The 57,671-nt window shown below is 34.8% G+C and carries 57 protein-coding genes and 1 pseudogene (1 of these 58 running past the window's edge); 25 read left to right on the plus strand and 33 right to left on the minus strand.

What is annotated here, in order from left to right:
• Nucleotides 1-53: 53 nt before the first annotated feature.
• The 7 genes from HS129_09920 to HS129_09950 form a co-directional block, all read right to left on the minus strand.
• A complete protein-coding gene (locus HS129_09920) occupies nt 54-3,227 on the minus strand; it encodes an efflux RND transporter permease subunit (protein ID MBE7412356.1) in 3,174 nt (1,057 codons plus the stop codon).
• A 198-nt stretch (nt 3,228-3,425) separates the two neighbouring features.
• Entirely contained in the window at nt 3,426-3,917 is a 492-nt protein-coding gene (locus HS129_09925; GenBank protein MBE7412357.1) for a DUF1564 family protein, read from the minus strand.
• A gap of 296 nt (nt 3,918-4,213) precedes the next feature.
• Nucleotides 4,214-4,636: a hypothetical protein gene (locus HS129_09930; protein ID MBE7412358.1), complete on the minus strand. Its 423-nt coding sequence runs from the start codon at nt 4,634-4,636 to the stop codon at nt 4,214-4,216.
• Complete coding sequence (locus HS129_09935) at nt 4,611-5,090, minus strand: hypothetical protein (GenBank protein ID MBE7412359.1); 480 nt, start codon at nt 5,088-5,090, stop codon at nt 4,611-4,613. The genes HS129_09930 and HS129_09935 overlap by 26 nt, the downstream gene beginning before the upstream one ends.
• Nucleotides 5,087-5,608 carry a hypothetical protein gene (locus HS129_09940; GenBank protein MBE7412360.1) on the minus strand — a complete coding sequence of 174 codons (522 nt, stop codon included), beginning with the start codon at nt 5,606-5,608 and terminating at the stop codon, nt 5,087-5,089. Before HS129_09940 ends, HS129_09935 begins: the two co-directional genes overlap by 4 nt.
• Nucleotides 5,609-5,617: 9 nt before the next feature.
• Nucleotides 5,618-6,304, minus strand: coding sequence for a TetR/AcrR family transcriptional regulator (locus HS129_09945; GenBank protein MBE7412361.1), 687 nt, complete (start codon nt 6,302-6,304; stop codon nt 5,618-5,620).
• A 509-nt stretch (nt 6,305-6,813) separates the two neighbouring features.
• On the minus strand, nt 6,814-7,182 hold the full coding sequence (locus HS129_09950) for a hypothetical protein (GenBank protein MBE7412362.1): 369 nt from the start codon (nt 7,180-7,182) through the stop codon (nt 6,814-6,816).
• A gap of 70 nt (nt 7,183-7,252) precedes the next feature.
• Between HS129_09950 and HS129_09955 the strand changes: the two genes are divergently transcribed.
• The 4 genes from HS129_09955 to HS129_09970 all read left to right on the plus strand — a co-directional run bounded on the left by HS129_09955 (nt 7,253) and on the right by HS129_09970 (nt 12,741).
• On the plus strand, nt 7,253-7,783 hold the full coding sequence (locus tag HS129_09955) for a MarR family transcriptional regulator (protein ID MBE7412363.1): 531 nt from the start codon (nt 7,253-7,255) through the stop codon (nt 7,781-7,783).
• Nucleotides 7,780-10,893 carry an efflux RND transporter permease subunit gene (locus tag HS129_09960; protein ID MBE7412364.1) on the plus strand — a complete coding sequence of 1,038 codons (3,114 nt, stop codon included), beginning with the start codon at nt 7,780-7,782 and terminating at the stop codon, nt 10,891-10,893. The genes HS129_09955 and HS129_09960 overlap by 4 nt, the downstream gene beginning before the upstream one ends.
• Nucleotides 10,894-10,919: 26 nt before the next feature.
• Nucleotides 10,920-11,606, plus strand: a complete 687-nt coding sequence (locus HS129_09965) for a hypothetical protein (protein MBE7412365.1) — start codon at nt 10,920-10,922, stop codon at nt 11,604-11,606.
• Between the two features lie 238 nt (nt 11,607-11,844).
• The gene (locus tag HS129_09970) at nt 11,845-12,741 is read left to right on the plus strand and encodes an MBL fold metallo-hydrolase (protein ID MBE7412366.1); all 897 of its coding nucleotides are present in this window, start codon (nt 11,845-11,847) and stop codon (nt 12,739-12,741) included.
• Nucleotides 12,742-12,757: 16 nt separating this feature from the next.
• Here the strand turns inward: HS129_09970 and HS129_09975 are convergent, their stop codons facing one another.
• The 5 genes from HS129_09975 to HS129_09995 form a co-directional block, all read right to left on the minus strand.
• Nucleotides 12,758-13,477 carry a DsbA family oxidoreductase gene (locus HS129_09975; protein ID MBE7412367.1) on the minus strand — a complete coding sequence of 240 codons (720 nt, stop codon included), beginning with the start codon at nt 13,475-13,477 and terminating at the stop codon, nt 12,758-12,760.
• 32 nt (nt 13,478-13,509) lie between these two features.
• Nucleotides 13,510-14,361 (minus strand): dioxygenase, encoded by an 852-nt coding sequence (locus HS129_09980; protein MBE7412368.1) that lies wholly within the window; start codon nt 14,359-14,361, stop codon nt 13,510-13,512.
• Nucleotides 14,362-14,491: 130 nt separating this feature from the next.
• Nucleotides 14,492-16,156, minus strand: a complete 1,665-nt coding sequence (locus tag HS129_09985; GenBank protein MBE7412369.1) for a glycerol-3-phosphate dehydrogenase/oxidase — start codon at nt 16,154-16,156, stop codon at nt 14,492-14,494.
• Nucleotides 16,113-16,802: a TetR/AcrR family transcriptional regulator gene (locus HS129_09990; protein ID MBE7412370.1), complete on the minus strand. Its 690-nt coding sequence runs from the start codon at nt 16,800-16,802 to the stop codon at nt 16,113-16,115. Before HS129_09990 ends, HS129_09985 begins: the two co-directional genes overlap by 44 nt.
• On the minus strand, nt 16,792-18,312 hold the full coding sequence (locus HS129_09995; GenBank protein MBE7412371.1) for an FAD-binding oxidoreductase: 1,521 nt from the start codon (nt 18,310-18,312) through the stop codon (nt 16,792-16,794). The genes HS129_09990 and HS129_09995 overlap by 11 nt, the downstream gene beginning before the upstream one ends.
• A 513-nt stretch (nt 18,313-18,825) precedes the next feature.
• Between HS129_09995 and HS129_10000 the strand changes: the two genes are divergently transcribed.
• Complete coding sequence (locus tag HS129_10000; GenBank protein MBE7412372.1) at nt 18,826-19,305, plus strand: DUF3347 domain-containing protein; 480 nt, start codon at nt 18,826-18,828, stop codon at nt 19,303-19,305.
• 3 nt (nt 19,306-19,308) lie between these two features.
• Nucleotides 19,309-20,298 carry a hypothetical protein gene (locus HS129_10005; GenBank protein ID MBE7412373.1) on the plus strand — a complete coding sequence of 330 codons (990 nt, stop codon included), beginning with the start codon at nt 19,309-19,311 and terminating at the stop codon, nt 20,296-20,298.
• 13 nt (nt 20,299-20,311) lie between these two features.
• Here the strand turns inward: HS129_10005 and thiD are convergent, their stop codons facing one another.
• The 3 genes from thiD to hisE are packed head-to-tail and all read right to left on the minus strand — an operon-like array spanning nt 20,312 to nt 21,695.
• Nucleotides 20,312-21,112: a bifunctional hydroxymethylpyrimidine kinase/phosphomethylpyrimidine kinase gene (gene thiD / locus HS129_10010; protein MBE7412374.1), complete on the minus strand. Its 801-nt coding sequence runs from the start codon at nt 21,110-21,112 to the stop codon at nt 20,312-20,314.
• On the minus strand, nt 21,109-21,411 hold the full coding sequence (locus HS129_10015; GenBank protein MBE7412375.1) for a methylated-DNA--[protein]-cysteine S-methyltransferase: 303 nt from the start codon (nt 21,409-21,411) through the stop codon (nt 21,109-21,111). The genes thiD and HS129_10015 overlap by 4 nt, the downstream gene beginning before the upstream one ends.
• A 5-nt stretch (nt 21,412-21,416) precedes the next feature.
• Nucleotides 21,417-21,695 carry a phosphoribosyl-ATP diphosphatase gene (hisE, locus tag HS129_10020; GenBank protein ID MBE7412376.1) on the minus strand — a complete coding sequence of 93 codons (279 nt, stop codon included), beginning with the start codon at nt 21,693-21,695 and terminating at the stop codon, nt 21,417-21,419.
• Nucleotides 21,696-21,742: 47 nt separating this feature from the next.
• Between hisE and HS129_10025 the strand changes: the two genes are divergently transcribed.
• Nucleotides 21,743-22,570, plus strand: coding sequence for a thioredoxin fold domain-containing protein (locus HS129_10025; GenBank protein MBE7412377.1), 828 nt, complete (start codon nt 21,743-21,745; stop codon nt 22,568-22,570).
• On the opposite strand, the gene HS129_10030 is transcribed toward HS129_10025, so the two are convergent.
• Nucleotides 22,571-23,122: a hypothetical protein gene (locus tag HS129_10030; protein MBE7412378.1), complete on the minus strand. Its 552-nt coding sequence runs from the start codon at nt 23,120-23,122 to the stop codon at nt 22,571-22,573. It abuts the gene before it with no gap.
• Between the two features lie 45 nt (nt 23,123-23,167).
• Between HS129_10030 and HS129_10035 the strand changes: the two genes are divergently transcribed.
• Nucleotides 23,168-24,097: a bifunctional riboflavin kinase/FAD synthetase gene (locus HS129_10035; GenBank protein ID MBE7412379.1), complete on the plus strand. Its 930-nt coding sequence runs from the start codon at nt 23,168-23,170 to the stop codon at nt 24,095-24,097.
• A 328-nt stretch (nt 24,098-24,425) separates the two neighbouring features.
• Nucleotides 24,426-24,890 (plus strand): DUF1564 family protein, encoded by a 465-nt coding sequence (locus tag HS129_10040; GenBank protein ID MBE7412380.1) that lies wholly within the window; start codon nt 24,426-24,428, stop codon nt 24,888-24,890.
• A gap of 130 nt (nt 24,891-25,020) precedes the next feature.
• Here the strand turns inward: HS129_10040 and HS129_10045 are convergent, their stop codons facing one another.
• Nucleotides 25,021-26,532, minus strand: a complete 1,512-nt coding sequence (locus HS129_10045; protein ID MBE7412381.1) for a copper chaperone PCu(A)C — start codon at nt 26,530-26,532, stop codon at nt 25,021-25,023.
• A gap of 87 nt (nt 26,533-26,619) precedes the next feature.
• Nucleotides 26,620-27,123 carry a hypothetical protein gene (locus HS129_10050; GenBank protein ID MBE7412382.1) on the minus strand — a complete coding sequence of 168 codons (504 nt, stop codon included), beginning with the start codon at nt 27,121-27,123 and terminating at the stop codon, nt 26,620-26,622.
• A 111-nt stretch (nt 27,124-27,234) separates the two neighbouring features.
• Between HS129_10050 and HS129_10055 the strand changes: the two genes are divergently transcribed.
• Nucleotides 27,235-27,711, plus strand: coding sequence for a hypothetical protein (locus HS129_10055; protein ID MBE7412383.1), 477 nt, complete (start codon nt 27,235-27,237; stop codon nt 27,709-27,711).
• 17 nt (nt 27,712-27,728) lie between these two features.
• Nucleotides 27,729-28,292, plus strand: a complete 564-nt coding sequence (locus HS129_10060) for an SCO family protein (protein MBE7412384.1) — start codon at nt 27,729-27,731, stop codon at nt 28,290-28,292.
• An 87-nt stretch (nt 28,293-28,379) separates the two neighbouring features.
• Here HS129_10060 and HS129_10065 read toward each other — a convergent pair whose 3' ends face one another.
• The 8 genes and pseudogenes from HS129_10065 to HS129_10100 form a co-directional block, all read right to left on the minus strand.
• Nucleotides 28,380-29,180, minus strand: a complete 801-nt coding sequence (locus HS129_10065) for a hypothetical protein (GenBank protein ID MBE7412385.1) — start codon at nt 29,178-29,180, stop codon at nt 28,380-28,382.
• A 205-nt stretch (nt 29,181-29,385) separates the two neighbouring features.
• The gene (locus tag HS129_10070; protein MBE7412386.1) at nt 29,386-29,856 is read right to left on the minus strand and encodes a hypothetical protein; all 471 of its coding nucleotides are present in this window, start codon (nt 29,854-29,856) and stop codon (nt 29,386-29,388) included.
• Between the two features lie 91 nt (nt 29,857-29,947).
• Nucleotides 29,948-30,703, minus strand: a complete 756-nt coding sequence (locus HS129_10075) for a CDP-alcohol phosphatidyltransferase family protein (protein MBE7412387.1) — start codon at nt 30,701-30,703, stop codon at nt 29,948-29,950.
• 4 nt (nt 30,704-30,707) lie between these two features.
• Nucleotides 30,708-33,095: pseudogene (gene tsaD / locus HS129_10080) on the minus strand (tRNA (adenosine(37)-N6)-threonylcarbamoyltransferase complex transferase subunit TsaD).
• The gene (locus HS129_10085; GenBank protein ID MBE7412388.1) at nt 33,085-33,369 is read right to left on the minus strand and encodes a hypothetical protein; all 285 of its coding nucleotides are present in this window, start codon (nt 33,367-33,369) and stop codon (nt 33,085-33,087) included. Before HS129_10085 ends, tsaD begins: the two are co-directional and overlap by 11 nt.
• Before the next feature lie 89 nt (nt 33,370-33,458).
• Nucleotides 33,459-35,351 carry an ABC transporter ATP-binding protein gene (locus tag HS129_10090; protein ID MBE7412389.1) on the minus strand — a complete coding sequence of 631 codons (1,893 nt, stop codon included), beginning with the start codon at nt 35,349-35,351 and terminating at the stop codon, nt 33,459-33,461.
• Nucleotides 35,348-36,511: an acyl-CoA dehydrogenase family protein gene (locus HS129_10095; protein ID MBE7412390.1), complete on the minus strand. Its 1,164-nt coding sequence runs from the start codon at nt 36,509-36,511 to the stop codon at nt 35,348-35,350. The genes HS129_10090 and HS129_10095 overlap by 4 nt, the downstream gene beginning before the upstream one ends.
• Before the next feature lie 29 nt (nt 36,512-36,540).
• Complete coding sequence (locus HS129_10100; GenBank protein MBE7412391.1) at nt 36,541-38,610, minus strand: (Fe-S)-binding protein; 2,070 nt, start codon at nt 38,608-38,610, stop codon at nt 36,541-36,543.
• A 204-nt stretch (nt 38,611-38,814) separates the two neighbouring features.
• On the opposite strand from HS129_10100, the gene HS129_10105 reads away from it, so the two are divergent.
• Nucleotides 38,815-39,351, plus strand: a complete 537-nt coding sequence (locus HS129_10105; GenBank protein ID MBE7412392.1) for an LEA type 2 family protein — start codon at nt 38,815-38,817, stop codon at nt 39,349-39,351.
• Nucleotides 39,352-40,123: 772 nt separating this feature from the next.
• Here the strand turns inward: HS129_10105 and HS129_10110 are convergent.
• Nucleotides 40,124-40,675 (minus strand): hypothetical protein, encoded by a 552-nt coding sequence (locus HS129_10110; protein MBE7412393.1) that lies wholly within the window; start codon nt 40,673-40,675, stop codon nt 40,124-40,126.
• Between HS129_10110 and HS129_10115 the strand changes: the two genes are divergently transcribed.
• Both HS129_10115 and HS129_10120 read left to right on the plus strand, forming a co-directional pair.
• Nucleotides 40,645-40,977, plus strand: a complete 333-nt coding sequence (locus HS129_10115) for a transposase (GenBank protein MBE7412394.1) — start codon at nt 40,645-40,647, stop codon at nt 40,975-40,977. The two genes, HS129_10110 and HS129_10115, sit on opposite strands and share 31 nt — an antisense overlap.
• Entirely contained in the window at nt 40,908-41,771 is an 864-nt protein-coding gene (locus HS129_10120; GenBank protein MBE7412395.1) for an IS3 family transposase, read from the plus strand. The genes HS129_10115 and HS129_10120 overlap by 70 nt, the downstream gene beginning before the upstream one ends.
• Here the strand turns inward: HS129_10120 and HS129_10125 are convergent.
• Both HS129_10125 and HS129_10130 read right to left on the minus strand, forming a co-directional pair.
• Nucleotides 41,749-42,132 (minus strand): hypothetical protein, encoded by a 384-nt coding sequence (locus HS129_10125; protein ID MBE7412396.1) that lies wholly within the window; start codon nt 42,130-42,132, stop codon nt 41,749-41,751. The genes HS129_10120 and HS129_10125 overlap by 23 nt on opposite strands.
• Nucleotides 42,129-42,554, minus strand: coding sequence for a site-specific DNA-methyltransferase (locus HS129_10130; protein MBE7412397.1), 426 nt, complete (start codon nt 42,552-42,554; stop codon nt 42,129-42,131). Before HS129_10130 ends, HS129_10125 begins: the two co-directional genes overlap by 4 nt.
• Here HS129_10130 and HS129_10135 point away from each other — a divergent pair.
• Entirely contained in the window at nt 42,439-43,659 is a 1,221-nt protein-coding gene (locus tag HS129_10135; protein MBE7412398.1) for an IS256 family transposase, read from the plus strand. The two genes, HS129_10130 and HS129_10135, sit on opposite strands and share 116 nt — an antisense overlap.
• Before the next feature lie 27 nt (nt 43,660-43,686).
• On the opposite strand, the gene HS129_10140 is transcribed toward HS129_10135, so the two are convergent.
• The 3 genes from HS129_10140 to HS129_10150 all read right to left on the minus strand — a co-directional run bounded on the left by HS129_10140 (nt 43,687) and on the right by HS129_10150 (nt 48,421).
• Entirely contained in the window at nt 43,687-44,181 is a 495-nt protein-coding gene (locus HS129_10140) for a site-specific DNA-methyltransferase (GenBank protein ID MBE7412399.1), read from the minus strand.
• Nucleotides 44,182-44,846: 665 nt separating this feature from the next.
• Nucleotides 44,847-47,345 (minus strand): PBP1A family penicillin-binding protein, encoded by a 2,499-nt coding sequence (locus HS129_10145; GenBank protein ID MBE7412400.1) that lies wholly within the window; start codon nt 47,343-47,345, stop codon nt 44,847-44,849.
• 8 nt (nt 47,346-47,353) lie between these two features.
• A complete protein-coding gene (locus tag HS129_10150; GenBank protein ID MBE7412401.1) occupies nt 47,354-48,421 on the minus strand; it encodes a zinc dependent phospholipase C family protein in 1,068 nt (355 codons plus the stop codon).
• A gap of 494 nt (nt 48,422-48,915) precedes the next feature.
• Between HS129_10150 and HS129_10155 the strand changes: the two genes are divergently transcribed.
• From HS129_10155 to HS129_10195, 9 genes are all read left to right on the plus strand, one after another.
• Nucleotides 48,916-49,254 (plus strand): cytochrome c, encoded by a 339-nt coding sequence (locus HS129_10155; protein ID MBE7412402.1) that lies wholly within the window; start codon nt 48,916-48,918, stop codon nt 49,252-49,254.
• A 19-nt stretch (nt 49,255-49,273) separates the two neighbouring features.
• Nucleotides 49,274-51,181, plus strand: coding sequence for a Sec-dependent nitrous-oxide reductase (gene nosZ, locus HS129_10160; protein MBE7412403.1), 1,908 nt, complete (start codon nt 49,274-49,276; stop codon nt 51,179-51,181).
• 141 nt (nt 51,182-51,322) lie between these two features.
• Complete coding sequence (locus HS129_10165) at nt 51,323-51,916, plus strand: hypothetical protein (GenBank protein ID MBE7412404.1); 594 nt, start codon at nt 51,323-51,325, stop codon at nt 51,914-51,916.
• A gap of 15 nt (nt 51,917-51,931) precedes the next feature.
• Nucleotides 51,932-52,411, plus strand: coding sequence for a four-helix bundle copper-binding protein (locus tag HS129_10170; GenBank protein MBE7412405.1), 480 nt, complete (start codon nt 51,932-51,934; stop codon nt 52,409-52,411).
• 6 nt (nt 52,412-52,417) lie between these two features.
• Nucleotides 52,418-52,903 carry a nitrous oxide reductase accessory protein NosL gene (locus HS129_10175; GenBank protein MBE7412406.1) on the plus strand — a complete coding sequence of 162 codons (486 nt, stop codon included), beginning with the start codon at nt 52,418-52,420 and terminating at the stop codon, nt 52,901-52,903.
• The gene (locus tag HS129_10180) at nt 52,903-54,135 is read left to right on the plus strand and encodes a nitrous oxide reductase family maturation protein NosD (protein ID MBE7412407.1); all 1,233 of its coding nucleotides are present in this window, start codon (nt 52,903-52,905) and stop codon (nt 54,133-54,135) included. Before HS129_10175 ends, HS129_10180 begins: the two co-directional genes overlap by 1 nt.
• On the plus strand, nt 54,132-54,845 hold the full coding sequence (locus tag HS129_10185; protein MBE7412408.1) for an ABC transporter ATP-binding protein: 714 nt from the start codon (nt 54,132-54,134) through the stop codon (nt 54,843-54,845). The genes HS129_10180 and HS129_10185 overlap by 4 nt, the downstream gene beginning before the upstream one ends.
• Nucleotides 54,842-55,648: an ABC transporter permease subunit gene (locus HS129_10190; protein ID MBE7412409.1), complete on the plus strand. Its 807-nt coding sequence runs from the start codon at nt 54,842-54,844 to the stop codon at nt 55,646-55,648. The genes HS129_10185 and HS129_10190 overlap by 4 nt, the downstream gene beginning before the upstream one ends.
• 489 nt (nt 55,649-56,137) lie before the next feature.
• Nucleotides 56,138-56,605, plus strand: a complete 468-nt coding sequence (locus HS129_10195; GenBank protein ID MBE7412410.1) for a DUF1564 family protein — start codon at nt 56,138-56,140, stop codon at nt 56,603-56,605.
• A gap of 57 nt (nt 56,606-56,662) precedes the next feature.
• Here the strand turns inward: HS129_10195 and HS129_10200 are convergent, their stop codons facing one another.
• Entirely contained in the window at nt 56,663-57,106 is a 444-nt protein-coding gene (locus tag HS129_10200) for a hypothetical protein (protein MBE7412411.1), read from the minus strand.
• A gap of 164 nt (nt 57,107-57,270) precedes the next feature.
• Between HS129_10200 and HS129_10205 the strand changes: the two genes are divergently transcribed.
• A protein-coding gene (locus HS129_10205; GenBank protein MBE7412412.1) for an NADP-dependent isocitrate dehydrogenase crosses the window boundary here: on the plus strand, nt 57,271-57,671 show its start. 808 nt of this gene lie beyond the right edge of the window; the window shows 401 of its 1,209 coding nt (coding positions 1-401); the start codon lies at nt 57,271-57,273; its stop codon lies off the right edge, out of view.

The following is a 57,671-nucleotide window of genomic DNA, read 5'->3' on the forward strand; positions in this document are numbered from 1 at the left end:
ATAGAAATCTTTCAATAAGACAAATTTACAGCAGAATTCTATTAGCTTACACACTATTCATAACTTTTAGGTCTAAATTTACTTTCAATAAATTCTCTAAACCTATCAATATATCCAAAGACTGCAGGAACTACGACTAATGTAACCAATGTAGATATAACAAGCCCTCCTATGATTGCCACTCCCATTGCAGTTCTTGCTTTCGAGGCTTCGCTCATACCAATTGCAATTGGAACAGTACCTGCAATCATGGCAAGGCTTGTCATAAGAATAGGACGCAATCGAACTCGACCTGCTTCAAGAATTGCTTTATTTCTATCGTGGCCATCTCTGATCCCCTGCAAAGCATGGTCAACGAGTAGGATAGAGTTTTTTGTAACTAGTCCCATTAAAAGGATAACCCCAATCATACTAAAAATATTTAACATTTCTCCGGTCATCGCAAGAGCAAGAAATGCTCCAGAAATTGCGGGTGGAATAGCGAGTAAAATAGTAAAAGGCGTTATGAAAGATTCATAGAGACTTGCAAGAACTAAATAAATAAAAAGTAAAGCCATACCGAACGCAAGAATTATATTTTGCATTAACTCTTTAAGATCTTCTGATTGACCTACAAAAGCGTACCTTACTCCGGGAGGGAGAGGAATTTCTTTTTCTAACATATTTTTCGTAAGCTCAGTTGCAGTGGCGATAGCTCCTTTGGGCGTGAGATTCGCAGTGATTGGAATAATTCTGGATCGATCCTGACGAATAATTCTAGAAGGACCTAATTTTTCTACACCTGTACTGATTGCTGATATTGGAATAAGCCTATAAGGCGTCATTACGTTAGGAACCTTGGCTTCTTTATATGTTGATTTTAAATTCCTTTGTGATGGTTTTAATCTCATTCTTATATCGTATTCCAACTCTTTAAAGTGTAGTTTCCCTACAACCTCTCCCGCAATATGGTATCGAAGTTCAGCTCCTGCTATACCTGGAGTGACACCTACCATCTGCATTTTTTCAGGATTTAACTGGATCTGGTATTCTGGTTTTCCTGCTTGAAAAGAAGTCCCTATATCTGTGAGTTCAGGATTTCCTTTCAACTTCTCCATTACTTTTTCTGAATACTTTTGGAGAACTTCTAAATCGTCTCCTATTAGGTTTAAGTTGAATGGAAACTGGACTCCACCTACAGCACTAAAGTCATTCACTTTTGGCTTTGCATAAATAAACTCTTTTAGCAAGTCTCTGATATATTCTTTTACTTGTGCAGTATTCCTTGTTCTTTCTTTGCGAGGTACTAAAGTTATTGTAGAAACTGACACGTTAGGCTCACCATCTTGGTTTCCGACTAACGTACCGATGAGATGAACTTCAGGGATTTGTTTTAACTTATCTTCAACTTTTCTAACAACTTCTTCCATCCCTTTAAGAGATGTCCCTGGTGGCATCTCAAGAGCAACCATGAATTCTCCCTGATCATTTGGAGGCATAAAAGTCTTTTTTACGAGACTTAAAGAAAAAATACTTCCAACGAAAACTAAAAAAGCCCCTATTAAAATAATAAAAGGTCTATTCAACCCAAACTTCATTATATACACATATAGATTTTCTAAACCAGTTTGGAATTTATCAAAAGATCGAATTACAAAATTCTTCTTGTGAGAAACAGTTCCTGCAAAATATGCACTAAGCATAGGAGCTACTGTCAATGCGTCAAATAAACTGATAATCATTGCGAATACTACAGTCAAACCAAACTGCTTAAAAAATTGTCCGATGATACCGCTTAAAAAACCAACCGGTAAAAATACTGCAATTACAGTTGCAGTAGTTGCAATAACTGCAAGTGCAACTTCTTTTGTACCGATTTCAGAGGCTTTGAATGCAGGGATACCCTCTTCCAACTTTCTAAAAATATTTTCTCGAACCACAATAGCATCATCAACTAAGAGACCCACCGTTAAGGACAATGCCAGAAGTGTCATTACATTTATCGTGAATCCCATTATCAGCATCAGTACAAACGCACCAAGTAAACTATTCGGAAGTGCAAGCCCTGTAATGATTGTAGAGCGGACGTTTCCTAAAAATAAATAAACTACAACTACTGCCAATAAAATTCCTATGATAATAGCTTCACTAACGTCTTCAATATTAAACCTAATCCATTTTGACCCATCGTAGATGAGAGTTAGATTTGGTTTTCCTTTGTCATTTTTGACTTCTTCATTGATTGCATGAATTTTATCCATGACCGCATTTGCAACTGCAACAGTATTGGCTCCGGATTGCTTATACACTTCTAAAAATATTGCAGGTCTTGAAACTCTGGTAATCTTTTCTTTTTCCTTTTTCTTAGAATAAAATTTATCGAAGAAACCAACCTTTTCTTTTTTCGTTTCGATTGGTGCATAAATTGAACCGATTGATTTTTGATCTTCTGTTCCGTCTTTCACCTGACCGATCGCCTTTAGAATAATAGAATTTCCAAGCTCGCCACCAAAAAAAATAATTGCATTTTCGATTTCTTTTAATGTTTCAAATCTACCTATTGTTCTAAAAGCTGTTTCTTTCGAGCCAGCCTCGTATTTACCGACAGGAACATTACTTCCTGCGGTTTTGAACTGATTCGCTATTGCTAATGCAGATATTTGTGCAGCGTTCATCTTTTCTCGATCTAATTCAATTTGAATTTCTCTTCTGACACCACCTGTAATTTTAATCGCACCGACATTACTAATTCTTTCTAACTGTGGTTTGATTACTTCTTTTGCAAGATCATATATTTCAGCATCTGATAAATCGGCAATAAGACCATAACGAACAATGGGTTGATCTGCCGGGTCAAATCTAATGATCACAGGCTCTTCAATTCCATCCGGAAGATTTCTTCTGACTTTGGCAGTTTTGTCTCTGACTTGTTGCTCTGCATATTTTATGTCTGTCGATAAATTAAATTCAGCAATAACAAGAGAAAGACTTTCCTGATTTCTGGAAGTGAGTCGTTTAAGTCCGGATATAGAACTCAACTCTTCTTCGAGTGGCTTAGAAATTAGATTCTCAATTTCCTCTGGTCCTGCTCCAGGGTAAATCGTACTTACGGTTACTACTGGAATGTTTATATCAGGAAAAAGATCTACACCTAGTCGGTTGAGAGACACCCAACCTGTAATAAGCATTAAAATAACTAAACTTGTAATAAAGATTGGGTGTTTGATAGAAAATCCGGCGATATTCATGAATTTTTCCTTTGTTCAACACCAAAATTTAACCTACGAATCCAAAGTCAATTCCATTAAATAACCGGTTAGTTAATAAGGTGCTGTAATTTTACATTTGGTCTTAGTTCGAGTTGTTTGGATTTATGAAGCTGTCTAAGTACAGTTAGGTCCGGATAGTTCTTCGGCACAATTTGATTTTTTGCTTGTTTCACTTTTTTATGTAGCTCTTTTGCTTCTTTCAGTTTTTCGCCACTTCTTATGTCGTATCAGCCTATTGTATCGGATAGTTTTTCTCTTGGAGAGGTAAACTCCTACCGCAATAGAACTGACCTTAGGTGGAACTCCAAAGTCATAGAACTTGGCAGGGATGAGTATGTCCCATCCGGCAATGTCAAGTAACAAAAGAAGAGTAAAAAGAGCCGTTCTTGAAATGCCAAGCCATTGAGCAAATTCTCCCAATTCAATCCAATCTGCATTCTCAGGACGAAAGTTCTTCTTTTGCAAATTTTGCCCTTCTTCCTGATACACCGTCTTAACACAATCCAACTTCTCAAAAGTCTTCCACAGCAAAACATTCCTGTATCTCTCCAACAATTCATGCAAGTAATCCTCTCTCGAAATAGTTTCAGTCCTCGAGGTAAACTCATCCATATACTTCTCTGGAATAAGCAGACTCGATTGGGTTCGCTCAAATTTTTCTGGGTTCATAGTATTCTCCTAATATAAAAGTTTTCATTCCTCTATCCCTGCCCTTGATATAAGGTAAAATAATATCACGATAGAAATAAAATTTTTGCAATTTTAGAAAAATTTTTTTAGTTTTTACACAAAAAGTCCCAAATCTGCACTAAATGCGTAATCTCTTGAAAACACCCAAAAAAGGTGGAGTTCCCACATTTTTGCGTGAAAGGTGAACAATTGGTATAAAGCATGCACTTTTCAGAAAAAAATGGAGTTCCCGCATTTTTGCACGAAAAGTGCAAATTTACACTAAAAGTGTATTACTAAAAAAGCATTGATTGTTCGGATTCTAAAAAAGAAATACCTTTTTGAAAACCATGATCGTATGCTTTTTCCAAGCCCTCATCTGTTGCGGTGAGAAAGTTTACTCCTATATCACCTAGGTCTATGTCTGGCTGGATTTTTAAAATAGTGGCATCTTCCATTGTATCTGTAATTTCTATAGCCCCAAACAAATCTGAATAAAAACCTCCCATTTCAGCAGAAATAGCAATTACTTTATTAAACCCGGCTGCAATTGTTTCTTTAACAGGGCACCCACAAGTATAAGCACCATCGATATATGCCTCGTTATCAATCCACGCAGGCTCTTTCCAACCTTGAAGTAATCTAGTAGTAGCATACAAAACATCTTTTATATTATCTTTGTTTAATTGGTATTTATTTATTGTTTGTTTTGTTGTCAAATATGAGTGGCTTAAGGTTTTCATTCGCCCATTTAGCATCTTTTTTATTTGCAGCAATCATTAATAATCTGCCAAGTTTCGTTGCACCTTTTTCAGTTTGAGTCATCTCCTTACCTGTTTCAGTTACAACTTTGCTAACTCCGATCATTAAACGAGTAGCTTCATCAGAAAATAAATCATCAATAAAGTCAGGAATAGCTAAATCGATTCCAATTTTAATGCAAGCACTCATATCAAAATTAAATTCTTTTACTCCATGAACTCTCATTTTCCAATAATCTACAGAGTTTAACTTTTCTAATTTATTTACAGATGCATAAATAATAGGTATAGATAGTGAAGAAGCTCCAGAATATGCATTTGGTTTTAATCCCCCTCTATTAAATGCGTCGAGAACACCATGTATAAACACACCACGAAAAGAGCTTGCAGCGCAAGCAATTGCAAAGTTCATAATTTCTCTCCATTAAAATAGAATTCAATAGTCATTTCGCATACCCCATATTTATGCATACTGCATCCCACTGGTTTTGGTTGAATTGAGTAATTAATTTCTAATTCATCGAGCCAACCAAAAATTCTTTCAACTATACCACATTCATATTTATCGATAACACCAAGTCGCCTAACGCCTTCAAAAGCAAAACATTTAGGAACTTTCCATTCTAATTTCCCGTCTTCAGAAAAGTTCATTTCAAAATTCATGAATACCCCCTTGATAATTTGAAAACTACTTCTCAAAAAATCTTGTAAATCAGTGATATTTGAAATCCTTTTCAAGCCTAAAATTTTTTTTAAGCGTTTAACCTCAATTTTCGCCATAGTACGGACTGCATTCTTATTTAATAAATTAGTTTTATCAATTCCAAATTCTTCCAAACAGCCAGCAAACCAAGTTGCATCATGTGTCATCCAGTTAGCATTTAATAAATTTTTCAACTCATCTTTTTCTAATTCTTCATAAGCTTTCATAGCATTCTCCTATTTGGCTAAACCATTAAAAATAATTTCTAAGCTATTTTTGTAATGAGTGGAGAGGTTTTTAAAATTTAAAGATGCACAAAGACCTGCGACTCCAAAAAAAATGCCTCCTACTGCCATTGAAACCTCATCAAGATTTGTAGCCCTCGGAAGTTCACCGTCATCTACCGCCTTTTTTAAGGATTGAAAAATTAATGTCCTTAGTCCGTCTCCAGATATTTTTTCTATTCCGTCAACACTTCCAAATGTTATAGTTTTTTCTGCATCCGTTACCGGTTGAACAAATTTACTTCTGGATAAAATGTCTGCTCTTGCTTGATATGCTAAAAGTTCTTTCATTAAATATGGATGAAGCTCCGAGGTTTTGCCTGTATAGGAAAAGAATTGATAAATCGAATCGAGCCCTGACTTTGATTTTTGAGAATATAAAAATAATTCAATACTCCAAAGCCCCACAAAATAAAAAAATATATCATCCTTTTGAGGAAAATAATTGTAAAACGAAGGCTCGCTTATTTCAGCTTTTTTGCAGAGATCTTTTATTTTAATTTCACTTGCAGGTTTATTTTTAAGTTCTTTGATTAAACTATGCAGAAGTCTCAATCTTGATTTTGCATATTTTATTTCACGAACTGTAAAATGGGACAAATTTACTTTCCCATATTTTTTAAAGACTTGATTTGGCACGACTGTTCTCCTGTTCTTTGTCTTGGATATAGCAAAGTAAAATTTATTTTGAAGGAATTTATCATATTATACAATATTGCCAACTATAAAATTATAGTCAACTATAAAATTATTTCTTTAGTCAATTTCTTTTTTTACAGAAAAATTGCCAAATCCGTATCAAGCACACACTTTACTAAAAATGAGTGGAGTTCCCACATTTTTGCATGAAAAGTGCAAAATCTGCACTAAACGCGAAATTTCAAAAACTCTACTAAAGCTCAAAACCTCTATCTACAAGATAAACCGATTTGCAAAGATTCTACCTCTACTATTTCCGACCTCAGACCTCCGTCATCAGTCCTCTGAATTGGAGTTCCCACATTATTGCATAAAAGGTGAACAATTGGTATAAAACATGCACTTTACTGAAAAATTGGAGATCCCACATTTTTACACGAAAAGTGCAGAATTTGCATTAAACGCGAAAAAGAAAAAACTTCCCAATATAGGAATCTATCAAAAATAATTTAATAGCTTTTCTTTCTAACTAAAAAATAAATCAGAAGCCATACAGCACTTCTCATTCCCATTGCAAATATACTTTTAGTAGCAACATGAGCACTTGTGAAAAAAATAAACAAGAGAATAAATAATACTAAAATATTTCCAATAAGCACAACCGAGGTGAGCTGGATTCGCAAAGTGGAATTTTTCCAGATAAAAAATGCTACTGCCAGAGAAAAAATAGCCATCCCTACATTGTAAAATACAAGCCATAACAGAACAATTTCATCTGATTTTCTATGCCCCAGGATAACAGAGATTCCTTCGATTATAGAAGGGATTGCGATAAGGAGAGATAGGAAAACTGAAAGTTTTAATGTATATTTTTTCATAACTTCCTTGACAAATTGAAAATAGTTAGTATCCAAATATTTAGGAGCCTAATAATTTGTCAAATTGAATATGAGTAGAAATTTAACCATTCTAACATCTGAAACCATGAAAGACATCCAAAATCGGATTCTATCGCAAAATCCTAAATTAAATAAAAATTCTATAATGGTTAGTTCGCGAGCTTTGCTATTTACAATTCAGTTAAGTTCCTTATTAGATTCTTATTTTCAATCTTCAGGGTTATCTCAGCCTGGATTTTTAACCTTACTTATATTGAATACGTTATGCGAAAGAGAATGGACTGTTTTAGAATTGTCTGAAGTGATTCGTGTTAAACCTCCAACCATGACTGGAATTTTAGACACTTTAGAAAAAGAAGATCTAGTAATTCGCAAGAAGTCGAGTAGAGACAGAAGAATAGTAACAGTGGAGTTAAGTAAATCTGGAAAAAAGAAAATCAGAAAAATTGGTCCTATTCATTTCTCAAACATTGAATCTGCTTTTGGAAAATTGGATGAAAAATTTTTTAAAAGTCAGAAGAAAATCATGAATAAAATCGAAGGTGCATTTTTAGAGTTTTCAAGGAGAGGTTTAAAATGAAAAATATAGTTCAGTTTTTTATAGAAAGGAAAATGGTATTGGATATTTTTCTTGCAGCGCTTTTTCTTTTTGGGTATTTCAGTATTGTAAACTCTAAAAAAGAAGGTTTTCCTGAAATACCACTAAATAAAATTTTTGTACAAACAATTGTACCAGGTGGTTCGGCTAAGGATATAGAAATCAATGTAACTTCAAAGATTGAAGACCAGATAAAAGAAGTAGAAGGGATCAAAGAAATTATATCTTATTCAGAAGAAGGTGTTTCAAAGATTGAGATACAAGGCTTAGAAAAACTAAAACCCAGTCAATTTCAGAAGTTATTTTCAGATATTGAAAATGCAATTTCTAAGATAGATGACTTTCCTACAAATATAAAAGGCAAGCCGTCTATTTGGGAGGTCAAATCTTCTGATATGCCTGTTATGGAAATTGCCTATACAGGTGAGTATAAAAACCTAAAACCTTATTTAGAGGATTTGAAAGAAAGATTAAGGGTCTTAAAAGGTGTATCTAAAATAGATATTATCGGTTTGGGTGATGAAGAAATACTGATCAAAGTAGACCCAGTGAAAGCGAGAAACAATTTTTTGGATTTAAGAGCTATAGCAAATTCATTAAAAATGCGTAACCAAGAAGGCTCCGCAGGAATCATTTACTCAAACGAAGGAGAAAAAAAAGTTACCCTAGAAGGAAAATATAAAACTACAACCGAATTACTAAATACTGAATTAGTTACAAATGAACTAGGAAACTCTATCAAACTAAGAGACGTAGCACAAATTGAATTTACACCAGAAGATAAAAAGCTAATCGTTAGAAATAATGGTAAACCGGGTGCGCTTCTTGCTATAAGAAAATTAGGCTCTGAAGACTTACTAAAAACTGTAGATAGGGTAAATGAAGTTTTAAAAAAAGAAATCTTACCAGATGGGGTTGAGTCTTTGGTTTTGTTAGATCAATCTACACTTACAAGAGATAGAATTAATCTACTTGTTGGAAACTCTATCATGGGTTTTATTTTAGTAGTTTTAGTATTATTTTATTTTTTAAATTTTCAGACTGCATTTTGGACTGCATTCGGAATTCCTTTTTCTTTGCTTGGAATGTTGATATTTTTAAAAGTCATGGATATTTCTATAAACCTAATTTCACTTGCTGGATTTATTATTATCATAGGTATGCTTGTGGACGATGCAGTAGTTATTGCAGAAAAGTACAACACTAACTTAGAATCAGGAATGGGGAAAATTGACTCTGCGGTAAATGCGGTTCAAAGAATGTGGGCTCCAGTTGTTGCATCGGCTCTTACTACTATGGTTGCATTTGCCCCACTATTTTTGGTAGGTGGGTTTCCGGGTGCTTTCATCTGGACTATTCCTTTAATGGTGATCGTCGGGTTAAGCGTCTCTTTAAGTGAAAGTTTTTTTATACTCCCTTCTCATTTACTCCATTCGAATATTAAAAAAGTACAGCAAAAAAAAATTATGGAAGTACTCGAAAACTTATACAAAAAAAGCCTTATCTGGGCTTTACTGAATAAGTTTAAATTTCTTTTTACTGCGACCGTACTTCTGTTTCTCTCTCTATTCCTATTGAAAAATTATGTAAAAAAAGATCCTTTTCCTCAAGACGCTGCGGAAGGTTTTTTTGTAAATTTAACATTTCCACTTGGTTATACCTCAATTCAAACAGAAAGTAATTTACAAAAAATTGAAAACTTTTTATTAAATATGCCTAAAGAAGAAATTTTAGGCCTAAGTTCTAGGATTGGTGTGCAAACAGAATCCAGCACCATAGATCGCGGAATCCAAAATAATTTAGCGACCATATTTGTGTATCTTACCCCTTACCAAAATAGAAAAAGAACTGCAAACGAAATCATGGAAAACTTACGGTCTGAAATAAAAAAATTAAATGCGAAAGATAGTTTTCAGTACTCTTTGAATTTAAAAAGAATCGGTCCCCCCATGGGAAAGGATATTGAGATACGAGTCATATCAAATAACGATAGCCTAAGAGAAAAAAAGGTTAAGTCTATAGAAGAATTTTTAAAAAACAGCAAAGGCGTAAATAATATAGATACAAATTCTATTCGAGGTTTAGACGAGTATGTGTTGAAATTGAATTATCTTGTATTGTCTGTGGTTGGGCTTACCGCAGAGGATGTTTTAAACTCGATACGAATTGCTATTAATGGGATTGTAGTTACAGATATGTCTAGAACAGATGACACGGTAAATTTACGAGTATTGCTCGACGACAAAATCCATTTCAACGATTTAAAGAAAAATGATCAAGATTCTATTCAGGCAAAAAATTTACTTCCTATTAAAAATAAGCAAGGAAATTTAATCAATTTAGACCGCATGATAAATATCCAAGAGAAAACCTCTCTTGCATCTGTGAAGCACATCAATTCTATTCGTGCGGAGATTCTCACTGCTGGTGTAGATCAAGAAATAATTTCTCCTGTAGAATTAATGGACTTAGTTAGAAAAAATTTTCCAGACGAGAAAAACCTACAAATTCAATTTTCAGGGCAGCCACTTGAGACAAATTTAATTTTTTCAGGGCTAACCACCGCAGCAATTTTTGCAATTCTTGGAATTTACCTTATTATAGCGCTTATTTTTCAATCATACACAAGGCCTATTGTAGTTATGCTTTCTCTTCCATTTATGGCTATAGGGTTAGCCTTTGTACTTGTCACCCATAATATTCCTGGCTCTATGATGGTTGGTGTGGCTGTTGTAGGTTTACTTGGGGTTGTAGTCAATTCTTCCATTGTACTTGTGGATACTATTCGCGAGCTTGGAGATAAAAAAAAGTTTGATATTCAAACGATAACCGAGGGAAGCGTATCAAGGCTTAGACCAATATTTTTGACAACAACTACTACAATCCTTGGAGTAATGCCTACAGGCTACGGGATTGGAGGTTACGACCCATTTTTATCCCACATGTCTTTGGTATTGGCTTATGGTCTTTTATTTGCTACAATGATAACTTTATTTATCGTACCGATTTTACTTTTAATAGAAAATTCGATTCCTAACCCATTTCAGGGTAGTAAAATAATGAAAATCTTTTCAAAAAAACTTGCAGAATAAAATGCTTAAGCAAATTTTTATATATTATGGGAACTCAAAATATAACTTCTATACTAAATGTAATTTTTAAATTACTCGGTATTAGTTTAATAATTGGGAGTAGTTTTTTTATAATTGCATATATTCAAGAAACAAGTTTTAAGGTAGGGTCAAACTACGGACCAAGTACTAAAGTGTCAGAAGATAGTCCGATTGGTTTTTGGGGACTTAGCTTAGGAGTTTGGTTTCTTGTTTTATCTTGGGCTATTCAAAGTAATAGTAGGTATTCATTTATTACTCGTATTTTATTTACTATAATTTCATCGGCTCTTCCTATTTTTACACTTTTGTATTTTTTAAATAAGCCCTCTCCATATTCAAGTGCAATCCATGCACTCTATGATAAAAATGAATCTTACTTTAAAAATTGGGATACGAGTAATCTTTCAAAAAAAGAATTGTCCTCTTTGTTTTCAGAAAGCATCCGTCATCGTGAGCCAAAAATCGGAAGGCTGATTGCCGAGTATATTCAGCCTTTTACTTTTGCAGACGAAATGGATGATTTTGTATATTTATCTGCTATTACCTGTCAAGAGGAATTTTTTAAAATAATAAAAGAAAATAACCCGTCTCTTTATTATGCCCAAGAAAAAAATATAGAAGAAGTTTTAAAATCCAACTGTAAAAATTCAAACCTAATAAAAAAAATCCAAGGTCTATTCACAGTAAAATAAATTTCATTTTCTTAAATCTATGAAATTACTACGAAAAACCCTTTTCAAATATTGTAGTAATAGAAAGTCTAACCTTATGAAGAAAAAAGAAATTGCTATAATCGTATTTTACCTTATAGGAGTATATTTTTTCATAGATTGCAAGTCTGGAAAAGAGAGAAAGGATTTGAAGCCGCATTATACTGAAAACGGGTTTAAAAACCCATCAAGTAAGTTTATTCGCCATGGGTTTGGTGCGATGGTGAAATGGAGATGGAATAGAGATGAGTTGATTCAGTCTTCAACCGATCCCAAAAATTACCAATTTGCACAAATAAAAAATGACGGAAAAATTCTTCGTGAAAATAATTCAAATTTTTCTGCAACTTGGATAGGACACGCAACCGTTCTTGTTCAAATAGAAGGTAAAAATATTTTAACCGACCCTATCTGGTCAGACAGATGCTCTCCCGTAAAATTTGCAGGGCCTAAGCGTTATACGAAACCGGGCGTAGCTTTGGATGATCTTCCAAAAATTGACTTAGTGATTATTAGTCATAATCATTACGACCATTTAGACACAGAAACTTTAATTGCACTGGAAAAAAAATTCCAACCTCTGTTTCTTGCAGGTCTCGGTAACGAAAAATTTTTAAAAAACCTAGGGCTCTCAAAAGTGAAGGAGTTAGACTGGTGGGATGAAGTCCAAGAAAAAGAGATGAAAATTACTTTCACTCCTACTCAGCACTTTAGTGGAAGAAAAATTACAGACCTCGATAAAACTCTTTGGGGAAGTTATGTGGTATCCGGTATAAAGAAAAAATTTTATTTTTCGGGGGACACTGGATATTTTGAAGGGTTTAAAGAAATTGGAGAAAAATTCCCCGATTTAGATTTGGCTATTTTACCAATTGGGGCTTACGAACCAAGGTGGTTTATGAGTCCAATGCACGTTGACCCACACCAATCTGTTCAGGCATTTTTAGATCTAAAAGCAAAGTACATGATCCCTATGCACTATTTAACTTTTGTATTAACCGATGAAGCCTTAGATGAGCCTCTGCGGTTAGCTTACAGTGAGTTTGAAAATAGAAATATCTCTCTCGAAAAATTATTAGGATTAAAAATCGGAGAGAGTTTTTTCTTTGATGAGTAAGATTTAGAATTCTATTTTAATTGCATTTTCCATCTATATCGCAAGAGTCACCTTCTACTATCTGTATCTTTGGATTTGAGTTTTCTTTTTTCCATTCTGAGTAAGATTTTTCTAAGACCTCTAAAAATATTTCCGGTTTTTGTGCGCCGGACACTGCGTATTTTTGATTAAACACAAAAAAAGGAACTCCCGTAACCCCGATTTGGTTTGCTTCCTGTAGGTCTGATTTTACTAAGTAGGAGAAATTATCATCGCTAAAAATATTTTTTAATTCAGACTCATCTAACCCGATTTCTTTTCCTATGTCGATTAAATTTGCAATATCAGCGATATCTTTATTTTTTGTAAAATAAGCATAGAAAAGTTTTTCTTCTACTTCGTCACCAAGCCCTTTTGATTTCGCAAATTGGATTAAGATATGGGCTTTGAAAGAATTTACTACTACTGAGCCTCGTAAATTATAATCTAAACCTACACTTTTTGCATAATTTGTCACACTGTCCAGCATAGAGTTGACTTGTGCTATACTCATTCCTTTTCTTTTAGAAAGATATTCCACTTGGTTCTCTTTCGCTGCTTCAGGTGCTTGTGGGTCTAATTGGTAGCTTTTCCAGATAAGCTCAACTTCACTGTTTTCTTTAAAATTTTTTAGAGCAGTTTCGTATTGTCTTTTCCCGATATAACAAAAAGGACACAATACGTCACTCCAGACTTCTACTTTCATTTTAGTTTCCATATTTTTTTTTCTCCATATAAATTTTAAAAAAATTAACTGATGATAAAACTCCTTTCACTAAAAGCAGGTAGTGTTGAAGGCTTTTCATAAAAAAATTTTATATCTTCTTTTTCATCTGAAAGCCCAAGTGCGTATAACACAGGTACAAAATGATCTGGTGTAGGTGCTGCTAATTTACCTAGTTTATGGCTTGTTTCGTAATTTATAATTTCAGTAAAATTCCTTTTTTCAATTTGTTTTTTTATCCAAGTATCATATTCTTCTTCCCAGCTATATGGGGTCATATCGTTGTTTTGCATTTTTTGCCCTGCTAGCTGCAAATTATGGATAAGCGAACCACTACCAATAATCAATACATTTTTTTGCCTAAGAGGTTTTAATAGCCTCCCTAATTCAAAATGGTACTCAGGCTTTGCAAAATAATTTATACTCAACTGAAAAACAGGAATGTTTGCATTTGGGAATAAATGCATAATTATAGGCCACGCGCCGTGGTCTAATCCCCAATCGGCTGTTTCTGTTACACTAGGAATTATATTTTTTACTTCGTGTGCAATTTCTGGAGAGCCTTTAGCACTGTAGTAAACTTCATAATGCTCTTTTGGAAAACCATAATAATCATAAATTTGTTTCTGCTCGATAGATGCATTTACGAATGTACCTTTAGTGCACCAATGAGCAGAAATAACTAATGCACATTTTATTTCATAGTTTTTTTGTAAGTAAACTCCTAGTTCAAATAAAGCACTCCAAAACTCTCGTTTGTCTCTTGGTATTGGAATATCAAATGGATTTCCGTGAGACGTAAAAATTACTGGCATTTTTGTATTTTGTGTAGGGAGTGTATCAGTGATTTTTTTTAAACCAGCTAAATTTATATTCATAGATTTTAAGGCTTACTTAAGCTATTTTAGATACACAAATTAATACTTACAATTTACACTTTTAGTGTTTTAGATGCCTATATTTCAGCCAAGCTACCAAAATTTTAAAGTAATGCTGTTGCTTACTATATTAGACTAAATCAAATCTTTTATAAATTGATTTTTCTTCCATAAAAACTCTTCTAGGACTCCAATGTAAATTTTTTCCGATTCGAGTTAAGATTTTTTTGATTACAGTCGGGTCAGACTTACCTATGTTTGCTATCCCTGATCTTCTAAACAAAATATCTTCTGCAAATACAATATCTTCATTTTTGCAAATAAAATCAATTTCTTCCGGATAAAAAACTTCACCGTTTTCTAATTTATAGAATTCGTGTAAATTTGTATCTAAAGGAAGAGAAAATGTATCACTTCCATACCTATTTATTAGAGTCTCTAATTTTACTGAATCTAATTTAGGAAATTTTTTTGCTACGTCTTTTATCAAAGTTTTTTGGTCTGAAAAATTCCCACCGGATAAAGCTATTTCTTTTGTCTGACAAGGCTTATATTTGCCGGGTAAAAATTCTGCAAGTTTATTTACAAGCTCTTCTGCCACGCCTCTACTTGTAGTGTATTTTCCTCCAAGTGCTGCAAAAAATCCATTCATCCCGAAGTCTTTATAATCCACGATTTCAGTTTTTCTGGATGCGCTATAGGTATTGTCGGATACGTTAGACGACTCCTCAACTAAGGGACGTAAACCCCCGTAAAAATTCAAAACATCCTTTTCTCCTAGATTTCCATTTCCATAAGAATAGTTCACCTCGTCTAAAAGTTCTAAAATTTCTTTTTTAGTGACCCTCATGCTATCCGGGTCGTCTTTATACACAGTGTCTGTTGTACCTATAATGTTACGATTTCTCCAAGGCAGAACAAATAGATGAGTACCGTCTTTTTTCTTTAGCACTACAGACTTGTCTGAGGTAATTTTCCTAATTACAGCATGGATTCCTTTGGAGCGAACTAAAACTTTTTCGGAATGAACTCCAGCAATACTTTCTATAAAATCTGCATAAGGACCTGAGGCGTTTACAACTGTCTTAGAACGAAGAATGCTTTCTTTTCCACTAATTGAATCAGTCACATAGATTAGAAAATTCCCGGAAGACTCTTTAGCTATCTTAGTTACTTTTGTATAATTTAAGGCGACTCCTCCTTTTTTTCTCGCAGAAAAAATAAATTCTGTAGTGTGCCTTTCAGGGTTATAATTTGCGTAGTCGTAGTAAACTATCGAGCCTACAAGATTTTCTCTTTTTAGTTTTGGATCTTCAGCAATTGTTTGCTCTCTTGTCAATAAAAACCTATTTGGGATAATTAGGTCTTCTGTGATTCCTTCGTTTCTATTCTTAGAAATAAAATCCGCAAAGCTTAAACCCAATCGCATAATAGTTTTTTCCATAAAAGAATAGAGCGGTATCATCATGGGTAAAATTCTCATAGAGTGTGGAGAAATTTTTGCTAAAAGCTTTTTTTCATAGAGAGATTCTTTTACAAGGCCAATCTCAAGATTTTTTAAATAGCGTATCCCTCCGTGAATTAGTTTTGAGGTAGCTTGACTTGTCTTAGATGCATAATCGTCTTTTTCTAAAAGAATAGATTTCATTCCTCTAAGAGTAGAGTCCCAAAGAATATTCGCACCTGTAATCCCCCCACCTACAATGAGTACGTCAAATACTTCATTCGAGTAGTTTGAAGCATATTGTTTTCTATTTGAAGGCTTGCTTTGAATTTTTCTTCCCAATTGTTTCATTGTGATTTTCCTTTAATAAGATTCCGTGAAAAAAAACTTTCTCGACAAATTGAAAGAATTTTTCTTTTTCTGTGATTTCTTTTACAAAGTGATTTTCAATAATTACATCTACCACTCCCCTTAACATTCCCCAGCCCGTACCGACTAAAAAATATATATGGTGGTCTTCTATAAGACCTTCGTTCCTTGCTTCATTGTAAATATTTTCCATTAATTCGATTCGCTTTTTTCTTTCTTCTTCCAATTCTTTTAAAATCTTTCTTGAAATATTTTCTTTTTTAACAGAGGATTCTATAACTCGTGAAATAAAATACTCATCCGGGTGGCTCAAGCAATGCTCCAAGTATTCTCGAATTACGAGTTTCATTTTTTCTAATGAATTGCGATTCGGACATATATTTTCTATTTTTAGTCTGAGTTTTTTATACCACTCCGTTAAAATTTTTGCCATGATTTCGTCTTTACTTTTGAAATGGAGATAGAGAGTAGTTCTACCTATTTCCATTTCGTTAGAGATCATTTCCATAGTGGAAGAAAATATCCCAAACTTGTAGAATACTTTCTTTCCGGCTTCTAAAATTTCAGCCTCTCTTTTTTGGAAATTTCTTTCTTTTCTTTCTTTGATTCCCAAAAGTTTAAAGCCCAAGCATCCCCCCGGGATTCATAACTCCGGAAGGATCAAAATTTTTCTTTAAAGATTGAAGAGTTTTTAAACCCAATTCGCCTACCTCTGATTTCATCCAAGGAGAAAGCATTCTTCCTATTCCGTGATGGTGAGATAGAGAGCCTCCATTTTTGTGGATTGCATCAATGATTTCCTTTTGGTATTTAGTAAAATCAAGAATCTCGTCCCCTTTTTTCATCGGACTCATAAATATAAAATATAAGTTCGCGCCATTTTCATAAGCGTGAGAAATATGAACTAAACAAAAAGTTTCAGTACGTGACTTCACAACTTGTCTGACCTTCTCCCAAAGATTAAGTAAGTTTTCCCAGCTAACCGCAGTTTCTAAAGTGTCGAGCATCATCGCTTGATCCATAAAAGCATCTCTAAGATAGGCACTGGAATATCTTTGCTCCAACCATTTTTTTACCGGGCTTTTTCCTGTTTCAAAACCGGAATATTTCTTTGCAATTTTTTTAATCTTCTTTAATACAAATTTAGAATAGTCCTTGTCTCCATCTACAATTATGTGCATGAGACTTCTGTTCATTGGCGTATATCCGATTAAGGTTAAAAACTTATCTGCAATGCTTCCAGTTTTACCGCTCATTTTAAAAGCAAGCTCTGTTTCCTCCGGGTCTTGCAGCCTAAAAAAATGCGGAAGTCCAAAACCTCCTTGCATAACTTCCCTCATTGCGGTAACCGCACTTTCAAAATCTTTAAACATAAAAGAAGTTAGAGAAGAGTTCAGAGGATTGTATTTTCTTACCTTCATAGTAATCTCTGTGATAACTCCAAAAATTCCCTCCGAGCCAAGAATGATTTGGTCTATATCAGGACCAATCGATGCTGCCGGATAATCCTTTGTAACTACTACACCCTCTGTAGTCACCATTCTAAGAGAGATTAGCATATCTTCCATCTTGCCGTAACCGGTTGATGCTTGACCTGCTCCTCTTGCAGCTACCCAACCACCTGGTGTAGAATACTCAAAAGACTGTGGAAAGTGCCCGCAAGTATAGCCTTTCTCATTTAAAAATTTTTCCAACAAAGGCCCTAGTATCCCAGCCTCTACTGTTACCGTAGAATTTTTCTCATTTAGGCTTTTTACTTTTGTAAAGTGCTTGGACAGGTCTAAAGAAATTCCTCCTTTTGGCAGCTCCAAAGCGCGAGTTACAGAAGTCCTTCCCCCACAAGGGACTACAGGGATTTTTTTAGATTTGCAAATAGATAGAATTCGTATAACTTCCCTTTCGCTTCTAGGATAAATTACCGCATCGGGAGGGTTATCGATTATTCCTTTTCGAGCTTTTAAAATTTCTAAATAAAGTTTCGCTCCAGAATGCTTTGCCCGGTCTATGTCGGAAATAGAATAATTTTCCTTCCCTACAATGGAAATAAATTGTTTTGCGATCTGTGTAGAAATTTTGCTTTTCTTTGAAAGTTTTACTTCTACATTATTTTCTAAGTAAGGAATAGTTAAAATTTTCATGTTGTAGGACTCGCTCAAAAATTCTTGAACGTGAGGCTGCAACTTTTCTTCGTGCTTGTAGTCTCCCCATTTGTATATATCTCTGTATGTTCTTTCCACTATTTTTTCTCCTTTAAATTGTTTAAAATTTACACTTTGTTAATTTATGACACAGTGTCAAAATTATGCAAGTTTTTTTTTCCTCTTGGATGAAGTTTGAGGTTGTGAATTCCGAAAATAGTAAAGTAGTTGAAAAATGGAACACTGGCAAGACAAGATAAGACATAAATCGAAAAAAAAGGAAGCGAGAAAACCCTTAGAAAATCAAAAGAGTGACTCTCAAGGCAGCAGTCTTTTTATTGTAAAACCCCTAAATCGTTACAAATTAAAGCAATTATTTTACTCCATTTTTCATAAATAATTCGTTTTTTATTTGCTTTTTTTCTGAAAATTTGCCGCAGTATCCTTGTCTAAAAATCAATAATTCTGAACATGGGATAATAAATATTCACTTCTCGTTCAAGAGGGATAAACATGAAATCAATAAACACTATTCTAATTTCTATCGCTTTTATAACCACTTTGATTCATTGTGGTGGAAAAAACAAACTCGATCCCGGATCCATAAATACTCTTAAAAGTATTTTAGAAATGAATCAATCTATACATACTGTGTTATTTTCTGATGACAAGGCTTTGCCGAGTGTGAACGGACTACTCAAAACAATCGGAAACTCTAAAAATGAAGTTCAGAATTCCGAAGTAAAAAAATCTTTAGAAGCAATGGAAACAAGTTTAAAAAAGATTGGTGATTCTCCAAAAAGAGAAGATTATTTCAAAGAATTTTCTGCATTTAGTGAAGAACTTGCAGTCACTATGAAAAAATTCCAAATTGATTCTTCTTACAATAGATTTTTTTGTCCGATGGTTTCCAAAACTTGGGTTTCCAAAGGAACTCAAATCAAAAATCCTTACGCATCGGACATGAGAGACTGTGGCGAAATTGTTAAGTAATTTTTGGAAACAAAAAAACCACAAGCAAGGGATAAATGCTTCATAGACACCACTGTCTATGAAGTTTGCCCTTCTAACTGTAAATCTGTAATTGCACAAAACCCTTGGGGAGGTAGATTAAAAAGTGAATGTATCGCTATAGAAAAATTAAGAGCATTCATGAATTCAGAAAATTCTTTTTCTGTTGCCATTAGCGCATTTCAACAAGCCTCACCACACTTCATAGAAGAGTTTGCCAGAAAAAGCAAGGGCTCACTCGATCTAATCCGATATTTCTTAAATATCTCTGACCAAAAAGATATAAACGAAATCACAAGTGCATTTTCTAACCGTACGTTACTTTCTATTATAGAATTGGATCTACAGAATTTTTCAAAAATGAGTAATGAAAAAAATAGAGCAAAATTAGAAAATAATTATTTTAAGTCTAAAAATAGTTTGTTTTGGAATTTTGTATCTTCAAAAAAAATTTGCAACTTTATTCATTTCCTGATGAAGGAAAAAGAAGAATCCTCACTCGCAGCTCAATTTCTTTTGGTACTGCCTCCGGAAATAATTTCACAATTGGAAAACTATGCAAACCTATCCGATGAAGACGAGAAGACACTCTATCATGCACTTGGGGACGGGATTTATGAACTTCCACTAAAGTCTCCAAAAATTTATCAGCACTTATTAGAGCTATTTAAAGATGATTTGGAAATTTTCTTCATACTACAAACGATGGAAGAGTTGGTAAAAAGAAAAGCAATGATAATCAACACTACAGAGATTATTATTTCTGGATATAAAAAACACGGATACGCTTTATCGTTTCAGGCGATCTATTCAGAATTGTATGGTATGGAAATCGAGCTAATAGTAGAAATCTTGGGTCAGCTAAGAGAAAGAAACATTCTGACTCTTAGCGAGAAAAATTCACTTCAAAGATTGTTTGAAAGTGGTGGAATTGATTTTATCAAGGGAATAAAAACTGAGATTTTAGGGAAGTAACACTTTAGAAAATTTATTTACTTATTAAATGATTTAGAGAATGTACTTTTTGAAACCCAATAGGTAAAGAATGAGAAATCGTAAAGTGGAGAAATTCTTTTGCACGATAAATTGATTCGACTAAAGAATGACCCTTGGCTAAATAAGCACAAATTGCACTGGAGTAGGTGCACCCGGTTCCGTGAGAATTTACACCATGGATAAAATTTTTAGTAAATGTATGTATATTTTTTCCGTCAAATAAAACATCCGTAGCTTCGTCGGTATTTTTCAAGTGACCACCTTTTAATAAAACCGGAACACCAAAAAGCTCATAAATTGATTTTACAGAAGCCTCCATTTCAGGTCTTATTGTAATTTTTTTATTCAGTAAAATTTCTGCTTCATCAAGGTTTGGAGTAATTAGATCAGAATAAGGAAGAAGATCTTTTTTTAAAGATTCAATTGCATCTTTTTGTAAAAGTAAGGCACCGCTCGTGGCTACCATAACCGGATCAACGACTAACTGAAAATTTCTATTTTTCGCAAACTCCGAAACCTTACGAATGATTTTTTCTGAGAATAGCATCCCTGTCTTAACTGCATTCACAGGAAAAAATTCTAATACAGACCAAATCTGATCTTCTATAATTTCTAAAGGCACTTCTTGGATCGAAGAAACTCTATCTGGATTTTGAGATGTGATACAAGTAATTGCAGTTGTCCCATAAACTTTTAGTGAAGTAAAAGTTTTTATGTCCGCTTGAATCCCGGCTCCTCCACCAGAATCCGAGCCTGCAATAGATAGAGTAACAGGGAAAAGACTCAAATCTATGGCCAACCGTATTTTTTTAAATCTACCGTGTTATTTTCATCGAATTCAATTCCCTCAGAAGAAAGAATTTCTTTTTGAAGTAAGTAACGCACTGTGTCTCCTTTGAAGCTGATCTGCCCTTTTGAGTTTATCACTCTTTGCCAAGGAATTGTATCGTCTTTGGATACGTGTAAGGCATAACCTACTGCTCTTGCCGCCCTTGGTTTACCAAGAATTACCGCAATCCTGCCGTAAGTAGAGATTTTTCCTTTTGGAATTTTTTTTGTGACTTTGTACACTTCTTTGTAGAAGTTTGACATACTTTCTAAGAGTGTCTTTTCTTTAATTCTTCCAAGATAGTTTGAAAAGAAATTCCTTTTTCTACCAACAAAACTTCTAAATGAAAAACTAAATCGGCTACTTCATGGATGAATTCTTCTCTATCTGAATTTTTAGAAGCAATGATTACCTCGCCCGCCTCTTCGCCTATTTTTTTTAAAATTCGGTCAATACCACCTCTAAAAAGATCGGCTGTATAAGATTTTTCAGGTTTCTCAGTTTTTCTTTTTTCGAGAGTTTTTTCTAATGCAAATAAAAATTCCATATATTCAATGGTCTAAAAGAATGAGTATAAAGTAAAGAAGGATTTTTTTGAATTATAGAATACTGACATTTTTTTTGATTTGCTGGAGTCTATCCCCGACAAAACTATATAGCGAAACTATTTGGTTGAAATCAATAAAGCAAGGTTTTGAACTCGCAAAAAAAACAGGTAAACCTATTGTAATTGATTTGTATGCCGACTGGTGCTCCTATTGTAAAGTGTTGGAAAACGAAATTTTTCCTTCTACACCGGTTACCAAAGAATTAGAAAAATTTATTCCTGTTCGATTGAATGGAGAAGAGTTCCCAAATCTTATGAGCCGTTACGAGGTTAAGGGTTACCCTACAATTTTATTTTTAGATAAGAACGGAAATTTTATAGATAAACTAACCGGTCTTCCTTCTAAAGAAATGGTTTTATCAAAACTAAAAATTGTTTATGAAAAAAAAGATATTGAAGGAATTTTACTCGCCAACCACAAAAAAGATCCCGATGGAGTGGAAATTAATTACAAACTCGGAATTTATTACTACCAAAGTGGAGATATCCAAAAATCAGAAAAATATTTCTTAACTTCCGTCAATTCAAAAAAGATAGAAGCCCCCGATAAAAGATACAATTCAAATTACAATTTATGTTTAATTCAAATTGAAAAAGAAATGTACCTAGACGCAGTGAATTGCTGGACCAAATATTTAGAAACCTACCCTCCTCCAAAAGGAGACGAGCGTTCTGCCAGATATTACAGAGGACTTTCACTTAGTAAACTTCAAAGAATCAAAGAAGCCAAAGAAGACCTTGTGAAAGCGAAAGAGCTTGCAGGAAATGTAGAAGAAAAAAAACAAATTACAAAAGTACTGAACTCTTTAAAATAATTATTTATAAGAATAAAATACATCCCAGATTCCCCAAAACCTTCCGACGCTTGAATAATTCGGAGAAAGAAAAACTTCAATTCTTCCATCAGGAAATTCTTCAGGAAAAACCGGGATTTTTGCAGGGTTTTTTGGAGTTTTGGCATAATCAAAAATTATCGTTTCTTTTACTTTCCCATTAATTTTTACAGATAGTTTCTGAATTGATTGAGTATTTTTTCCAATAGATTCGTAAGTAGTCAGATCAAGATAGAGGTAGAGTGTGGACTTAATTGTTGGATCAGCCGTTAAAAAAAACGATAAACCCTCACTTGGAATACTTCTACAAATCCCGTCTTTTAAACCATAAGCAGGATCATCGGGAAGAAGTTTTAAAGACTGAAAATTTGCCCACACTTTTAAGTTATCGTAACTGCAAGTTTCTTCTGGCTTTAAAGACTCCCCTTTTTCAGAGAGATGAGTAAAATTAATATATTTTTTTATATCCGGCAATGTTTTTGATGCCAAATTAGAAATAAAAAAAAACATGAAAATAAGAAATAAAAATTTCATTCTATACTTATATTCGGATTTTGAGTTAGTGAATCGGAGGAAAATTTGCATATCATTCGAGATTTAAACAGAATTTCAGATGAATTTTCTAAAGGCTCAATTGTAACCCTAGGGAATTTTGACGGAATTCACCTCGCCCACGAGGCACTACTAAAAAACCTTGTCACAATTTCAAAATCAAAAAATTTGCTTTCTGTTGTCGTTACCTATTTTCCTAATCCTGCACTGGTGCTAAGAAAAAATTCTAACTTTAAAAATATTGTAACTCAAGAAGAAAAAGAATACCTAATTAAAAATTGTGGGGTAGATTTTCTTGTTATCATCCCTTTTACTCAAGAACTTGCAAATACCAATGCTGAGATTTTTTTAAAAAACATATTAATAGAAAAATTAAACGCAAAAGAAATGATTATCGGATTCAACCATTGCTTTGGAAAAAATCGTGAAGGAGATTTTGACTTTTTACTTAAGCATTCCAAAAAATATAATTTCCAGGTAGATAAATTTGAGCCTGTGTATTTTGATGAAGAAAAAATTTCCAGCTCTCTTGTCAGAAATTTAATTTTACAGGGTGATATAGAAAAAGCAAATAAACTGCTTGGAAGAGGTTTTGACGTTCAAGGAAAGGTAAAGCATGGCTTTCATAGAGGAAAACAAATCGGATTTCCAACTGCCAATATCGAAATTCCACAAGAAATTATTTTGCCTCCTGTTGGTGTCTATGCTTCTCAAACTGAAATCAAAGGAGATGTATATTATTCTATGACCAATATTGGAACAAATCCAACTTTTGAAAATAATGCCTTGAGTATAGAAACTCATATTTTGGATTATACGGGGGAATTACACGGTAAGGAACTGAAAACAATTTTTGTAAAAAGAATCAGAGACGAAAAAAAATTTTCATCTATTGATTCTTTAGTTCGCCAATTGCATGAAGACGAAAAAATTTGCAGATCCTTGTTTGGGATTTGAGAACAGACATTCTTGATATGATTTAACACTACAACAGTAAGAAGTTGATAGGGTGCTTTTTATGTAATTGTAGAAAATTCAATTTTTGTGGGATCTCCACTCTTTTCTGTAAAGTGCATGCTTTATACCAATTGTTCACCTTTCACGCAAAAATGTGGGAACTCCACTTTTTTAGGGGATTTCAAGAGTTTACGCCTTTAGTGCAGATTTGGGACTTTTTCTGTAAAAGCTAAAAAAATTTTCCAAAAATTACAAAAATTTTTTTTCTAAAGCAAACTTTTTTTACCTTATAAAGAAGAGCAGAAAAATTTACTTTAAGGAGAAATTTATGAACCCAGAAAAATATGTAGAAACACAATCGAGCTTGCTTGTTCCGGCAAAATACATGGACGAGTTCAATAGAAGAACGACAGGTTTATCAAGGAGGAGATACCTAAACGTATTGTTGAACAGATACAGAAATGTGATTCTTTGGGGAACTTTTAAGAAGATGGAGAGGGTGAAAAAGGCCTATCAAGAAGTCGGGCAAAATTTGCAGAAGAAGAATTTTACCCCATATAACGAGGACTGGATTGAGCTTGGCATTCTTGCAGACTGGCTCGGTACCACAAAGACAGCTCTTTTTACTCTTCTGTTAGTGCTTGACCTTGCCGAATGGGACATAATTCTCCCCGGCAGATTCTTCGAGAATGGAGTTCCCACCCCGGTGACCACGATTGCGGGGGGAGCTTACCTCTCCAAGAGAAAAACGACCCGCTACAATAGGCTGATACGACAAAAGAGCAAATATTAGTAAAATAAGAGAAAAGAAAAAATATACTAAGATGACAACATGCAAAATATATTAGACATGCTATACCAACAGCCTCCAAAAAGTGCAGCTAATTACTTTTCCATGCAATCAGCTGCAAAGTAAATATCTTTCAGAAACTGTATTGGGCAAATAGATTGAGAATTTGTCTAGTGCCGAGTTGTGGCCCGTTCAGGTGTTGGTGGAACGGTGCTCCGGCTTCAAACCCAAAACGAAATCCCTGAAAGATTCCTCCAGTTACAAAAAAGTTAAATCCTAAAAATGCATCTGACCTTGTTCCGCCTTGTTTAAAAGGATCATTTTGAGGATCCATTTTCGGATCTAATGAAGTATCTGAGCCTAATAAATTTTCCCAAGTTTGTTTTTGCACCCGAACAGAAATACTCCAGAAATCAAATATCAAAAATGAAAGCCATGTTGACCCTTCATATCTATTTCCAAATCTATAATTATTTTCATTTTTGCCCATTCGAAGATACGCTTGAGTAAAGAGTCCCCATGACAACCGTTTATAATTTCCATTATAGCTAAACTGTGGCTGAAGACTGAATGTACCTGTACCCAGTTGCATATTGTAAGGAACCTTTTGTTTACCCATCATAGGCATCCAGTCTCTTTCATCGTTAGAGCCTGTAGGCATTAAAAGCCCCATCCCCCAAAATAGAGAATGATTTTCATTATGAAAAAAACGATATGCAGCACTGAAACTAACGTCCCCTACTCCACCAGAACTCATAGGTGCTTTATCAAAATTACTGGAAATCATTGTCATTGTATTTCTAACAACCGGGACCATAAACATAATCATCCAGTTCTCTGTTACATTTGTCATTAAACTTGCCATGTGCATTTCCATTACCATATCTCCCGGTACAGACATATAATGGTATGAGTTTGGATTCATTATAGGAAAAACATTCCCGAGTGATGAACCTGTAATCAGACTACCTGAAGGCATTTGAACTGAAGGATCGTGTTGTTGATAATAAAGAGTCGCGTATTCATTAATAGATTTCTTTCCATTCATAAGTCCGTACATATTCATACCCATATATCGATAATCTATCATCCAAGACCCAACTTCATGTGCATGAGGAGCCATGATGCCGGCCGGAGAAACTGCATCAGCTCTATTGTGCATAGCGTGTGACGCATGGTTGTGATGACCGTGGTGATCATGATCACCTTCTCCGGATTTCAACTGAACATCTTTTACTTGGAATTCAATTTTTTCTATTTGACCATTATCAAAGGTAAGAATTATATTTTTTTTTTCTCCAAGTTTAAGAGGATTTTTAATACCGATTAACATGATATGTAGTCCACCAGGTTTTAATTCAGTCGAACCATTTGCCTTAATTAGAATAGTTTCTACCTGACGCATTTTCATTACACCCGACTCCATGGTCATAGTGTGCATTTCAACTACTTTAGAAATATCAGACTCTACTTTAATCAGACTAACGTCCGAGATAGAATTATTTTTTATAGTCAGAAAAGCCGCAGAATTCGGACTCACAGGGGGCACGTGTTTTATATATGCGTTTTCAATGATTATATTATTATCTTTTCCGAAAATCGAAAAAGATAAAAAGAAAAGTAACAAAATAACTTTTTTTTTCATAGTATTTTTTCTCCTAAGAAACATATAGTTTCAAAATTTTTTTAAATTTGTTTTATACGGTAAATTTCCGATTTTTTAAAAAAAAATTTAGGAGATAGGAGGTCTTTCTATTGAACTTAAAATCACATCTACTAAAAAATGGTGTGCTTCTTTGATAGTTTCACCCTTCAATAATACAATTTTATAGAGACTTTCAAAATTTTGAATAAACACAAACTGTGCTAAAAAATCATTCATCTTTTTCAAAATGGAGCCATTTTTACACGTACAAACGTGGGCTGAAGATTTTTTTTTATGACAATCTGGAATTGAATTCAAGTCGGATTGAGTGAACTTAGTGTTCACCTCATGCTTTTCAAATTCTGAATTATGATTGCACTGACATACAAATACAAAAACTATCAATTCAGAACTATGGAGATTTTGTAAAAGTAAACTATAAGAAATTAAGACAATTGCGACTAATGCTGAAAATTGTTTCCATATTTTTGCAAGAAATCTAAACTGGGTAGTTATGAATTTATTAAAACTCAAGTGAAATAAATTTGTGATATAGGCTTTTTCTATTTTTAATAATACGATATTTTTCACAAAAATGACTCTCAATACTATTTTTTATTTTTCGCTCGACCGGTCATCTTATTTTTTCATTTATTCTTTATTCGTGTTGAATGAAAAACCTTTTCCTATAATCTTGGATTTGTGAATATTCGCATTGATTTCTTTTTTTGCCTGATTTTCTCTTTAAGTCTATTTCAGATTCATTGTAATAATTTTTACTCCACAAATTACAAAAATACCATAATCGCCATTGAGAATAATACTCAGTGCGATTTACAAAAAGGAAAATGTGAATTTGAAATTTCTAAAGAGAATACAATCTGGTTAGAATTTTTTCCGAAACCAATTGTTCCAAACAACAAACACAGAGCAATTCTACACATTCAAAATTTAGAATGGACTCCTAAGGAAATAGATTTTATCGGAGTCGATATGGAAATGAGTTTTAATAGGCCTGAATGGAAAAGAAAAAGTCCACACGAATTCACTACTGATTTTGTAATCGAGTCTTGTGCGTCAGGCGAAATCCGATGGAAAGCTCTTGTTCTTCTTCAAAACAATGACAACAAATTGTACGGAATTCCGTTTTATTTCAAAGCAGGAAGTAAAAAAAGATAAATTTGATCAGGAGAAATATGAAAAATTTTTACATTACACTAATTTTGCTGTTACTCTTCTTTGGATGCAAAAAAACCACAGAAGTCGAATTAAAAACACGTCCGATCGGAGGCGATTTTCAACTGCAATCGGAATTAGGGGCTTATTCTCTCACACAATCGAGGGGAAAGGTCGTGCTGATTTATTTTGGATTCACCTCTTGTCCTGATGTCTGCCCTACCACGCTTTCCAATGCTTCTCAAGCTTTTAAAAATTTAAAACCCAACGAAATAAAAAACACCCTTATGTTATTTATCACTGTTGACCCGGAGAGGGATACTTTAAATAAATTGCAGGAGTATTCAAAATTTTTCCATCCACAAATACTTGCACTTACTGGTTCTGTAGAAGATATTCGAAAAGCAGCTTCTCTGTATGGTGCGACATTTAGGAAACAAGAGCTTTCCTCTCATTTAGGCTATACAATGGATCATACTACCAGCGTGTTTGTGGTGAACAAAGAAGGGAAGTTAGTTGGATCTATTCCTCACGGATCATCACCCGATGAGTTCAAGACCGCAATTCGAAAAGCATTAAATTAAAAATCCCCTTTTAGAATATTCTCGGTTTAAGTTTTGCCATAGAGTTTTTTTTAAATTATTTTTCCCTATGGCAAATTATTTTTATCCTTACTCTGTTTCGGAAAGAATTGTTCCTACAGTAAATGAAGTAATTGTTGCGCCATTTAATACAAAACCAATTTTTGATCCGGAGGTATAGACTGGAACATTCATCATCTGCATTATCGGGTAATACATCATGCTTCCTCTTTCAGTGCTGGAAACACTTGAACATGCTTTATCCCAGCCATTCATATAACGCATTCCTGTCGCCGTATATTGAAAATCTAAACAATAAGTATAGGCAGTATTTGCATTGGAAATCGGTGCAGAGACAGAACTTCCCTTGCTTGTATTTGCAAATGATCCATCAGCCGATTTTTTGTACTGTGCTTGAGCACCAGCAGCCAATCTATAAGTTGGCCCGCTTAAAGCAAGACTAGTTCCAGACCCATAAGCAATCACATCTATATAACCGGAAGAGTTGTTGATTGTGAATGTTACTTCTACGCTTGTTCCTCCTTTAGATTGGTCTAATGAAATATCCCCGGTACTTCCGATCAACGAAGAAGTCGAAGTACCTGTTGCGCCTAACGTTATCCCTGATGACGATAAACCGATTGTGGCAAACCCGGCAGCATCACAAGCACTAATAGAATACTTTGTTCTGGCAGAGTTAGGGACTTGAGTCAACTTACTGGTGATAGCACTAACTGAAGAAGTTGTACAATTTGGATTTGTAATACCGTTACTCGCTAAAAGTAGCGCTAAAATCGAAGTATTATCATCATTCTCTTTAGTTTTCATTATTCCACAATAATTAAGTGAAAGCATTGCTAATATAGCAAAAATAGTTATAGTTCTTTTCATAAAATTCCTTTAGAAACTTTTCCATTAAGTTTCCGTTAAATATAATCTTTTGCGTCATTGTTAAAATACAATCGGTAGCCTGACGAAACCCCGATAATAATTCATGTTATTACTTTTCTGAAATAACTCTTCGCCACATAGAATTACTTGCAGCGAAGAGTACTAAAAAAATTTTCTTGGCTGTGAAAATTTTTAAATGATTGTATTAGAAATTTTTTGGAGGCTCATCTGGGATTTGTGAATGACCGTTTAACAAATTGTTTGAATCGCTGGCAAAAGCGATAGATGATTCTATTTGAGGTGTAAACGAAAATGCAAATATTAGAAAATTAGGATTCATCGACTGAGATTGGATTGAATTAGATGAATGCTTCTTCTTGGTACAACTACACTTATGGGTTTCATTATTTTTTGCCGAATGACAATTTGGAAATTCTTTATTCTCTTCAATTTGAAGTTTTTCTGTTTTGGATTGAAAAATTAAATCTTCAGGACTGCTACTCACTGAATTGTGAATCTCTTTATCTGAAGAGTGGTTGCATTCGCAAATTTGAGATTGAAAGTACAAACTACTCGCAAAAATTCCACTCTCAATAAACACTACCTTGCAAAAGAAAATCAAAACCATTCCAAAGGTTTTCAATAAATGAAGCGGTTTCTGGAATTTCTTACTCATAGACTTTCTTTTTAAGTTTTTCAAGATATATTTACTATAGCAAATTTAAACATTTTGTCTTTGATATTTGTCAAGCGAAAACAAAAAATCCTCAAACCTTATATTCCTGAATTAAATGAATAATAAAGCTGATTAAGCCACTGAATACATAAAATATAATGATCCCGTAAAGTATCCAAGGGAATTTAGTCCACCCCACTGCAAACACCAAAATAATGAACCCGGTCAAAACAATAAATATTTTAGAGCGTGAAAATTTTCCTCTCATGGCTACTTGAGGCTTTGAATATTTAATCGTAGATACCATTAGAATTGCTACCAAAATAAAACCTGCAATTGAGATCCAGTTTGGGATTTGAGATACATTGAAACTAATCGGAAATAGTGCGACTAACACTCCGGCAACAGGAGATGGAAGTCCGGTAAATGAGCCCGGGTCGTGTGCCACAGTAAAACGAGCCAATCTGTAAGCTGCACAAATCGGAAAAATTGCAGCGACGAGCATCCCATAAGGTAAGAAATCAGGCATTCCGTAAAAATCCATTTTATAATCTTCTAAAATCATTTTATACATCAAATGACCCGGCGCAATCCCAAAGGTAGTCAGATCGGCTAAGGTGTCTAACTCTGCACCGAGATCACTCGTAGCGTTTAAAGCGCGAGCAGCCATCCCGTCAAACCCATCAAAAAGTGCCGCTAGAATAATGAAAAAACCAGACAATAAAAATATTTGAGAATTTCCAGTTCCGTCCTTAGTCACTTCGGAAGCGATAAGAATCGAAACAAAACCCATAGTAAGATTTCCAAGTGACAGAGTATTTGGAATCCAAGAAAGTTTAATCTTCATAAATTTATTCCTCACGAACAGAGCTGACTTTGAAATCCAAGGGGCTCGTTATTCCTTTTTTTAATAAATAATATCCAAGGCAGGCAACCATTGCTCCGTTATCTGTGCATAGTATTTTTCTATTTGGCATTGTTAATCGAAAATTTATTTTTTCCGAAAAATTTTGCAATCTTTTTCTAAGGGTAGAATTTGCAGCAACCCCTCCTGCAACTACTACTTCTCTGATTTTAGTAAGAGCGACTGCACGCTTGATATTTTTTTCAACCAAGTGGAAAGCAGTTTCTTGGAAATGATAACAGATTTTTTCTATTTCGCTTAGGTAGTTTGGATTTTTTTTTAGATAATACAACACGGCGGTTTTTAACCCGCTATACGAAAATAAAATTTTCCCAAGAGGTAAATCTTTTAGCAATTCAGGAAAAATTGCAGACTCATTAAGATCGGGGGTGTATTTATTAGCAAGTTTTTCTATTTCAGGCCCTCCGGGGTAGTTGAGGTTCAATAGGGTGGCTACCTTATCAAAAGCCTCACCGAGAGCGTCGTCTCTTGTGTCACCGATTAGTTTCATTTTTCCGAAATCCTCGACTTGAAAAATTGCAGAATTTCCACCCGATAGCAGTACTCCGAGATAGGGGAATTTTGGGTTTTTCTCTTCTAATCGAACTACATTCAGATGGGCTTCCAAGTGATCTAAGGCAATTAACGGAATTTTTAGAGATAAGCTCAAACACCTTGCTAACTGTGCCCCGATAATTAAAGAGCCAAGTAATCCTGGGTATGCAGTTACGGCAACATATTCTATTTCTTTTAAACTTACCTTTGATTCATTTAGAATAGATTCCAATATAGAGTTAATTTTTTCGAGGTGTGCTCTCGATGCAATCTCAGGAACTACTCCTCCATAGCTCGAATGCAAATCCACTTGGCTGTAAACTTTTAAAGCAATTTCCTTTTTGCCGTCTTCTACAATTCCTATTGAAGTTTCATCGCAACTTGTTTCAATTCCAAGTCCAAGCATGGCTCAATTGGAAGAGATCAATTCTATGGCTTTTTTCAATTGAGGGTCGAACTCTAAGTCAACCAAAGGAGCTTTTTTCCCAATCCCTATCTCTCTTTTTAAAAGTAACCGTGAGATTTTATCGGATACATTGTATTTTTTTTGTTTCAAAATATTTTGAAACTTTTTAATATTTTCAACGTTGTAGTCCGGATTTTCAGTTATAAATTTCTTTAATATCCCTTCTTTAAAAACCTTGTCCATGTAAAATCTATCGTCGTCTGCAGGGGTCAGCTGATTCACTACTACATCCGGTGATATACCTTTTCCGTGAATAGACACACCACTCGGAGTGTAGTATTTTTGAATAGTGATCGCTACACCGGTTTTATGAGGCAAAGGATAAATATTTTGTACAGAGCCTTTTCCAAATGATTGGTTTCCTAAAATTTTTCCTCTTTTATTATCCTGAACTGCCCCGGCTAAGATCTCGGCAGCGCTCGCCGACCCGTTGTTTATAAGTATTGCAAGTGGAATTTCTGTGTATTTTTTTCCTGTAGATTTAGAACGAAATACTTTTACAAGCTCGCCTCCTCGGCCTTTTACAGATACTATATCCAGATTCGGTTTTAAAAAATAATCAGACATTTCCACTGCAAGGTCGAGCAGTCCTCCCGGGTTATTTCGTAAATCTAAAATAATTCCTTTTGCTTTTCTTTTATCTACGAACTCATCCATAATTGTTTCAAATTCTTTCGTGGTACTTTCCTTTCCCATGAATTGAGACAAACGAATGTAGCCGATTTTTTCTTTTTCTAAAAATTGTGACTTGAGATAATCTATTTTAATCAGTTCTCTTGTAAGCGTAAGTGAAATAGGATTGTGAAGATTTTTTCTGATAATTTTTAAAGAAATTGGTGTTCCAACCTGACCTCTCATCATTTTAATAGCATCCGTTAAACCCATTTTCTCTGTAGGCTTTCCGTTTATCTCAACGATTCTGTCTTGTGGTTGAATCCCTGCCTTAGAAGCTGGAGTGTCATCAATCGGAGTGATTACAAAAAGCGATCCGTTAGAATACGAAACCTCAATACCAAGCCCCCCAAAACTACCTCTTGTCTCATTTTGAAGTTCCTTGAATTCTTCTTCATTTAAAAATCGAGAATGAGGATCGCCCAAGCTGGAGATAACCCCTCGAATGGCTCCTGTGTACAAAGACTTTTCATCCACCTTCTCTACATAGTCTGTTTCGATAAAAGCTATTACTTCATGAAAAATCTGTAGGTATTTTTCAGACTCTTCAGAAATTGCTTTTGCGCGTTGAATAGAAAATGCAGATACACACAATAAAACAAATACTAGGGAAATCCAGAGAATTCTTTCTTTAATCTTCATGCCTTTGTTCCAGTCTTTCAAATAATTTTGGATGAGAAATTTTTAACTTTAACTTTACTTTTTGTTGATCTAATCTAAAAACTTTGCATACTTCTAAAAAAATTTCTCGATCCGTTTTCAGCTTCATCCCTTCTTCTTGATTCAAATTTTGTATGAACCGAGTTACTGAAATCCTTTCAACAAGTTTATTTATATCGGAGTCTGTTACTTCTCTTTTGACAGGAGCACAAAAATTAATAAATACAAACATAAATACAAATAGACTAAATTTCATAAAAATACATTAAACCTTTATACAATTTTTAGGGATAGCAAAAATTTGAATAGAATTTTACGAAATAGATTTAAGTTTGAAACAATTTTCTAAACTATTTCAGTTCCTGCAAATTGGTTGTCGTATAGCTTTTTGTACACTCCATTTTGCTCTAAAAGAGAATCGTGATTTCCTTTTTCTACAATTTTTCCATTTTCCATTACAAGTATAGTTGGAATTCTTCGTATTGTGGAAAGTCTGTGAGCAATTACAAATGTAGTTCTATTTTTAAAGAGCCTTTCTAAAGCCTTGTTTACCAATTTTTCGGATTCAACATCGAGTGCACTTGTTGCCTCATCAAGAATCATGATTTCGGGATTTCTGAGAAGTGCACGAGCAATCACAAGTCTTTGTCTTTGACCTCCCGATAAATTCAAACCTCGAATTCCAAGAACACTGTCATATCCATTTTCCATTTCTAAAATAAAGTCATGTGCATGAGCCAACCTTGCAGCGCGAATGATTTCTTTTCTTGTGGACTCTGGTCTTCCGCAAGCGATATTGTCTGCAACACTTCCGTGGAACAGAAAAATATCTTGTGTCACTATTCCGATTTTTTTTCTTAGCTCGATTAGACTCAAATTTCTAATATCAATTCCATCGAATAAAATAGATCCTTGAGTAGGGTCAAAAAATCTAGGGATTAAGTCCATTAAGGAGGATTTGCCACTACCACTCGTCCCTACAAGTGCAACTGTTTCTCCTACTTTCACTTTCAGGTCAATCCCTTTGATTACCTCTTGACTATTTCCGTGATAAGAAAATCTTAAATTGTTAAATTCGATCGAATCTTGTAATTTTTCAAGAACTTGAACAGAGCCAACCTCGTGCCTTTCCCCACGTAAATCCATTAACTCAAAAATTCTATTTCCCGAAACGATTGCTTGGGTAATTTTCCCCACCATCTGAGAAAGCTGGGTCAGTGGTCTAAGTAAAAATAAAAGCGTTAGTAGAAATGCCATAAACTCACCTTGAGTAAATCTACCCGAATAGATTAGCTTTGCACCAATAGCAAAAAATCCCATCACTACCATAGAAGAGCTTAACTCTACAAGGCTTGGAGCGATTTGTACATAAAACTGACCTTTGAAGTTTCTTCTATAGACTTTATTGTTAATATCAGAAAACTTTTCAGTTTCTAATTTCTCCATAGAAAAAGTTTTAATCACTTTTACACCAGAGATTATCTCTTGGATATGTGCGTTTAAGTCCGCGATTCTTTCTTGAGATTTTGTTGTGGACTTTGTGATTTTCCTAGTGAATAGAGTTACAGGAAAAATAACAATCGGTACAGTGAGGGATGCTGTTATGAGTAGCTCTGTATTCAAATACAATAGTATAATCAGATGAGTAACTACATAAAAAAAATTAATAATTGCATCTCTTAGATTGCTGGAAATAACTGCTGCGACTACCTCAACATCATTTACTATTCGGCTCATAAGCAAACCGGTCTTTTCTCTATAAAAGTACGTTAGTGGTAATAGTTGGGTTTTTTCAAATAGTTCTTGGCGTATATCTCTAACAGCCTTGTATCCCGTTGTAGCTATGCAATACACCGACAATAAAAAAGTAATCAATTTCAAAAAGTACAGTGGAACGATTGCCTTACAAACTGCCCAAACTACTTCTCTCGGTTCCATGTCTTTTGCTTTTTCGTTCACCCATTCTTTTGCAATGATGATGATTTTCTTGGATCGTTCCAATCCGTCTAAAGAATCGGATCCGAAAATTCTTTCTTTTAATAATATATTTTTTTCAGGAAGGGTTAGCTCCAATTTCAGCCTTGTTTTTTTTTCTGCTCCAAGAGAATCAAAAAGAGGGATTAATGCAGTTAAAGAAGCTGCATTCAATAAGGCTGTAAATAAGGCAAATACAACTCCTATTGTAAATCTGGTCTTGTATCGAAAAGAGTAAGATAGAAGTCTAAAAAAGGTTTTCAGAAGTTTGGTCCTTCTATCCCCTTTCCGTCGTTCAGGAATTTAGAGATAATCACTCTTTGAATTTGTGAAGTCCCTTCATAAATCTGAAAAATTTTTGAATCACGCATCAGTTTTTCTACAGGATATTCTGTATTGTATCCATATCCACCAAAAATCTGAACTGCATCTGTGCATATCCTTACACACATATCTGCACAAAATGCTTTTGCAATAGAAGCTTGATACGTGTTTTTATATCCATTGTCCATGAGCCAAGCAGCCTGCCAACAAAGTAGTCTTCCAGCTTCCACATCTCTCGCCATTTCTGCCAATAAGAAACTCACTCCTTGGTTTGCAGATACTGGTTTTCCGAATGCGTTACGTGTATTCGCATAACGAATGGAATGCTCCATAGCAGACCTTGCTACACCCACAGCACCTATGGCAACTGCGGGTCTTGTATGGTCAAAAGCACCCATGGCTATTTTAAACCCATCGCCCTCGTTTCCTACCATCTGGCTCTTGTGTACTTTTACATCTTCAAAGGTTACACCTCTTGTATCAGAGCACCTTTGACCCATGTTCTTTTCTTTTTTGCCTATGATGACTCCGGAACTTTTTGAATCTATAATAAACCCTGTCATTCCCTTATGTCCGGCTGCCGGGTCTGTATTAGTCAATACAAACATCCAATCAGACACTCCAGCATTTGTGATCCACATTTTAGATCCGTTTACTATGTATTCGTCACCCACTCTTTTTGCAGTAGTTCGAATAGAGGCAACATCTGATCCAGCACCGGGCTCAGTCACTGCATAAGCAGCCAATTGAAACTCTGAAGTCATGGGCTGTACAAATTTTTTCAAAAGCTCTTCGCTAGCGCCCATTAACACAGGTGCGAGTGCGAGATTATTTGCAAGTATGGCAGTAGCCATTCCTGAACAAGCAGCGTTCAATTCTTCAACAATGATTACCTCGTCTAAGTCCTTCATTTCAGCACCGTTAAACCGTGAAGGAATGTGGAGGTTCATTAGACCCACCTCCCACGCTTTTTTTAGAATAGCCATCGGGTATTCTCCGGTTTGGTCATGAAATTCGGCTTTCGGGATCATTTCATTTTTCCCGAAATCTCTTGCCATATCTCTTAGAGCTTTTTGCTCATCTGTCATCGAAAAATTTATCATCCTACTTCCTCTACAAAAACAGATTCCTAAATGGATCTGGCTACAAGCTCAGCTATATCTTCAACTTTTACGTTTTCTGTCTTACCCGCAGCTTTCACCCCATCCGAAATCATTGTAATGCAGAATGGACAAGCCGTCGCAATCGTTGAAGCTTCTGTATCGAGTAATTGCCCTGTTCTTTTGTTGTTGATTCGGTCGTTGTTTTGCTCTTCCATCCACATTTGAGCACCACCCGCACCACAACAAAGCCCCTTTTCATGGTGATCAATCGGCTCACTCACTTGCTGTCCGGTAACTGCAGCTACTACATCTCTCGGGTGACTATAGTTATCGTTGTATCTTCCTATGTAACAAGAATCGTGGTAGGTATATTTTCCTGCCTTCATATCCTGTGAAACTGAAATGTCCAATTTCTTTTCCTGAATCAACTGATTGATTAGCTCGCTATGGTGAATCACTTCGTAGTTTCCTCCAAATTGAGGATACTCATTTTTAATCGTATTAAAACCATGAGGACATGCAGTCACAATCTTTTTCACATTGTATCTGTTTAGTGTATCCACATTGGTTTGAGCAAGAGTTTGATAGAGGTATTCGTTTCCTCCTCTTCTTGCAGAATCTCCTGTACAATTTTCTTCTGTTCCAAGAATTCCAAACTTCACATTGGCCTTCTGTAATATCTTTACAAAGGATCTCGCAATGTTTTTATTTCTTTCGTCAAAAGCCCCAGCACAACCAACCCAATAGAGTATATCTACATTAGGGTCTTCTGCTAAAGTTTTTACTCCGAGATCAGCCGCCCAATCCGCACGGGTGTGAGCACCGACTCCCCAAGGGTTAGAATTATTTTCCATATTTGTAAATGCCAATTGAAGCTCTTGAGGAAATTTAGACTCCGCAAGAACTAAATGTTTTCTCATTTCCATAATTGCACTTACGTGGTTGTTACCTACAGGACAGGCTTGCACACAAGCGTAGCAAGAAGTGCAACCCCATATCTCTTCTTCAGAAATATAACTTCCGATTACACCTGTTTCCATGCCCATAATTTCTTCTGCAGTTTTGCCTGATTTTTTTGCAGACATTACTTCAGGCATTTTTTCCATCAGAGAATGCTTTAAGTCAACGATGATCTTTTTAGGATTGAGTAATTTTCCTGTACGATTGGCAGGGCACTGAATTTGACATCTTCCGCACTCGATACAAGCCAATCCGTCTAATAAATTCGGCCAAGGGAAGTCTTGAATCTTATTCGATCCCCAAGGAGTATTTTCGTCTTCGAGATTTGTTTTAAAAAGCGCACCCTTAGGAGTATCGCTAAATAAGAAAAAATTAATAGGTGCAAAAATCAAGTGACCGTGTTTGGAAGTAGGTACATACAACATGAATGAGAACACCGTAAGAATGTGCCCCCACCAGAAAATTCGATAGAATACATCAGCCGTTTCACCAGTAACTCCGATTGCAGTAAAAAAGCTCGCAATCCCGTCAGCAATCACTGAAGAGTGAGAAGAACTACTGTATTTAAATCCAGCTTGTTTTGCACCTTCCCCCAAAAGAGTCGAAATCATAAGGGTAGCTATTAAAGAAATCACTATTGCAGACGCTCTTGATGGAATATCTAAACCTTTTGCTTTTGTAATCCATCTTCTCCAAGCAAAAAATCCAAGACCGGTAAGAACTAAAAAAGATACCCACTGAACCATGGTTTCATAAGTGTGTGCTACATCGGTAGAAATAAGCCCTGCGAGAGAAAACTGATATGGGTCGTCCATTCCCCAACCAAATACACCTGCGATCATCTGGCTTGTAGTATGAATTGTATAAACTATGAAACCGTAAAAAATAAAAGCGTGCATGATCCCGCGAAGTGGTTCTTGAAATAATTTTTTCTGCAATATTACATTGAAAAAAACACTTTTTAATCTAAAACTCAGGTTGGGGTATTTTTTAAAATCCTCTGTACCTGTTGCATCTCTACCTGTGAAGGTAAGTTCGAGTCTGTAAAGAATCGCACGAATAAAGACATAATTTGCTATTATAAAAAAAACCGTAAAAGATACGTGGAATAAGATTCTAAGTGTTGTATTTTCCAAGGTGAGCTTCCTTATAAGAAATTTAGAACTATTTCAATCGCTTAAGGATTGATATGGCCTTTTCCTAAGAAAAAATAATCTTCATGTGTGTCGATTCATTTTTCATGGCACAAAAAAACAAATTTCAAAAATAATTCTTTCATTGAGATTGATTTTCAAAAACTTGTTGAATAACATATACTGATATAGTATGAGGGATATTGGATGAGACTTGTTTCTTTTTATTTCATAATTATTTTTTCGCTGATTGCCTCGAATTTTTGCAGTAACCCAATTCAGAAAAAATTAAAAGAACTGCAAAAGTGCAAAGCGACCCTAAAATATTCCAAAATCATCCAAGCTAAGATGCTACTCTTCCCGCCCGTACCTAAAATTTTCTTTAAAGCCGGTGTAGATATTTCCAATAACAACGAAGTAGAGGTAGCAATAGACAAGTTCGATTTTACGGTATATTTGAATAATCCAGAAGAAGGGAAAAAACTGCCCCTTGCCTACGTTACCTCTCCCGAGTCCTACAAAATCCCTCCCTTGACTGCGCAAACTATCGAAATAGACTTAGAAACACTATTTGAAAAAAGTAAGGGAGAAAATGTATTAGAAATCGCAAGTACGGTTATGAAAAAAGGGCTGACCACAGGTGAGTTGGAGCTACTAATTGAAGGGACTATAGAATTCAGCACCTCACTTGGAAATTTTAACATACCGTTCAGCCAAATTACAAAATCCAAGATTAAGTTTTAGTGATTAAAGATTTTAAATCAAAGATTTTTTCCTAAAAATATTCAGGGTTTTTAAGTTTGAAGCATGGCAATACAAAATTGGTAGCGAAAGAGCGTCTTTGTTTACAGAGCCAAGGCTTGATTTATATATTTTTAAAAATAGCAAATCAAACACTCGATACGAATATCGTTTTACTTGACAGCAAAAAATGAAAACTTAAAATTTATTTATGACTACTACACTACTTCAAAATAGAGATTTGTGGGAGAAATGGTTTTGAATCCAGTATGAGCCGAAAAGGAAACTGCTGGGACAATTCTGTTGCAGAATCTTTTTTCAAGGCTTTAAAGTTTGAAGAAAAATTTGTGACTTAAAAATCTGTCCACTAAAACGGGTACACCGTTTAGAGTAACCGACGTTGCCGGAATGCGAAGGTCTGAGGAACTCAAGACCGAAGCATGTAGGCAATGTCTCCGAGCCAACCGTATGACTAGCAAGTCCTGTGACTGAACGGATGGCGCGCAAACTTGCTCCGGTTCCTGAGCCTCATCTTTTCGAGGCGTATCGAAGGACTGCAAGTTTCGTGACAGTAGTGAAGGCACTGGACTTGCGATAACTTTCCAAATAAACTAAAAAATTCCACTTAAACAACCAGCGGCTCGGAGCAAGAAGCCACATTTTCTCGTGGCTTCGCAGTGGCTAATCTTTGTTAGATGCTGTTTTTTGCTACAATTACTATGAAGATTTCCCCCATGACTTCTTCTCTTTAAATTATCACTTGAAATAACTTACTTCAAATAATTGTTGTCACAGTCTCATATAAACTAACGAGGCAATTTTGTCTCATCCTGAATTTTGTTCCGTGATTATGACCAGTTCTTGCATCAAAGTCTACTAAAATATTTCCGCTTTCGATTGCTTGTAAAAAACCTTCGAAACTAAATTTCTGTAACATCATCACTTTGCTGTAATTGTAAAATTCTTTTCCTTTTACTTTTTTTACTTCTGCTTGAACATAAAAACAATTTAAAAGCTTTGTTCCAACAATACTGGCTAAGTCATCGAAGCCCCAATAAGGTTGTGGATTTAATTCTTTCAAACCCACTTTTGCTTTTACTGTTTTTAACCAGTCAGAATGTTTTTCAAGTGAAACTAATTTTGAATCAAAGGATATTAGGATTTTCTTTTCTTCTCGATTAATTTTTACGATAAAGCCTCTATCACTAGCGGATAATCCATGTATGGTTTGTCTAAAACTGGTCTTGCCCCCTAAAACTGGAATACAAAAAAAGGGGATAAAGGAGACTTGATAATATGATAAGAAGAAATAACTATGGCAAAGAATTTAAGGAACAAATAGTAATGGAAATTTTGTCCGGGCAGAGTTCCGTTTCGCAAATAGCTCAAAGGGAAAAGGTAAATCCTCAAACAATCCGAAATTGGAGAAATGAGATAGATACAGGAAAGTTTGAACAAAATAATCAAACCGAATTTGCTTTAAGGAAACGAGTCGCAGAATTGGAAGGTGCACTTGCCAACCTTGCGTTAGATAATCACATTTTAAAAAAAGCCCAAAAATATCTGCAAGACTGGAAGCAAAAAGAGAAATTATCAGGAAGTATCTCGCACCAGAATTTGGAATTGTAAAAAGCTGTAAAGCTTTGGAGATCAGTATCTCTTCCTTTTATTACCAATCGGATGCAAAGATTAAAAGAAAACAGGAGGATAAGCAACTAATAGAAAAGATTGAAGCATATCTGGATTTAATGCCTCAATCAGGTTACAGGTCTGTCACTTATTTTCTGAGAAATGATATGAAAATCAATCATAAGCGAGTTTACAGGATCATGCATGAAAACCTTTTAAAATGCAGTCCGAAGAGGGCTTATCATCATGCGACCACGGATTCAAAACATAACCTGAAAAAATATCCAAATCTTCTTAAGGACAAGTCAATTAATCATGCACGAGTAATAGTTGGTGATGTTACTTTTTTTGATGTTCAGGGGAAAAATCATTATCTGGCATCACTAATGGATATGGAAAACAGAGAGGTCATCGGACGAGCTGTTTCTGATAAACTTAATAGTGAACTTGTCAGGTCTGCATTTGAGTCGGCTCTCATGAACAGAGGAAGTCTCGAAGGTTACATTCATCATACTGATTCTGATAGAAGATATTGTTCGCATGAATATATAGAACTTCTGAACAATTCCAAAATACAAATTTCAATGTGTCTTGGTAATGCATATGAAAATGCACACGCAGAATCTTTTAATAAAACTATCAAGTATCAAGAGATAAATATCTCCTGTTATGCTGATAAAATTGAAGCAGCCAAAAGTATTTTTCAATTTATTGATCGGTACAATTCAATCAGACCTCATTCAGCTTTAGGAGGACTATCTCCTCTGCAATTTAAAAATAAACAAAAAATATGATTTTTTTCTTTACAGTTTTAGGGGGGCACTTCAAACTCATTTCATCTTTGGAATATTTCTGTCCTGCTTCTTTGTGTTTCCAGCCATAATTTGGTAACAATACTAGTGGAACAAATTTTATCGCTCTCGGTGATGGTTCTGTATGAAATAAAGTTGTTAATGATGTTGTATTTATTCGCTGAGATTTTAATTCCCATTCTGCTGCGTTTGGAATTGGTAGGTTATTTTCTGTTATCCCCAATAAATCTTCTAACGTGTTTCCAATTCCACCTTGATTTCCGTGTCTTGTATTCTTAATCCAACCAGTATTTGCAATTTTCTTTAATTCTTCAATTAATTTTTCTTTTGTATATATTTTCATTTTGTCGTACTGAATAATGATAAATACTCTGCTTTCGATGTTAAACAATTCATTCCATTTTCCTTAATCCTTCTTTCTGACATTTCACAATAGTCGGGAGATAACTCTATTCCGATATAATTTCTATTTAATGCTTTAGAGACTAATGCCGTTGTGCCGCTCCCAGAAAAAGGGTCTAATATTAGCTCTGCACTTGTAGAAGAAATAATTCTTTCTATTAAAGCTACAGGAAAAGGTGCAGGATGGAAGGTGTAATTAATTTTGTGTAAATATCTTTTACTCCGAAAATAAAAGAGGGTAAAGAATATGGCAAAAACAAAATCCAGAAAAGACGAGCTCCTTGAAGAGTTGATCAAGGAATACAAAAATCCTGAAGAATTGATCGGTGAAAATGGTCTTCTGAAAGAATTAACCAAAGCTATAGTCGAGAAGGCTATGCGGCAGGAACTGACCCATGAATTGGGTTATGAAAAACATTCTCGGCAAAATGGTGCCGGCAATTCCCGCAATGGTTTTTCGAAAAAGACTATCAAGGGCGATTTTGGAAACCTGGAAATCGACGTTCCCAGAGACCGGAATTCCGAATTTGAACCGAAGATAATCAAGAAAAACCAGACCCATTGGAATGGATTTGATGATAAAATAATTTCTATGTATGCGCGAGGAATGACGACACGCGACATCCAGGCTCATCTTCAGGAAATCTATCAGGTTGAAGTTTCTCCTGATCTGATCTCCACAGTAACAGATGGTGTAATCGAAGAAGTAGTAAAATGGCAGACCAGACCTATTGATTCAATCTATCCGATTATTTATCTTGATGCATTGAGGGTCAAAATTAGAGACGATGGTCAGGTCAAAAACAAGGCTGTTCATATGGCTATCGGCGTCAATATGAACGGTTTAAAAGAGGTTTTGGGCTTCTGGATTGAAGAAAATGAAGGATCCAAGTTCTGGCTCCAAATCCTGACTGAACTAAAAAACCGTGGGTTGCAGGATATATTGATTGCCTGTGTTGATGGACTTACCGGTTTTCCGGAAGCGATTAAAACTATTTATCCAAATGCCGAAGTTCAGCTTTGTATCGTTCATATGGTCAGAAATTCTCTGAAGTATGTTTCCTTTAAAAATCGAAAAGAGCTTTCATCTGACTTGAAAAAAATCTATCGTGCAGTGAACGTTGAGGAAGCAAAATTAAAACTTCAGGAATTTTCTAAAAAATGGGATTCAAAATATCCGATGATTTCAAAATCCTGGGAAAACAGATGGAATGAGATAATTCCTTTTCTTGCCTATCCGGCAGAAATCAGAAAAGTAATTTACACAACCAATGCAATCGAGTCTTTGAATATGACGCTTCGAAAAGTGATCAAAAACCGGGCTTCATTTCCCAATGATGATGCGGCAAAAAAACTGTTGTATCTGGCTCTGCAGAATGCATCAAAAAAATGGACCATGCCTATCCGGGATTGGGGTGCTGCGATTAATCAGTTTGCAATAAATTTTGAAGGGAGAATGGAAATTTAAACGGAAAAGGATTTTACACAAAATTTCCTACACCCTCGCAGGATGTTCATTTTTCATTTCTTGAGTAAATTCCCATACATCTCCAACAGCGTTTGCTTTTGGAACTAATTTAAATTTTGGTTTAGCGATCAAGTAAATTACTTCATAAGTTGGCAGAAAATATCCGGGATTAAAATTTATTCCTCCTTTTCTACGCCAAATTATAATTTGTCTCACAGGAAATCCATTCACTATATTTTGTCTATCTTGGAGTATACCATCCTGAACTCTCCATTTATGATTGTAAAAAATAGCTCCATCATCTTTTATCAATCGAAACATTTCAGTTAAACAATTACGCTGCCAAGCTTCATATTCATCATGGGGCATACAATCATCATAATGACTATACCCATTGATGAGTGCGGCTCCTGCCCATTTGCCGCTTCGACCATCTTTCATTCCATTGCCAGTTGAGTTTTTTAGATTATAGGGTGGAGAAGTAACAACTAAATCTAAGGATTCATCTGGCATTTCTTTCATAACTTCTATAGAATCCCCGCATATTATTTTATTGATAAAGTCTTTTGGATATTTTAAATTCTTTTTCAATATTTTTTCCTCCTCTATTTTCTTAAAAATTATTTTTAGTAAAAACTCAACGAGTTCAATTTTTCCGAAAAAGACATAATAATTTTACTCTAAAACAAAAATCATTTCTAAGGAAAGTATTTTTTAGCAAAACTATACAAGTTTAAATCTAGGTTTCTCTAGTTTATTTTGTTAGCTTGATACAAATATTTCTAAAACCAACATTTCTTGACCGAGAATGTGTCATGGGGGCAAGAAGTAGAAAGGTCTGAGCAAAAGATGGCACATAACTCACTTTAAAGTAATATTTTTCTATTCTTGCCTTCTGATATATGATAAAAAAATATCGCAATAGAAATAGATTTCTTTCTAAATTTACAGAAAAAGTCCTAAAATTGTACTAAACGTGTAATTCACCGAAAACGATGGAGATCCCACATTTTTGCACGAAAAGTGCAACATCTGCACTAAAAGCGAAAAATCAAAACCTCTAACGAAAAAAAAATCTAACTTCTCTATTTTTGTCACCATTCCACAGATTAGTTCCTACATTATTGGAAGAGTTTAGTTGTAAATTAGACTATTCAAGGAAGCCAAGTTGATTAAATAGCAAATGGCTATTCCAGCTGATCGTCACCTTGAAAAAGATTTTTGTATTTTTTCTTTTTAGGTAGAGTCAAGGGAATTGGCTTTGATTTTTTTTCTTCCACAGGTTCTACTGCCACCCCAAGATGGTCTTGGCAAATCTCAGTAGGAATTGTTCCTTTTACAAAATATTCATCAATAGTTTTAGTACATTGAACTCCCGGAAGTTTTCCAGAAATTGCACAAACTTTTTTTGTTATCACATTGATATCGCCAAAATCAAATTGTTTGGTTGACTCCCCCAACAATGCGTTCTGCATAAAGCGGCCCCAGATCGGTGCAGCTACAACACCTCCCGACATTCCTCTTCCAAGGCTAATTGTTCCGGTATCAAATCCAAGCCAAACAGAGCTGACGAGCTCCGGTGTATAGCCAACGAACCAAGCATCACGAAAGTTATTTGTTGTACCAGTCTTACCTGCGGCCGGTCTCCTTAATCCGTAAGAAAGCGCACTTTTTCCTGTACCTTTTCTAATAACGTCTTCCATCATAGAAGTCATTATAAAACTTACTTCAGGCGAAATAATTTGTTTTCTTGTCCGTTTATTGTGCTCAATACGAAAATCTTGAATTACTTTCCCTTTATCATCTGTAATGTATAATACACTAATCGGAAAGACCTCTTTCCCTTTGCTTGCAAAAGCAGCGTAAGCGCGAGTTAGCTCATAAGGAGTTACTTCAAATGCACCAAGGGAAACCGAATAATTATGAGGGATTTCTCTTCCTCCATCTAATTGAAGCATAGCTTTTAAAGAAGGCATTATTTTTGACAGACCAACGTGTTCAACCACTCTGACAGCCACAGAATTTTTTGAACTTTCTAAAGCTGAACGTAATCGAGTAAACCCGGAATACTCATCGCTATAATTTTCCGGAGTCCATTCATCTCCATCATCCATTAAATATTGAATCGGAGAATCTAAAAATATAGTTGCTGCGGTTACATTTTTTTTAGGGTCAGGGTTTTGAAAATAATTGTCCATCGTTGCTGCATAAACTAAAGGTTTAAAAGAAGATCCGGGCTGCCTATAGGCTTGAACTGGTCTAATTTGTTGATTGTCGGAGCGAAAACCGGAACCACCTACAAGTGCCGTAATATATCCCGTATCAGGGCGCATACTAATGATTCCCCCTTCTACAGGAAGTAGGTGATCTTGAGTATTTTGTTTAATAAAATTAAAATCAATTATCTCCCCCACATTTTCAGAGCCGGTTAAGAGATTGAGCATAGCCAAATTATCTCTATAGTCTTCCTGATAAGAGCTTCTAAATGTTCTCTCCATTCTGGAAATCTTAAATTTAAAATCAGACAAATCAAAAAGATTAGAAATAATATCATAAGCCTGACCATACTCTTTATCAAAAATTTCTACATTTTTAAATGAGCGTTGGTTAGACATTTCTGTTTGGCGAGTAAGTCCAGCCTGAAGAGCTTTTTCAGCTTCAGTTTGATGACGAATATTAAGAGTCGAGTAGATTTTGAAACCACCACTATACAGTTTATTTGTGTTTATCGTTTTATTCAAATTTTTTCGGACATACTCTGTGAAATACGGAAAACGATTTAATCTATCAGAAAACGCTGAATCATTTGGAGATCTATTCAAAGTCATATAGTAATCGGCAAACTTGGAATACTCTTCTTCTGCAGTTTGAATATCCATCTTCCCTGTCTCTATAAGTTTCATAAATACGATTCTAACCTTATTATTAGAAACAATCGGATTTACAAGAGGGCTAAATTCTTTTGGTCTGGTAGTCAAGCTGGACAATAACGCTGCTTCCCCCCAAGTAAGGTCATTTAGATCTTTACGGAAATAAAATCTTGCAGCAGCCCCTGCGCCTAACGTCCCGTGACCAAGGGGAATTTCGTTGAGATACATCTCCATAATAGTATCTTTGTCGTAAACCATTTCCATTAAAAATGCAAGCCACACTTCTCTTGCTTTTCTTAAAAATGACCTCTCGATACTGAGGAACTTTATTCTTGTAACTTGCTGCGTTATGGTGGATGCACCTTCCCTGATTTTTCCGGCAATTAGATTCACCGCGAAAGCTCTAAAAATTCCTCTAAAATCTACTCCCGTATGAGAATAAAAATTATTATCCTCAGTTGACAAGAAGCACTGAATCAGATTGTGTCTTTTGTCTTTTCCTGAAGATTCTGGTTTCAAGGAATGGATAGGAACTACTACTCTAGAAAATTTATAAAATTCAGCAATTGGTTCATATTCATTTTTGGAATTAATTCCATAAAGAATAGATGGTCTTTCGTAATCATTTGCTTTTTGAATTTTAAAAAAATCGGTAGGAGATGCGACAATGAGAAGAATATTTAGAAAACATAGTATAGAAGCTATCGCTACGAGTTTTCCAAAATCATTTTCTTTACACCCGAAAAAAGTAAGCGTGTCTCTAAATTTTGTGATAATTAATCGGCTGAGTAGATTCGGAGATTCATTTTGTTTCATTATGAAAATTAAAGAGGAGAAAATTCCTTCATACTTGTAATCTCTTGAAATTTTAAACCTGTGTCAAGGTTGAAACCACCGTACTCTTTCAAAAATGCTTCTCTCTTAATACGATTGTTCAGATATTCCCATGCAAGAGTAACTGCGTCTTTTGCAGAAGTAGTCGCATTATTGACCAATGTTATAAATGAGTCATTTCTCTTGATCGACTTATCTGCCGGATAGTGCCATTCCCTTTCCTCATTATTCATGATACGAGGATCAATTTCAGTTTGAAGTGGAAGCATGAGTACTGTAGAATTTGCTTTTTTAAAAGTTATCATATCAATGAACTTCAATATATTTCGAGTAACACTCTTTTTTGTATCAAGCACTTTATTGAATCTTAAAAAACCGATATAGGAATCATTAATCACATCCAGAGGAATCATTTTTCCTTCAGAGCCAATATACTTTTCTTTAAATTCAACCGGAAAAGTTTCTTGAAGTCCTCTTTGCCAAAATTTCCAAATCATAGGGTCTAACTTTAATATCCCGTCTCTCCCTCGGACTCTCACATCAACATGGTGAGGAAAATCATAATCATGAGGGCTCATTCCCCATCTGTAATGCAATAAATAGGAGTCGAGTGCGTACTCTACCTTCAAGTGGGCAATTTGTGCTTGAGAGCTAATCTTTGGGTTCTTATTATAAAAATCACCCGATATGTAAAAAATGTACGGATGAGTTACAATATCGACAACGCAATGGACTAAATAACCAAAAGTAAATGCTATAAACCTGTCTCGATAAATTCCATCTTCGGTTTCAAAAATAATGTCTAAAAAATTCAAAATCAATTCAGCTACATTTTTATGATGAGACAAATCACCCCAATATTGAGATTTTTTATTCAAAACGGGCGTAAGAAGATGGTAAAAATAAAAAATATCCGGGGCAACAGTCCCAAGGTTTGCGTAATTTTTATTTTCCTCAATTCTTAAAGTTTTAGCAATTTTTTTTTGTTCTACAGTGCCGTGGTCCAAATGCTTGCAAACCTGTGACAACACTTCGAGATGAGTAATTTTCCCTGCCATAATAGCCTCTATCAATGATTTGAATTTTAAAAAATTCTGCAAATAAAAAATTTTTCTAAAAGTATATTTCCCCTAAAAAGACTTTTTGCAAATGAACTATTCATCAAAATTTCAGCTTCGGTAATCATTACTCTGAGAATTTCTTAGAAAAAATACATTAAGGTCAATAGAGAGTTATCCTATTCTATGCTCTTTTACTTCCGTATTGCTAAATTGTGACAAAAGTTTGAATATAAAAATTTATGATATTTATCATAATGAAAATTTAGAAGTATTTTGATATAGGTCAATTAAACTTAAAATTTTCTATGATAGAAACATAAGTATATAAAATATGTTCATATACAGGAGGAATATAGAAAATCATGAAAAAAAGAAATACTTACTCGGTGAGTCTCACTCTTTTCATTCTTATTTTTGTTTTAGGGATTGGCTGCTCTAAAAAAGAAGAGAATGCAAGCAGTGAAGAATCTGGTAAAAGTAAAATAAATCCTATGGAAGTTAAGGGAATTGGTCCAGTTTCAAAAGTTGATCTTGGGGCTTTAGATGCAAAAAGAGCAGGTAAAGGAAAGACTGAGTTTGAGTCTAAATGCTCGGCTTGTCATAAGATTGATGAAAAAGTAGTGGGGCCTGCCATAAAAGGAATTACTACCAGAAGGACTCCCGAATGGATTATGAATATGATTTTGAATCCGGTCGAGATGACTCAGAAAGATCCTATTGCAAAAGAGCTTCTTGAAGAGCATCTAACACAAATGACTTTCCAAAATGTAAGTCAAGACGAAGCAAGGGATATGCTTGAATATTTCCGACAGGTAGATGAACAAAAATAAATTTAACAAGGAGTAAAATATGCTGGCAAAAGCAATGCTGAAACTTGCGTTACTCGCAATTTCTTTCAGCTTAATCAACCAGTGCGGCGGTTCCGGAGGGAAGGCTACCTTAGCGGCTAACGCAGCACAAAAAGTATATGTTGCCCCAGGTGAAAAGGACGAAGTATATGCCCTTTTGTCTGGAGGATTTAACGGACAGGTAAGTGTACAAGGTATTCCTTCAGGAAGAGTATTCAAAATTATTCCTGTATTTTCATTGCACACTGAAAATGGGTATGGATTTGACGAAGAAACTAAAGATATGCTTCTCACTTCCAAAGGTTATATTCCTTGGGATGATACTCATCATCCGGAGGCTTCTCTAACCGATGGAAATCACGACGGTCGTTGGTTATTCATTAATGGAAACAACACTCCAAGGATTGCAAGAATTGATCTGACTACTTTTGAAACAAAAGAAATCATAGAGATTCCAAACATTGCAGGGAATCACTCTTCTCCTTTCCTTACCGAGAACACAGAGTACGCAATGTCTGCAACCAGATTTAGTATTCCTGTTCCTCAAAGAGATATCGCTATCGAAGAAATGGGAAAAGGTAAGTTCAATGGTGTTCTTTCCATGATCAAAATTGATCCAAAAACAGGAAAGATGAGTCTTGATCTACAAACTATGCTACCTGCTTATGATTATGATTTGGCTCGTTGTGGAAAAGGGCCTTCTCGTGATTGGTGCTTTTTTAGTATGTACAATACTGAAATGGCGTTTCAAATGCTTGAGGTTGGGGCTTCAAAAAAAGATAAGGATTATATCCTAGCTTTCAATTGGAAAAAAGCAAGTGAATGTAAGGCAAAAGCAAGAGACTTTAGTGGTACTTATGTTCACAATATATGGCCTGAAAACCAAAAAACTGTTTCAACCAAACATAATGGCGTGAAAATGTTAGACCCGAAAGATTGCCCTGGAATAGCGTATTTTTTACCGACTCCAAAAAGTCCACACGGTGCTGACGTTGATCCAACAGGTGAATACATTGTAGGTGGTGGAAAATTAGCTACGATTATTTCAGTCCACTCTTTTTCTAAACTTTTAAAAGCCGCAACAGACCCGGCAGCAAAAGATGGAGAAGCTGGAGGAATTCCTATTTTAAAATATGAATCAACTCTTGCAGGTGAAGTAAAAAAACCATGTCTTGGTCCTCTACATACAGAATTTGACAACAATGGGTATGCTTATACTTCTTGTTTTGTTAGCTCCGAGGTAGTAAAATGGAAACCCGGTACATGGGAAGTAATACAAAAACTTCCTGCATACTATAGCGTTGGTCACTTAAGTATTGTGGGTGGCGATAATAAAAAACCTTTCGGAAAATATCTACTTGCTATGAATAAAATCACCAAGGATAGATACTTACCTGTAGGAATGGAATTGCCTCAATCTGCACAGCTCTACGATATTTCTGGAAGTAAAGCCGAGCTTTTGGCTGACTTTCCTACAATTGGGGAACCTCATTACGCCCAGATGATTCCAGCGAAACTTCTCAAAGATAAAACTAAAAAGATTTATCCTCTTGAAGAAAACAAGCACCCTTATGCTGCAAAAAAAGAGTCTGAGGCTAAAGTAGTTAGAGAAGGAAATGTAGTTAGAGTGTATTTAACTGCAATCCGATCTCATTTTAAGCCGGACATGGTTCAAGTGAAAAGAGGAGACTTAGTGTATTTCCACGTTACAAATCTCGAGCAAGACTTTGATATTCCGCACGGATTTGCAATTGCAGGTGCACCTTTACCAAACATCCTTGTGATGCCAGGTCAAACTCGCACGGTGAAATGGGAAGCGAAAGAAGTTGGAGTATTTCCTTTCTATTGTACAGATTTCTGCTCTGCTCTGCATCAGGAAATGCAACAATACATCAGGGTAACTCCTTAGTTTAACCAAAGAATTGAATAGAAGTGGAGCAGAAAATATTTTTTTGCTCCACTCTATTTACAAAAATTGAAGCGAAAAGAAAAAATAATATTTCGATTCTTAGTAAAATCAAAAAATCGAAAAACAAACAGAGGCTCTAATATGTTTAAAGTAATCAGCGGTTTAAACCGTCACTTAATCTTAGCAATAGTTGTTCTTTTAATCGGAGTTTATTTTGTACCGATTTGGTATATTTCCCTTGCAGCCCCTCAGTATCCAGAGGGTTTAAGTATGAATATCTGGATTAATAAAATTAGTGGGGGCACTCCTTATGATTTGCAAAATATCAATCTGCTAAACCATTATATCGGGATGGCTGAAATCGTAGAAACATCCATTCCGGAATTATTATTCATGCCATACATTTTAGCGTATATGATAGCAGGAGCAATCGTAACCTATTTTTTTCCGAGATATATTATGTACATTTTTGGTATAGTAAACTTTGTTTTAGTTGCTAGTGCAGGGTTGTATGATTTTTGGAGATGGGAATACAATTACGGACACAACTTAAAACCTGACGCTGCCATTGTAGTTCCAGGGATGACTTACCAACCACCACTTTTATTTTGCAAAGAATTATTGAATATCACGGCTTGTAGCCTTCCTCACTTAGGTGCATTTTTTCTATTTGCTTCTTTGGGGATATTGATATTTGTAGTATGGAAAGAAAAAACTATTAAGGTTGAAAATTAAACAAGAGGTATAACAATGAAAAGAAAAGATTTTATTTCAAAAGCGACAGCAATTACAACAGGTCTTGTTGCAACAGGGATCTTGTCCCAAACAAAAAAACACGACCATGACCATTCTGACCCAAACCACAAACACGATCCGAAACACGACCACTCAAAACATATTAAATATGGTATGTTGATTACAAAAATAATGGATTGCATCAAAACAGGAAATATCTGCAAGGATCATTGCCTAATGTCTCTTGCAGATGGAGATAAGACTATGTTGGGTTGTGCAAAATCTGTAAATGAAATGCTCTCTTCTTGCGAAGCACTATTTCAACTTGCAGTTACGAATTCTGAATTCACTCCAAAAATGGCAACTCTGTGCATGGAAATTTGTTTAAAGTGTGAAAAAGAATGCCAAAAACACGCATCCAAACATAAAGTGTGTGCTGATTGTGGTGCAAGCTGTAAAGCGTGTGCTGATGAATGCAAAAAAATAGCAGCTTAATCTAAAATGAATTTCAAAAAAATTATAATAGCGATAACTATTTTATCGCTTTTTTTTTGTGGGTGCATTGATAAAAATCCGGAAAATATTTCTCCAGGAGAAAAGAAATGTGAACACTGCAAAATGGATATAGCACAAATGAACTACCATTCACAAATCATCTCTCCCAAGGGAAGAAAATTTCATTTTGATTCTATAGAGTGTATGATTTCCTATTGGCTAGAAAATGAACATAGGACAGAAAAACTATTTGTTAGAAATTTTTCTGACTTTAAAAATTCAAAAGAATGGCTTGAGATTTCCAATACATTTTTTTTGAAATCAGATAAATTAATTTCTCCGATGAGTGCAAATATTTCTTCTTACAAAAATCTTGAAGGTGCAAACAAAGCCAAAGATGAATATGGCGGGAAAATTTTAGACCTCTCTGAATTGAAACAATACATTCGTACAGATTGGAAAAAGGAATTATCAGAGAAAACAAAACACTAATGCTTTATTTATTATTTTTTATCGGTATCTTTTCTATTTCAGAAACTTTTGCATCTACCCTAATTGTAGATCCTAAAGGGAAAATTTCAACCATTACGGAAGCTATACAATTAGCAAAAGACTCCGATACAATTGAAATTTCACCCGGGACTTATTCCGAGGGAATGATTACTATAACTAAAAAACTTCGTTTGATTGCAAAAGGAAATGTAATCGTGGACGGTCAAACAAAAGAGCATGTAATCAGTATCAATGCGGATAACGTCCGAATTGAAGGAATGCAAATCATGAACAGTGGAGTTAGCTCCATGAGAGAATTTGCAGGGATTCATGTTAAAGGCTCCAAAAACTGTGAACTTGTAGGAAATAAATTAATCAATAACGCTTATGGTTTTTATCTTGAAAAATCAGAAAATTGTTTAATCGAAAACAACGAATCAATCGGAAATGCTAAAGATGAAATTTACGGTGGAAATGGAATTCATCTCTGGTCAGCTTCCGGGCACACCATTAAAGGAAATACTCTCAACAAACACAGAGACGGTTTATACTTTGAATTTTCATCTAATTTAAAAATTGAAAATAATTCAAGCTCTGATAGCATTCGCTATGGAATGCACTTTATGTTTTCCCATGAAAATGTATTTCGTAAAAATAAATTTTTTCGTAACTCCTCAGGTGTTGCAATTATGTATTCACGAGATACGATAGTAGAAGAAAACACTTTTGAGCAAAACTGGGGTAGTGGGTCTCATGGAATATTGTTAAAAGAAATTTCTACAAGTAGATTTTATAAAAATATTTTTAAAGAAAATGCACAAGGTATATATGCAGACAACGCAAATAGAAATATTTTTTCAGAAAATCAATTTTTGAGAAATGGATGGGCTATCAATATTCTTGGAAACTGTGAAGAAAATAAGTTTGAAAGAAATAATTTCATAGAAAACGTGTTTGATCTTGGAACAAATTCTCGTGACAACTCAAATGATTATACTGGAAATTATTGGGATAAATACAGAGGATTCGATATGGATAAAGATGGCGTAGGAGACAAGCCTCACACACCAGTGCAATTTTTTGGATATTGGGTAAACGTATATCCGGTACTGACACTTCTCTTTGAGTCTCCAATAGTAGAAATGTTAGAAATAGCAGAAAAGGCATTTCCAGTAATTAGCCCGGTATCCCTTTTAGATTCAAAACCAAGTTTAAGAGTATTTCAATTATGATAGTAATAAAAAATTTATCAAAAACATTTAACGGAAATAAAGTAATCAGTGATTTTTCTCTTGCAATCGAAGAAAATCGAATCACTGCTCTTGTAGGTCCCAATGGCTCAGGAAAGACTACACTTTTAAAATGCATTCTCGGACTGACCTTCCCTGATCCAAACAGCTCAATTGAAAAAGATGGAATCAAAATTTCTTCAATAGAAGAAGAAGTGCATAAAGAAATCGGCTATATGCCTCAAACTCCAAATTTTCCTAAAAATTTAAAAGTTACAGAAATCCTCGATATATTCAAAAGAATAGATTCTGCTCCTCCCGATTACATGCTTGAACTCATGGGAGATTTAGAAATCTGGAAATTTGAAAATAAATTATTTGGAGAGCTATCAGGTGGAATGAAGCAAAAAATAAATATCCTGCAATGCTTCGGCTTTAGAAAGAAACTCTATATTGCAGATGAACCTACTTCCAGTTTGGATCCGCACATGTCTTACTTCTTAAAAAGTCTATTAAAGAAAAGAAAAGAATCAGGCGCATCCATTATTTTTACTTCTCACATAATGAGTGAAGTACAAGAAATTGCTGAAAAAGTCTGTCTTCTTGTAGATGGCCGATTGGTTCTACACGAAACACCTTCAAATATTTTATCCATGAACAATGCTTCTAACTTAGAAGAAGCAATGAGAATGTACTGGGAGAAAAGAAAATGAAATTATTTTCACAAGATTTTCGTCAAATCGTGTATCTTGAATTTTATGAAAATATCCGCAACAAATGGGTTTTTCTTTATGCAATTGCTTTTTTTATGATTTGCTCTTTGACAATTTATTTTGGTGGGAAACAAAGCTCTAAGATTACAGCCAGTTTACTGAATATTTTTCTATTACTAATTCCAATCTTTGGGCTATTGTTTGGCAGCGTAAATTTTATGGAATCTCTTCCGTTTATGGAGGTAATTTTATCTCGTCCTGTAAGTAGGGCAAAACTATTTCTTGGCAAATGGATTGGAGCTAACCTCGGACTCAATCTCGGTTTTGTTTCTGGTACAGCAATTCCTTTGATCTTATTTATGGATCCAAGCGAAGGAAAAATTTTTCTCTCGATACAACTACTGATTTATGGAGTTTTATTAAACAGTATATTTCTTAGTCTCTCATTTCTTGCGTCCATCATAATTATAAAAAAAGAAATGGTACTCGGAAGTATTTTAATTATTTGGTTTTACTTTTACTTTTTATACGATCTGTTAATAGTCGGGATTAGTATTTTCTTTGGAGAGTATCCTCTCGAAGTTCCAGTTCTTGGAATGGTTTTGCTAAACCCTTTAGATTTAGTCAGAGTAATTATTTTACTACAAATGGATTCTGCGGTATTACTCGGATTTACTTCAGCCTTCTTTCAAAAATATTTAGGAAATGTAAGCGGGATTTTTCTTTGCTTTGTTTTCTTAAGTGTGTGGATTATTACACCTATTTTTATCGGTGTCAGGATCTTTAAAAGCAAAGATCTGTAAAGGTTTATCCTATCGTATTTTCTCATAAACTAATTTATGTCTAAAATACCCGCAAAAATGTTGGAACCCCAATTCGGGGGACGAATGATTGAAATAGTGGAGTTGGAATTTTTTTTATATAGCTCTATCTTTTTGTTAGAGGTTTTTAGCTTTAGTATAGTTTTTTAAAATTTCGCATTTAGTGCAGATTTTGCTCTTTTCGTGCTAAAATGTGGGAACTCCATTCTTTTTTTGAGGAATTGCACATTTAGTACGGGTTCAGAACTTTTCGTGCAAAAATGTGGGAACTCCACTTTTTTGGGGGATTTCAAGAGATTACGCATTTAATGCAGAATTTGGACTTTTTCTGTAAAAGTTAAAAAATTTTTTCTAAAATCGCAAAAATTTTATTTCTATCACGATATTATTTTACCTTATATCAAGAGGCAAGAAATAGTGGCTGGGGGCAGAAACTATATGAGGAAAAAATTTTTGTGTTAGGAGAATACTATGAACCCGGAAAAATTTGAGCGAACTCAATCAAGTTTACTCATTCCAGAAAAATTTATGGATGAGTTTAATTGTAGGACAGAAAATATTTCGAGAGAGGATTACTTGCATGATTTGTTAGAGAGGTACAGGAATGTTTTGCTGTGGAAGACTTTTGAGAAGTTGGATTGTGTGAAAACTTGTTACCAAGAAGAAGGGCAGAATCTTCAGAAGAAGAACTTTCGCCCTGAGAATGCAGATTGGATTGAGCTTGGTGAGTTTGCTCAATGGCTTGGTATTTCAAGAACGGCTCTTTTTACTCTTCTTTTGTTACTTGACATTGCCGGATGGGACATAATCATCCCTGCCAAGTTCTATGACTTTGGAGTTCCACCCAAGGTCAGTTCGATTGCGATAGGAGTTTACCTCTCCAAGAGAAAAACCATACGATACAATAGGCTGATACGACATAAGATGTGGCGAAACTAAAAAAAATACAAAACAAACAAAAAAAAATAAAGGGCCTTCTGAAAGTGGACAGGATAGCTATCTCTGGAAAAAATCGTCTAATTTTTCATTTGGTGTTTCAATTTGGCTACAATATTGATTAACCAAATCAGTCATAGAGACAATCTGAAATATTGGATGATCCAAAATACCACTATTTTTCAATTCATTTCTTTCCTCTTCTATTCCATCAATGTGAATCCACGTATCAAACCTTGAGCTACCATTTTCCGATATTTCTACCGCAATGATATACTCAAAAAGACCAAATTTTTTAATAAACACTTTAAAACTATCCAAAGGAGACTGAAGCAATTTTTCTCGAAATTTATGAGATTCGCTTGGGTAATTTTCTGGTTTGTTTTGACTATAGTATCGATTTAAAACTTCTACTATTCTTATAAATTCTTCTTTCTTATTCTTTAGCTCAACCCAGTTTGAATCAAACATTTTCTCAGATTTTGTATTTATTTTTTTATTCATAAACCTATCCCTTATTTTTAATCTATAAGGTAAAAAAAAATCAGAGTAGGAAAATTTTTTTTACGTTTTACTAAATTATATAGTTCAGAAAACTATCAAAAAAGAGATAAAATAGGAAACAAACGTAAATATTTTTAAAATTCATATCAATAGAGGAGAACAACATGAGTAAAATTAAAGTAAAAACCCCATTAGTAGAATTAGACGGAGACGAAATGACAAGAGTAATCTGGAAAGAAATCAAAGACAGATTCATTTCGCCCTATCTCGACATTCAGTTAGATTATTATGATTTGTCGGTTACCTATCGTGACAAGACAGAAGATAAAGTTACAGTAGACTCAGCCAATGCGATTATTAAGTATGGAGTAGGTGTAAAATGTGCAACTATTACTCCAAATGCAGACAGAGTAAAAGAATATTCCTTGAAAAAGGAATGGCCTTCTCCGAATGGAACAATTCGGTCTATCTTAGACGGGACGGTTTTTCGTAAACCAATTATTGTAAACAATATTCCTGCTGCAGTCAAGTCATGGAAAAAACCCATCATCATAGGAAGGCACGC

This window comes from Leptospiraceae bacterium, from assembly GCA_015075105.1.
Classification (GTDB): Bacteria; Spirochaetota; Leptospiria; order Leptospirales; family Leptospiraceae; genus JABWCC01.

What these genes read in the sequence shown, in the direction of transcription:
- HS129_09920 (MBE7412356.1), bottom strand. Translation starts at nt 3,227, where the DNA reads ATGAATATCGCCGGATTTTCTATCAAACACCCAATCTTTATTACAAGT.
- HS129_09925 (MBE7412357.1), bottom strand. Translation starts at nt 3,917, where the DNA reads ATGAACCCAGAAAAATTTGAGCGAACCCAATCGAGTCTGCTTATTCCA.
- HS129_09935 (MBE7412359.1), bottom strand. Translation starts at nt 5,090, where the DNA reads ATGAACTTTGCAATTGCTTGCGCTGCAAGCTCTTTTCGTGGTGTGTTT.
- HS129_09940 (MBE7412360.1), bottom strand. Translation starts at nt 5,608, where the DNA reads ATGAAAGCTTATGAAGAATTAGAAAAAGATGAGTTGAAAAATTTATTA.
- HS129_09950 (MBE7412362.1), bottom strand. Translation starts at nt 7,182, where the DNA reads ATGAAAAAATATACATTAAAACTTTCAGTTTTCCTATCTCTCCTTATC.
- HS129_09955 (MBE7412363.1), top strand. Translation starts at nt 7,253, where the DNA reads ATGAGTAGAAATTTAACCATTCTAACATCTGAAACCATGAAAGACATC.
- HS129_09960 (MBE7412364.1), top strand. Translation starts at nt 7,780, where the DNA reads ATGAAAAATATAGTTCAGTTTTTTATAGAAAGGAAAATGGTATTGGAT.
- HS129_09965 (MBE7412365.1), top strand. Translation starts at nt 10,920, where the DNA reads ATGGGAACTCAAAATATAACTTCTATACTAAATGTAATTTTTAAATTA.
- HS129_09970 (MBE7412366.1), top strand. Translation starts at nt 11,845, where the DNA reads ATGGTGAAATGGAGATGGAATAGAGATGAGTTGATTCAGTCTTCAACC.
- HS129_09975 (MBE7412367.1), bottom strand. Translation starts at nt 13,477, where the DNA reads ATGGAAACTAAAATGAAAGTAGAAGTCTGGAGTGACGTATTGTGTCCT.
- HS129_09980 (MBE7412368.1), bottom strand. Translation starts at nt 14,361, where the DNA reads ATGAATATAAATTTAGCTGGTTTAAAAAAAATCACTGATACACTCCCT.
- HS129_09985 (MBE7412369.1), bottom strand. Translation starts at nt 16,156, where the DNA reads ATGAAACAATTGGGAAGAAAAATTCAAAGCAAGCCTTCAAATAGAAAA.
- HS129_09995 (MBE7412371.1), bottom strand. Translation starts at nt 18,312, where the DNA reads ATGAAAATTTTAACTATTCCTTACTTAGAAAATAATGTAGAAGTAAAA.
- HS129_10000 (MBE7412372.1), top strand. Translation starts at nt 18,826, where the DNA reads ATGAAATCAATAAACACTATTCTAATTTCTATCGCTTTTATAACCACT.
- HS129_10015 (MBE7412375.1), bottom strand. Translation starts at nt 21,411, where the DNA reads ATGTCAAACTTCTACAAAGAAGTGTACAAAGTCACAAAAAAAATTCCA.
- hisE (MBE7412376.1), bottom strand. Translation starts at nt 21,695, where the DNA reads ATGGAATTTTTATTTGCATTAGAAAAAACTCTCGAAAAAAGAAAAACT.
- HS129_10030 (MBE7412378.1), bottom strand. Translation starts at nt 23,122, where the DNA reads ATGAAATTTTTATTTCTTATTTTCATGTTTTTTTTTATTTCTAATTTG.
- HS129_10040 (MBE7412380.1), top strand. Translation starts at nt 24,426, where the DNA reads ATGAACCCAGAAAAATATGTAGAAACACAATCGAGCTTGCTTGTTCCG.
- HS129_10045 (MBE7412381.1), bottom strand. Translation starts at nt 26,532, where the DNA reads ATGAAAAAAAAAGTTATTTTGTTACTTTTCTTTTTATCTTTTTCGATT.
- HS129_10060 (MBE7412384.1), top strand. Translation starts at nt 27,729, where the DNA reads ATGAAAAATTTTTACATTACACTAATTTTGCTGTTACTCTTCTTTGGA.
- HS129_10065 (MBE7412385.1), bottom strand. Translation starts at nt 29,180, where the DNA reads ATGAAAAGAACTATAACTATTTTTGCTATATTAGCAATGCTTTCACTT.
- HS129_10070 (MBE7412386.1), bottom strand. Translation starts at nt 29,856, where the DNA reads ATGAGTAAGAAATTCCAGAAACCGCTTCATTTATTGAAAACCTTTGGA.
- HS129_10075 (MBE7412387.1), bottom strand. Translation starts at nt 30,703, where the DNA reads ATGAAGATTAAACTTTCTTGGATTCCAAATACTCTGTCACTTGGAAAT.
- HS129_10085 (MBE7412388.1), bottom strand. Translation starts at nt 33,369, where the DNA reads ATGAAATTTAGTCTATTTGTATTTATGTTTGTATTTATTAATTTTTGT.
- HS129_10105 (MBE7412392.1), top strand. Translation starts at nt 38,815, where the DNA reads ATGAGACTTGTTTCTTTTTATTTCATAATTATTTTTTCGCTGATTGCC.
- HS129_10115 (MBE7412394.1), top strand. Translation starts at nt 40,645, where the DNA reads ATGATAAGAAGAAATAACTATGGCAAAGAATTTAAGGAACAAATAGTA.
- HS129_10125 (MBE7412396.1), bottom strand. Translation starts at nt 42,132, where the DNA reads ATGAAAATATATACAAAAGAAAAATTAATTGAAGAATTAAAGAAAATT.
- HS129_10135 (MBE7412398.1), top strand. Translation starts at nt 42,439, where the DNA reads ATGGCAAAAACAAAATCCAGAAAAGACGAGCTCCTTGAAGAGTTGATC.
- HS129_10140 (MBE7412399.1), bottom strand. Translation starts at nt 44,181, where the DNA reads ATGAAAGAAATGCCAGATGAATCCTTAGATTTAGTTGTTACTTCTCCA.
- HS129_10145 (MBE7412400.1), bottom strand. Translation starts at nt 47,345, where the DNA reads ATGAAACAAAATGAATCTCCGAATCTACTCAGCCGATTAATTATCACA.
- HS129_10150 (MBE7412401.1), bottom strand. Translation starts at nt 48,421, where the DNA reads ATGGCAGGGAAAATTACTCATCTCGAAGTGTTGTCACAGGTTTGCAAG.
- HS129_10155 (MBE7412402.1), top strand. Translation starts at nt 48,916, where the DNA reads ATGGAAGTTAAGGGAATTGGTCCAGTTTCAAAAGTTGATCTTGGGGCT.
- nosZ (MBE7412403.1), top strand. Translation starts at nt 49,274, where the DNA reads ATGCTGGCAAAAGCAATGCTGAAACTTGCGTTACTCGCAATTTCTTTC.
- HS129_10165 (MBE7412404.1), top strand. Translation starts at nt 51,323, where the DNA reads ATGTTTAAAGTAATCAGCGGTTTAAACCGTCACTTAATCTTAGCAATA.
- HS129_10170 (MBE7412405.1), top strand. Translation starts at nt 51,932, where the DNA reads ATGAAAAGAAAAGATTTTATTTCAAAAGCGACAGCAATTACAACAGGT.
- HS129_10175 (MBE7412406.1), top strand. Translation starts at nt 52,418, where the DNA reads ATGAATTTCAAAAAAATTATAATAGCGATAACTATTTTATCGCTTTTT.
- HS129_10180 (MBE7412407.1), top strand. Translation starts at nt 52,903, where the DNA reads ATGCTTTATTTATTATTTTTTATCGGTATCTTTTCTATTTCAGAAACT.
- HS129_10185 (MBE7412408.1), top strand. Translation starts at nt 54,132, where the DNA reads ATGATAGTAATAAAAAATTTATCAAAAACATTTAACGGAAATAAAGTA.
- HS129_10190 (MBE7412409.1), top strand. Translation starts at nt 54,842, where the DNA reads ATGAAATTATTTTCACAAGATTTTCGTCAAATCGTGTATCTTGAATTT.
- HS129_10195 (MBE7412410.1), top strand. Translation starts at nt 56,138, where the DNA reads ATGAACCCGGAAAAATTTGAGCGAACTCAATCAAGTTTACTCATTCCA.
- HS129_10200 (MBE7412411.1), bottom strand. Translation starts at nt 57,106, where the DNA reads ATGAATAAAAAAATAAATACAAAATCTGAGAAAATGTTTGATTCAAAC.